The sequence below is a fragment of the Mycobacterium sp. P7213 genome (assembly GCF_900604305.1).
Taxonomy (GTDB): domain Bacteria; phylum Actinomycetota; class Actinomycetes; order Mycobacteriales; family Mycobacteriaceae; genus Mycobacterium.
In genome coordinates this window covers 1-48,778 of sequence record NZ_UWOA01000037.1, presented here as the reverse complement: position 1 = coordinate 48,778, position 48,778 = coordinate 1, and the positions used below count along the sequence as shown (strand labels likewise).

50 protein-coding genes are annotated in these 48,778 nt (G+C 67.5%); 21 read left to right on the top strand and 29 right to left on the bottom strand.

Translation table 11 applies throughout. The features are described from left to right. The 3 genes from EJK91_RS15020 to EJK91_RS15010 form a co-directional block, all read left to right on the top strand. Positions 1 to 1,270: DUF349 domain-containing protein (locus EJK91_RS15020; RefSeq protein ID WP_241178708.1), on the top strand; the 1,270-nt coding region annotated here is incomplete at its 5' end. 80 nt (positions 1,271 to 1,350) lie between these two features. Then, a complete protein-coding gene (locus EJK91_RS15015) occupies positions 1,351 to 1,806 on the top strand; it encodes an SRPBCC family protein (RefSeq protein WP_024441193.1) in 456 nt (151 codons plus the stop codon). Next, a complete protein-coding gene (locus EJK91_RS15010; protein WP_046301719.1) occupies positions 1,803 to 2,516 on the top strand; it encodes a hypothetical protein in 714 nt (237 codons plus the stop codon). The genes EJK91_RS15015 and EJK91_RS15010 overlap by 4 nt, the downstream gene beginning before the upstream one ends. Here the strand turns inward: EJK91_RS15010 and EJK91_RS15005 are convergent. Both EJK91_RS15005 and miaB read right to left on the bottom strand, forming a co-directional pair. Next, on the bottom strand, positions 2,482 to 3,078 hold the full coding sequence (locus EJK91_RS15005) for an Rv2732c family membrane protein (RefSeq protein WP_125079315.1): 597 nt from the start codon (positions 3,076 to 3,078) through the stop codon (positions 2,482 to 2,484). The two genes, EJK91_RS15010 and EJK91_RS15005, sit on opposite strands and share 35 nt — an antisense overlap. Then, positions 3,075 to 4,514 carry a tRNA (N6-isopentenyl adenosine(37)-C2)-methylthiotransferase MiaB gene (gene miaB / locus EJK91_RS15000; RefSeq protein ID WP_231383994.1) on the bottom strand — a complete coding sequence of 480 codons (1,440 nt, stop codon included), beginning with the start codon at positions 4,512 to 4,514 and terminating at the stop codon, positions 3,075 to 3,077. The genes EJK91_RS15005 and miaB overlap by 4 nt, the downstream gene beginning before the upstream one ends. Positions 4,515 to 4,630: 116 nt before the next feature. Here miaB and EJK91_RS14995 point away from each other — a divergent pair, with 116 nt between their 5' ends. From EJK91_RS14995 to EJK91_RS14975, 5 genes are all read left to right on the top strand, one after another. Further along, complete coding sequence (locus EJK91_RS14995) at positions 4,631 to 5,389, top strand: amino acid ABC transporter ATP-binding protein (RefSeq protein ID WP_024441197.1); 759 nt, start codon at positions 4,631 to 4,633, stop codon at positions 5,387 to 5,389. Continuing rightward, on the top strand, positions 5,389 to 6,210 hold the full coding sequence (locus EJK91_RS14990) for a glutamate ABC transporter substrate-binding protein (protein WP_024441198.1): 822 nt from the start codon (positions 5,389 to 5,391) through the stop codon (positions 6,208 to 6,210). The genes EJK91_RS14995 and EJK91_RS14990 overlap by 1 nt, the downstream gene beginning before the upstream one ends. Beyond that, on the top strand, positions 6,207 to 6,884 hold the full coding sequence (locus EJK91_RS14985; RefSeq protein WP_024441199.1) for an amino acid ABC transporter permease: 678 nt from the start codon (positions 6,207 to 6,209) through the stop codon (positions 6,882 to 6,884). The genes EJK91_RS14990 and EJK91_RS14985 overlap by 4 nt, the downstream gene beginning before the upstream one ends. Then, on the top strand, positions 6,881 to 7,765 hold the full coding sequence (locus tag EJK91_RS14980; RefSeq protein WP_024441200.1) for an amino acid ABC transporter permease: 885 nt from the start codon (positions 6,881 to 6,883) through the stop codon (positions 7,763 to 7,765). Before EJK91_RS14985 ends, EJK91_RS14980 begins: the two co-directional genes overlap by 4 nt. Before the next feature lie 63 nt (positions 7,766 to 7,828). Beyond that, the gene (locus EJK91_RS14975; protein ID WP_125079314.1) at positions 7,829 to 8,059 is read left to right on the top strand and encodes an Rv1893 family protein; all 231 of its coding nucleotides are present in this window, start codon (positions 7,829 to 7,831) and stop codon (positions 8,057 to 8,059) included. Between the two features lie 14 nt (positions 8,060 to 8,073). On the opposite strand, the gene recX is transcribed toward EJK91_RS14975, so the two are convergent. The 3 genes from recX to EJK91_RS14960 all read right to left on the bottom strand — a co-directional run bounded on the left by recX (position 8,074) and on the right by EJK91_RS14960 (position 12,143). Next, on the bottom strand, positions 8,074 to 8,613 hold the full coding sequence (recX, locus tag EJK91_RS14970; RefSeq protein ID WP_444850824.1) for a recombination regulator RecX: 540 nt from the start codon (positions 8,611 to 8,613) through the stop codon (positions 8,074 to 8,076). After that, a complete protein-coding gene (gene recA, locus EJK91_RS14965; RefSeq protein WP_125079312.1) occupies positions 8,570 to 10,723 on the bottom strand; it encodes an intein-containing recombinase RecA in 2,154 nt (717 codons plus the stop codon). Before recA ends, recX begins: the two co-directional genes overlap by 44 nt. Positions 10,724 to 10,922: 199 nt before the next feature. Continuing rightward, positions 10,923 to 12,143: an oxygenase MpaB family protein gene (locus EJK91_RS14960; RefSeq protein ID WP_125079311.1), complete on the bottom strand. Its 1,221-nt coding sequence runs from the start codon at positions 12,141 to 12,143 to the stop codon at positions 10,923 to 10,925. A gap of 71 nt (positions 12,144 to 12,214) precedes the next feature. On the opposite strand from EJK91_RS14960, the gene EJK91_RS14955 reads away from it, so the two are divergent. Beyond that, a complete protein-coding gene (locus EJK91_RS14955) occupies positions 12,215 to 12,865 on the top strand; it encodes a TetR/AcrR family transcriptional regulator (RefSeq protein ID WP_024441205.1) in 651 nt (216 codons plus the stop codon). On the opposite strand, the gene EJK91_RS14950 is transcribed toward EJK91_RS14955, so the two are convergent. Both EJK91_RS14950 and EJK91_RS14945 read right to left on the bottom strand, forming a co-directional pair. Further along, positions 12,856 to 13,050: a DUF3046 domain-containing protein gene (locus EJK91_RS14950; RefSeq protein WP_024441206.1), complete on the bottom strand. Its 195-nt coding sequence runs from the start codon at positions 13,048 to 13,050 to the stop codon at positions 12,856 to 12,858. The genes EJK91_RS14955 and EJK91_RS14950 overlap by 10 nt on opposite strands. A 9-nt stretch (positions 13,051 to 13,059) precedes the next feature. After that, positions 13,060 to 14,232: a glycosyltransferase gene (locus tag EJK91_RS14945; RefSeq protein ID WP_024441207.1), complete on the bottom strand. Its 1,173-nt coding sequence runs from the start codon at positions 14,230 to 14,232 to the stop codon at positions 13,060 to 13,062. 42 nt (positions 14,233 to 14,274) lie between these two features. On the opposite strand from EJK91_RS14945, the gene EJK91_RS14940 reads away from it, so the two are divergent. Together EJK91_RS14940 and EJK91_RS14935 are read left to right on the top strand one after the other, a co-directional pair. Continuing rightward, entirely contained in the window at positions 14,275 to 14,721 is a 447-nt protein-coding gene (locus EJK91_RS14940) for a limonene-1,2-epoxide hydrolase family protein (protein ID WP_024441208.1), read from the top strand. Between the two features lie 10 nt (positions 14,722 to 14,731). Continuing rightward, complete coding sequence (locus tag EJK91_RS14935) at positions 14,732 to 15,154, top strand: DUF5313 domain-containing protein (RefSeq protein ID WP_036457371.1); 423 nt, start codon at positions 14,732 to 14,734, stop codon at positions 15,152 to 15,154. On the opposite strand, the gene pspM is transcribed toward EJK91_RS14935, so the two are convergent. The 4 genes from pspM to pgsA form a co-directional block, all read right to left on the bottom strand. Then, the gene (gene pspM, locus EJK91_RS14930) at positions 15,151 to 15,987 is read right to left on the bottom strand and encodes a phage shock envelope stress response protein PspM (protein ID WP_125079310.1); all 837 of its coding nucleotides are present in this window, start codon (positions 15,985 to 15,987) and stop codon (positions 15,151 to 15,153) included. The two genes, EJK91_RS14935 and pspM, sit on opposite strands and share 4 nt — an antisense overlap. Positions 15,988 to 15,991: 4 nt before the next feature. Continuing rightward, positions 15,992 to 16,816 (bottom strand): phage shock protein PspA, encoded by an 825-nt coding sequence (gene pspA, locus EJK91_RS14925; RefSeq protein ID WP_024441211.1) that lies wholly within the window; start codon positions 16,814 to 16,816, stop codon positions 15,992 to 15,994. Between the two features lie 105 nt (positions 16,817 to 16,921). Continuing rightward, positions 16,922 to 17,272 carry a transcriptional regulator ClgR gene (clgR, locus tag EJK91_RS14920; protein WP_024441212.1) on the bottom strand — a complete coding sequence of 117 codons (351 nt, stop codon included), beginning with the start codon at positions 17,270 to 17,272 and terminating at the stop codon, positions 16,922 to 16,924. 94 nt (positions 17,273 to 17,366) lie between these two features. Next, a complete protein-coding gene (gene pgsA / locus EJK91_RS14915; protein ID WP_081654471.1) occupies positions 17,367 to 17,954 on the bottom strand; it encodes a CDP-diacylglycerol--glycerol-3-phosphate 3-phosphatidyltransferase in 588 nt (195 codons plus the stop codon). 55 nt (positions 17,955 to 18,009) lie between these two features. Between pgsA and EJK91_RS14910 the strand changes: the two genes are divergently transcribed. Further along, a complete protein-coding gene (locus EJK91_RS14910) occupies positions 18,010 to 18,534 on the top strand; it encodes an amino-acid N-acetyltransferase (protein ID WP_444850823.1) in 525 nt (174 codons plus the stop codon). A gap of 6 nt (positions 18,535 to 18,540) precedes the next feature. On the opposite strand, the gene EJK91_RS14905 is transcribed toward EJK91_RS14910, so the two are convergent. Continuing rightward, positions 18,541 to 19,050 (bottom strand): DUF421 domain-containing protein, encoded by a 510-nt coding sequence (locus tag EJK91_RS14905; protein WP_024441215.1) that lies wholly within the window; start codon positions 19,048 to 19,050, stop codon positions 18,541 to 18,543. A 182-nt stretch (positions 19,051 to 19,232) separates the two neighbouring features. On the opposite strand from EJK91_RS14905, the gene EJK91_RS14900 reads away from it, so the two are divergent. Then, the gene (locus tag EJK91_RS14900; RefSeq protein WP_046301276.1) at positions 19,233 to 20,597 is read left to right on the top strand and encodes a wax ester/triacylglycerol synthase family O-acyltransferase; all 1,365 of its coding nucleotides are present in this window, start codon (positions 19,233 to 19,235) and stop codon (positions 20,595 to 20,597) included. Positions 20,598 to 20,603: 6 nt separating this feature from the next. On the opposite strand, the gene EJK91_RS14895 is transcribed toward EJK91_RS14900, so the two are convergent. Continuing rightward, positions 20,604 to 23,180: a DNA translocase FtsK gene (locus EJK91_RS14895; protein ID WP_125079309.1), complete on the bottom strand. Its 2,577-nt coding sequence runs from the start codon at positions 23,178 to 23,180 to the stop codon at positions 20,604 to 20,606. 134 nt (positions 23,181 to 23,314) lie between these two features. Here EJK91_RS14895 and EJK91_RS14890 point away from each other — a divergent pair, with 134 nt between their 5' ends. Together EJK91_RS14890 and EJK91_RS14885 are read left to right on the top strand one after the other, a co-directional pair. Beyond that, positions 23,315 to 23,629, top strand: coding sequence for a putative quinol monooxygenase (locus tag EJK91_RS14890; protein WP_046301277.1), 315 nt, complete (start codon positions 23,315 to 23,317; stop codon positions 23,627 to 23,629). Further along, complete coding sequence (locus tag EJK91_RS14885; RefSeq protein WP_125079308.1) at positions 23,626 to 24,459, top strand: mycofactocin-coupled SDR family oxidoreductase; 834 nt, start codon at positions 23,626 to 23,628, stop codon at positions 24,457 to 24,459. Before EJK91_RS14890 ends, EJK91_RS14885 begins: the two co-directional genes overlap by 4 nt. 9 nt (positions 24,460 to 24,468) lie before the next feature. Here EJK91_RS14885 and EJK91_RS14880 read toward each other — a convergent pair whose 3' ends face one another. From EJK91_RS14880 to EJK91_RS14860, 5 genes are all read right to left on the bottom strand, one after another. Then, positions 24,469 to 26,145, bottom strand: a complete 1,677-nt coding sequence (locus EJK91_RS14880) for a ribonuclease J (protein ID WP_024441220.1) — start codon at positions 26,143 to 26,145, stop codon at positions 24,469 to 24,471. Positions 26,146 to 26,152: 7 nt separating this feature from the next. Beyond that, positions 26,153 to 27,001 carry a 4-hydroxy-tetrahydrodipicolinate synthase gene (dapA, locus tag EJK91_RS14875; RefSeq protein WP_231383997.1) on the bottom strand — a complete coding sequence of 283 codons (849 nt, stop codon included), beginning with the start codon at positions 26,999 to 27,001 and terminating at the stop codon, positions 26,153 to 26,155. A gap of 85 nt (positions 27,002 to 27,086) precedes the next feature. Then, the gene (gene thyX, locus EJK91_RS14870; protein WP_024441222.1) at positions 27,087 to 27,851 is read right to left on the bottom strand and encodes an FAD-dependent thymidylate synthase; all 765 of its coding nucleotides are present in this window, start codon (positions 27,849 to 27,851) and stop codon (positions 27,087 to 27,089) included. A gap of 30 nt (positions 27,852 to 27,881) precedes the next feature. Then, the gene (locus EJK91_RS14865) at positions 27,882 to 28,931 is read right to left on the bottom strand and encodes a polyprenyl synthetase family protein (RefSeq protein WP_046301279.1); all 1,050 of its coding nucleotides are present in this window, start codon (positions 28,929 to 28,931) and stop codon (positions 27,882 to 27,884) included. After that, positions 28,928 to 29,593 carry a hypothetical protein gene (locus EJK91_RS14860; RefSeq protein WP_024441224.1) on the bottom strand — a complete coding sequence of 222 codons (666 nt, stop codon included), beginning with the start codon at positions 29,591 to 29,593 and terminating at the stop codon, positions 28,928 to 28,930. Before EJK91_RS14860 ends, EJK91_RS14865 begins: the two co-directional genes overlap by 4 nt. Positions 29,594 to 29,725: 132 nt before the next feature. Between EJK91_RS14860 and EJK91_RS14855 the strand changes: the two genes are divergently transcribed. The 4 genes from EJK91_RS14855 to EJK91_RS14840 are packed head-to-tail and all read left to right on the top strand — an operon-like array spanning position 29,726 to position 36,928. Further along, positions 29,726 to 31,153 (top strand): hypothetical protein, encoded by a 1,428-nt coding sequence (locus EJK91_RS14855; RefSeq protein ID WP_164517974.1) that lies wholly within the window; start codon positions 29,726 to 29,728, stop codon positions 31,151 to 31,153. Beyond that, positions 31,150 to 31,653 (top strand): hypothetical protein, encoded by a 504-nt coding sequence (locus tag EJK91_RS14850; RefSeq protein WP_052739922.1) that lies wholly within the window; start codon positions 31,150 to 31,152, stop codon positions 31,651 to 31,653. Before EJK91_RS14855 ends, EJK91_RS14850 begins: the two co-directional genes overlap by 4 nt. Beyond that, the gene (locus EJK91_RS14845) at positions 31,650 to 34,853 is read left to right on the top strand and encodes an adenylate/guanylate cyclase domain-containing protein (RefSeq protein ID WP_125079306.1); all 3,204 of its coding nucleotides are present in this window, start codon (positions 31,650 to 31,652) and stop codon (positions 34,851 to 34,853) included. Before EJK91_RS14850 ends, EJK91_RS14845 begins: the two co-directional genes overlap by 4 nt. Further along, positions 34,850 to 36,928, top strand: a complete 2,079-nt coding sequence (locus tag EJK91_RS14840) for an FAD-dependent oxidoreductase (protein WP_277424730.1) — start codon at positions 34,850 to 34,852, stop codon at positions 36,926 to 36,928. The genes EJK91_RS14845 and EJK91_RS14840 overlap by 4 nt, the downstream gene beginning before the upstream one ends. 3 nt (positions 36,929 to 36,931) lie before the next feature. On the opposite strand, the gene EJK91_RS14835 is transcribed toward EJK91_RS14840, so the two are convergent. Continuing rightward, a complete protein-coding gene (locus EJK91_RS14835) occupies positions 36,932 to 37,630 on the bottom strand; it encodes a sensor domain-containing protein (protein WP_046301675.1) in 699 nt (232 codons plus the stop codon). 243 nt (positions 37,631 to 37,873) lie between these two features. Between EJK91_RS14835 and EJK91_RS14830 the strand changes: the two genes are divergently transcribed. Continuing rightward, complete coding sequence (locus EJK91_RS14830) at positions 37,874 to 38,599, top strand: DoxX family protein (protein ID WP_024441230.1); 726 nt, start codon at positions 37,874 to 37,876, stop codon at positions 38,597 to 38,599. 4 nt (positions 38,600 to 38,603) lie between these two features. Here EJK91_RS14830 and EJK91_RS14825 read toward each other — a convergent pair whose 3' ends face one another. The 3 genes from EJK91_RS14825 to EJK91_RS14815 are packed head-to-tail and all read right to left on the bottom strand — an operon-like array spanning position 38,604 to position 41,124. Continuing rightward, positions 38,604 to 39,845 (bottom strand): winged helix-turn-helix domain-containing protein, encoded by a 1,242-nt coding sequence (locus EJK91_RS14825; protein ID WP_125079305.1) that lies wholly within the window; start codon positions 39,843 to 39,845, stop codon positions 38,604 to 38,606. After that, positions 39,833 to 40,327 carry a dihydrofolate reductase gene (locus tag EJK91_RS14820; RefSeq protein ID WP_024441232.1) on the bottom strand — a complete coding sequence of 165 codons (495 nt, stop codon included), beginning with the start codon at positions 40,325 to 40,327 and terminating at the stop codon, positions 39,833 to 39,835. Before EJK91_RS14820 ends, EJK91_RS14825 begins: the two co-directional genes overlap by 13 nt. Next, a complete protein-coding gene (locus EJK91_RS14815; RefSeq protein WP_024441233.1) occupies positions 40,324 to 41,124 on the bottom strand; it encodes a thymidylate synthase in 801 nt (266 codons plus the stop codon). The genes EJK91_RS14820 and EJK91_RS14815 overlap by 4 nt, the downstream gene beginning before the upstream one ends. A gap of 97 nt (positions 41,125 to 41,221) precedes the next feature. On the opposite strand from EJK91_RS14815, the gene EJK91_RS14810 reads away from it, so the two are divergent. Then, positions 41,222 to 41,962, top strand: a complete 741-nt coding sequence (locus tag EJK91_RS14810) for a dienelactone hydrolase family protein (protein ID WP_024441234.1) — start codon at positions 41,222 to 41,224, stop codon at positions 41,960 to 41,962. A 52-nt stretch (positions 41,963 to 42,014) separates the two neighbouring features. On the opposite strand, the gene EJK91_RS14805 is transcribed toward EJK91_RS14810, so the two are convergent. The 7 genes from EJK91_RS14805 to EJK91_RS14775 all read right to left on the bottom strand — a co-directional run. After that, positions 42,015 to 43,385, bottom strand: a complete 1,371-nt coding sequence (locus EJK91_RS14805) for an MFS transporter (RefSeq protein WP_024441235.1) — start codon at positions 43,383 to 43,385, stop codon at positions 42,015 to 42,017. Further along, a complete protein-coding gene (locus EJK91_RS14800) occupies positions 43,382 to 44,416 on the bottom strand; it encodes a phosphotransferase family protein (protein WP_241178707.1) in 1,035 nt (344 codons plus the stop codon). Before EJK91_RS14800 ends, EJK91_RS14805 begins: the two co-directional genes overlap by 4 nt. Then, on the bottom strand, positions 44,409 to 45,185 hold the full coding sequence (locus EJK91_RS14795) for an SDR family oxidoreductase (protein WP_125079303.1): 777 nt from the start codon (positions 45,183 to 45,185) through the stop codon (positions 44,409 to 44,411). The genes EJK91_RS14800 and EJK91_RS14795 overlap by 8 nt, the downstream gene beginning before the upstream one ends. Beyond that, a complete protein-coding gene (locus EJK91_RS14790) occupies positions 45,182 to 46,402 on the bottom strand; it encodes an acyl-CoA dehydrogenase family protein (protein WP_024441238.1) in 1,221 nt (406 codons plus the stop codon). The genes EJK91_RS14795 and EJK91_RS14790 overlap by 4 nt, the downstream gene beginning before the upstream one ends. 13 nt (positions 46,403 to 46,415) lie before the next feature. Beyond that, the gene (locus EJK91_RS14785; RefSeq protein WP_125079302.1) at positions 46,416 to 47,237 is read right to left on the bottom strand and encodes an SDR family oxidoreductase; all 822 of its coding nucleotides are present in this window, start codon (positions 47,235 to 47,237) and stop codon (positions 46,416 to 46,418) included. A gap of 56 nt (positions 47,238 to 47,293) precedes the next feature. Continuing rightward, positions 47,294 to 47,950: a TetR/AcrR family transcriptional regulator gene (locus EJK91_RS14780; protein ID WP_024441240.1), complete on the bottom strand. Its 657-nt coding sequence runs from the start codon at positions 47,948 to 47,950 to the stop codon at positions 47,294 to 47,296. A gap of 9 nt (positions 47,951 to 47,959) precedes the next feature. Beyond that, positions 47,960 to 48,778, bottom strand: an 819-nt coding sequence (locus EJK91_RS14775) for a DNA recombination protein RmuC (RefSeq protein ID WP_125079301.1), incomplete at its 5' end; no start/stop codon positions are given.

The window sequence follows — 48,778 nt, the reverse complement described above, 5'->3', positions numbered from 1 at the left end:
CCTCGGGCCGAAGCCCGGTGCCCGGCCTGCCCCGGCCGTTATCGGGCCGCCCACCGTTGACCCGCACCGATTCGGGCGGATCGACGACGACGGCACGGTGTGGCTGGTCACGTCGACCGGTGAGCGTCAGATCGGCTCCTGGCAGGCCGGCGACCCCGAGGCCGCGTTCGCCCACTTCGGCCGCCGGTACGACGACCTGAGCACCGAGGTGACCCTGCTCGAGGAGCGGTTGTCGTCCGGCAGCGGCGACGCCCGCAAGATCAAGGCATCCGCTGCGGCGCTGGCCGAGCAGTTGCCGACGGCCAGCGTCCTCGGGGACGTAGAGGCGCTGGCCGCTCGGATCGCGGCGGTTAGCGAGCACGCCGACAGCGTCGCCGCGGCCGGCCGTGCGCAGCGCGATGAGCATCGAGCGGCGGCGACCGCACGCAAGGAGGCGCTGGCCGCCGAAGCCGAGGAGTTGGCCGCGACCTCGACACAGTGGAAGGCCACCGGCGACCGACTGCGCGCCATTCTCGACGAATGGCGCACCATCACCGGCCTGGACCGCAAGGTCGACGACGCGCTGTGGAAGCGCTACGCCGCGGCCCGCGACGGCTTCAACCGGCGCCGCGGCTCGCACTTCGCCGACCTCGATCGCGGCCGCGCCGGGGCGCGCGAGGAGAAGGAACGACTGTGCAAGCGGGCCGAGGAGCTGTCGGGGTCCACCGACTGGGCGTCCACCAGTGCCACGTTCCGGCAGCTGCTGGCCACCTGGAAAACGACGGGGCGGGCCTCCAAGGACGTCGATGAGGCACTGTGGCAGCGGTTCAAGGCCGCCCAGGACACGTTCTTCTCAGCCCGCAACGCCGCGAACGCCGAACGCGACGCCGAACTGGAGGCCAATGCCACCGCCAAGGAGGCCCTGCTGGCCGAGGCGGAGCGGATCGACCCGACCAACCAGAACGCCGCGCGCGCCGCGCTGCGCTCGATCGTCACCAAGTGGGACGACCTGGGCAAGGCGCCCCGGGAGCGTTCCGCCGAGTTGGAACGGCGACTGCGGGCGGTGGAGAAGAAGGTCCGCGACGCCGGTGCTGCCGCAGAGGCCGCCGTGGTGGATCCCGAAGCAGAAGCCCGGGCCGCGCAGTTCCGCACCCGCGCCGAACAGTTCGAACGTCAGGCGCTCAAGGCCCAGGCCGCGGGCCGGGACAAGGAGGCCGCCGAGGCCACCGCCAACGCCGAGCAGTGGCGGCAATGGGCCCAGGCCGCCGAACAGGCGCTCAACCGGCGCTGACCACCTGCCGATGTTTGAGCATCGGCACCGCCGGGCTACCACCCCCAGTGAGACAACAACCAACTCACTGGAGGTGACGCATGAGCAATATCACCGCAGCACTCGACGTCAAGCGCCCGATCCGGACGGTCTACAACCAATGGACCCAGTTCGAGTCGTTCCCGAAGTTCATGGAGGGCGTCGAACAGGTACAGCAACGCGACGCCACCCACCTGCACTGGAAAATCAAGGTAGGCCCGGCGTCGCGTGAGTTCGACGCGACGATCACCGAGCAACACCCCGAAGAACGGGTCGCGTGGCGTTCCGACAGCGGCCCGAGCCACGGCGGCGTGGTCACCTTCCACAAGATCGACGATGGCACCACCCGGGTGACTACGCAGATGGACATCGACCCCGATGGTGTGCTGGAGAACGTGGCCGACAAGCTGAACATCCTCGACCACCGTGTCCATGCGGATCTCAAGCGGTTCAAGGACTTCATCGAGAGCCAGCCCGCCGAAACCGGTGGTTGGCGCGGAGATGTACCGCGCCAATGATCGACCCGGCCAGGTGGGTGTTCCGCTGGGGCGCCGCGCTGCGGCATCGCCGGTTTTTCCATCCCGACGGTGTGCTGGCGACGGGCTCTCTGGAACGCGACGCACCGGCAGACGAAGGTCTGCCGGTGCCGTCAGCCCCCGTCGTTGCCCGGATCTCCAAAGCCACGGGCACGCCTGGCCGGCTGCCCGACGCCGTCGGCCTGGCGCTTCAGATTCCGGAGCCGCAGCATGACCCCAGTTGCTGGGACATCTTGCTGGTCTCGGCGGGCTCCGGGGTGATCGGCCGAACGCTGGGCGTACGGCCCGCGGTGTCGTGGTCGGGGCTGCGGATGACCACCCTCATGCCGCTGCAGTATCGAGAGCAGCTGTGGTGGCTGCGAGCCCGGCTGACGACGCGGGTGGACGGCTACGGATTGGCGTTGAGCAGCATCCGCAAGCAACTCGACGGCGGCCATATCCGCTTCGAAATCGACCAGGCCTGCGGTACCGGCGAATTCCGACCGCTGGCCCACCTGGTTCTGCACAGACATGAGGAGACCGACGGGGCGGGCCACGACGTCTCGTTCGACCCGATCGTGCACACCGCGCCGGGGGTTCAACTGCGTCCCGGGTGGCTCGCCGAGTTGCGCGCCCGCGCCTACCGCGGAAGCCGCGAAGGCCGGGCCGGGGCCAGAACTACTCGCTCGGCGGCGGGTCCTCGGGACGGCTGAGATCGTCCAACAGGTTTCGTGACTGCAGCTGCGCGGTGCTCTGCCGGCGCTGGGTCTCGGCCGCGAGCTGCAGGGCGGTGCGTGACCAGACCACGCGGGCCCAGTGGAACGTCAGCACGATCAGCGTGATCCAAGCCAGGATCAGCCCGATGCCCGGGCCCGGGTCGCCCGGCACCGCGGTCTGACGAGACCACACGGCCAGGAGTCCGGCTGCGGAGGCCACCGCCGAGCCCGCCAGTGCCACCCAGGCCACCGTCCAGCGCCGGGTCACCAGGGCCAGCAGCGAGAACCCCACCCCGAATACCAACGCCAGCCACATGAACAGCTGCGACGGCAGCGTCACCAGAGCTTCGTCGGTGCCCTGGCCGGGAAACAGGACATCCCAGCCGCGGACGGAACCGGTGTGCGGCAGCAGGAACGAGCCGAGCAGCACGAAGACGCAGATCGCGACGACCAGCCCCCTGCCGCCGGGGTCGATTTCCCCGGCGACACGCCGCTCAGCGGCCTCGATGTCGGCGCGGTAGGCCTCGAAGTTGTGCTGATTGTCTCGGTTGCCGCTCATCGCGCCACCCCCGGCATCTTCGGCATGCCCAGTCCGACACCGGGCGTTGGTTCGGCATGGCTGTCACCGGCCCTGGTACGCCGATGGCTCAGCAGGGCACCGTCAGCGAGCAGGTGGTGCGGTGCCGCTCCGGTGACCGTCGTGGTCACCACGTCACCGGGGCGCACCTGTGCGGTCCCCGGGGCGAAGTGCACCAGCCGGCCGTCGCGCGCTCGGCCGCTCATCCGCGCCGTCTGGGCGTCCTTGCGGCCTTCACCGACTGCCACCAGCAGTTCGACGGTGCGCCCGATCTGGGCCTTGTTCTCGTCCCAGGAGATCTGTTCCTGCAGCTCGATCAGCCGGTCGTAGCGTTGCTGGACAACCTCTTTGGGCAGCTGATCGGCAAGCTCGGCGGCCGGTGTTCCGGGCCGCTTGGAGTACTGGAAGGTGAATGCGGCCGAGAATCGCGCGGCGGCCACCACCTCAAGGGTCTCGTCGAAGTCCTGCTCGGTCTCACCGGGGAAACCGACGATCAGGTCGGTGGTGATGGCGGCGTCCGGAATGGCGGCCCGAACCCTGTCGAGGATGCCCAGATAACGCTCGGCGCGATAGGAGCGGCGCATCGCCCGCAACACCCTGTCCGAGCCGGACTGCAGCGGCATGTGCAGTGTGGGGCACACGTTGGGGGTCTGGGCCATCGCCTCGATGACGTCGTCGGTGAATTCGGCCGGATGCGGCGAGGTGAAGCGGACCCGCTCCAGGCCGTCGATGTCTCCGCAGGCCCGCAGCAGCGACGCGAATGCACCGCGGTCGCGCGGCAGTTGCGGGTCGGCGAAGGAGACGCCGTAGGCGTTGACGTTCTGGCCCAGCAGGGTTACCTCGAGAACGCCTTCGGCGGCCAGCGCCCGCACTTCGGCGAGGATGTCCTCGGGATTGCGATCCACTTCCCGGCCACGCAACGACGGCACGATGCAGAAGGTGCAGCTGTTGTTACAGCCCACCGAGATGGACACCCACGCCGCATAGGCCGAGTCCCGCGCGGCGGGCAGCGACGACGGGAATTCCCGCAGCGATTCGACGATCTCCACCTGGGCGCTCCGGTTGTGCCGGGCGCGCTCCAGCAATGCCGGCAACGATCCCAGGTTGTGGGTGCCGAAGACGACGTCCACCCACGGCGCGCGGCTCAGCACGCTGTCTTTGTCCTTCTGCGCCAGGCAACCCCCGACGGCGATCTGCATGTCGGGGTTGCTGCGCTTGTTGGGGGCCAGGTGACTCAAGTTGCCGTAGAGCTTGTTGTCGGCGTTCTCCCGCACCGCGCAGGTGTTGAACACCACCAGGTCGGCGTCGGCGTCATCGGCTGCCCGCCGGTAACCGGCCTGCTCGAGCATGCCGGCAATGCGTTCGGAGTCGTGCACATTCATCTGACAGCCGTAGGTACGCACCTCGTAGGTGCGCATCTGTTCGGAAAACACCGGCAAACTCACCCGGTCTATGGTACGGCGGGCGAGTCGATCGGAGTGACCAGGCCGATAGCGGCGCTCGCGCCACGTCTTCCTGGGTAGGGTCAGGTCCCATGACCAGCGGCGGGCCGGATCTGGTGCCGATGATCGCCATCCACCACGTCAACAAGTACTTCGGCGGCCTGCACGTGCTCAAAGACGTCAACCTCGAGGTCGCTCGCGGCGAGGTGGTGGCGATCCTGGGCCCGTCGGGGTCGGGCAAGTCCACCCTGTGCCGCACCATCAACCGGCTAGAAGTCGTCGACTCCGGCGCGATAGCCGTCGACGGCCAGCCGCTGCCGGCCGAGGGTGCGGCGCTGGCCCGGCTGCGGGCCCAGGTCGGCATGGTGTTCCAGTCGTTCAACCTGTTTCCGCACAAGACCATCCTGGACAACGTCACACTGGCACCGATGAAGGTGCACAAGATGCCCCGAACGCAGGCACAGCACCAGGCGATGGCGCTGCTGGAGCGGGTTGGGGTGGCCGACCAGGCCCACAAACACCCCGCACAGTTGTCCGGCGGACAGCAACAGCGGGTGGCGATCGCACGTTCGTTGGCGATGAACCCGAAGGTGATGCTGTTCGACGAGCCGACCAGTGCCCTGGACCCGGAGATGATCAGCGAGGTGCTCGATGTGATGACCGCGCTGGCCGACGACGGGATGACCATGGTGGTGGTCACCCACGAGATGGGCTTCGCCCGCCGTGCAGCTGACCGGGTGGTGTTCATGGCTGACGGCGCCATCGTCGAGGAAGCCGCCCCCGCAGAGTTCTTTGGCGCGCCGAAATCCGCACGGGCCCAAGACTTTCTCGCAAAGGTCCTCGACCACTGATGCCAGCGGCGCGAACCCTGCACGTGCTGGCACGGTCCTGGGCGGTCCTGTCAGTGGTGTCCGCATTGGCCGCGCTCTGCACGGCGTGTACCGCGCACGACAGCGGCAAGATCACCGTCGGCGTCAAGTTCGACCAACCCGGCTTGAGCGTCAAGAAGCCCGACGGCACGCTCGGCGGATTCGATGTCGAGGTGGCCCGCTACGTGGCGGCCCGACTGGGCTACCCGCCCGACCGCATCACCTGGATCGAAGCCCCGTCCGGTCAGCGCGAGATGCTGCTGCGCAATGGCCAGGTCGATTACCTGGTGGCCACCTATTCGATCACCGACTCCCGGCGTCAGAAGGTCGACTTCGCCGGCCCCTACCTGCTCACCGGCCAGTCGCTCCTGGTGCGGGCCGACAACACCGACATCACCGGCAGCGCATCACTGCAGCGGCACAAGAAACTGTGCTCGGTCTCGGGCTCCACCCCCGCGCAACGGATCAAAGACCGCTATCCCGGGGTGCAGCTGCAGCGCTACGACACCTATTCAGCGTGCGTGGAGGCACTGCGCAACGGCGCGATCGACGCGGTGACCACCGATGACGTCATCTTGGCCGGTTACGCCGCGCAGAGCCCCGGGACCTTCAAGCTGGTCGGCGAACGCTTCTCAAAGGAGCTCTACGGGATAGGTGTGCAAAAGGGCAACGACGGGCTACGCCGGCGGATCAACGACGCCCTCGAGGAGATGGAACGCGACGGTTCGTGGCGAGCGGCGTTCGTGGACAACTTCGGCCCGGCCGGCTTCGCGGTGCCCGAGCCGCCGCCGATCGAGCGATGATGTTCGCCGAGTATCGAGGACAGATCCTCCAATCCTTCACTGTCACCGTCGAGTTGGCGGTGCTGTCCGGCACGCTCGCACTGGCCTTGGGTACCGGGTTGGCCGCCATGCGGCTGGCCCCGGTCCCGGTACTGCGGTGGATCGGCGGCGGCTATGTCCATCTGGTGCGCAACACCCCGCTGACCCTGCTGTTATTGCTGTGCTCGTTCGGCCTGGCTCAGACACTGGGAGTCTCGCTGACCGATCCGCAGTCGCCGACGTCGATCGACGACAGCAACTTTCGCCTGGCCGTACTAGGACTGGGTGTGTACACGGCGTCGTTCGTGTGCGAGGCGGTGCGCTCCGGCGTCAACACGGTGGGCATCGGCCAGGCCGAGGCGGCCCGCTCACTGGGGTTGAGCTTCACTCAGAATCTTCGGATCATCCTGCTCCCCCAGGCTTTTCGAGCGGTGATCATCCCGCTGGGCTCGGTACTGATCGCGCTGACGAAAAACACCACCTTGGCCTCAGCGATCGGGGTTGCCGAGGCGGCGCTGCTGATGAAGTCGATGACCGAGAACACCGCGGCGCTGCTCGGGGTCGGTGCGGTGTTCGCCACCGGATTCGTCGTACTGACCCTTCCGTTGGGCCTGGTGTTCGGATATCTGGACCGCCGCTGGGCGGTGTCGCGATGAGGCCCGCGCCGCGCGCGACGGTGCTGTTCGACACGCCGGGGCCCCGCGCCCGCGCCCGCTACCACGCTTTGTCGGTGGCGACAGTCGTGGTTGCCGGACTGCTTGGGTGGGTGATCTATTCGCGGTTGTCAGCCAAAGGCCAGCTGACCGCGGAGAAGTGGACGCCGTTTCTGACCGCGGACCTGTGGCGCACCTACGTGCTGCCCGGGGTGGTGGGCACACTGACCGCGGCCGCCTGGTCGATCGGGCTCGCGCTGATCCTCGGCGTCGGGCTCGGGGTCGGCCGGCTCTCGCAGATCAGACCGTTGCGCTGGAGTTGCGCGGTGATCGTGGAGTTCTTCCGGGCTATTCCAGTGCTGATCATGATGATCTTCGCCTATTTCATCTACGGGCTGCTCAACGTCTTCCCGCCGCAACAGATCGCGCTGGCCGGGGTCGTCACCGGGCTGACCCTCTACAACGGCGCCGTCATCGCCGAGATCGTGCGCGCCGGGGTCAAGGCCCTGCCCGCCGGTCAGTCCGAGGCGGCCGCTGCGCTGGGGCTGGGCTGGGGCGCCTCGATGCGACTGGTCCTGTTGCCGCAAGCCGTCACCGCGATGCTGCCGGTGCTGGTGTCACAACTGGTGGTGGTGCTCAAAGACACCGCGATCGGCTACCAGATCACGTTTGTGGAGATGGTGCGCCAAGGCACCGTCGTCGGCTCCCAGTACAGCAATTACCTGCCCGCATTGCTGGTGATCGCGGCGCTGATGATCACCGGAAATCTGGCGCTCTCGGCAGGTGCCATCGGACTGGAGCGGCGGCTGCGCCAGGCCCGCCACTCCCCCTTGGGGGCAGCCACAATTGAGCCGGAGGGTACCCCGGGCACCCGGGTCGTTTAGGGACTGCGCGCGCGGTGTCCGGCGTCTAGAGTCGGACTCGACAGCTAACGACAGGAGACTCGGATGGCCATCACCCCCAAGGACGCATTCAACGCTGCGCGCGAAATCGCCGCACACGCCGTCGAGAAGGCCTCGGACATCGTCGAGGACGCCGGCGACATCATTCGTGGGGACATCTCCGGTGGAGTCAGCGCGATCGTCCAGGACTCCGTTGAGATCGCCACGCACGCCGTCGAACGGACCAAGGAAGTCTTCACCGGCACGGACGCGGCCGAGGACTCCGAAGAGGTCTGAGCCGGCCCCTCACCTCACACCCGGCGGCGCTCCCGTTCGGCGGCCAGCTCGGTGCTGACCACGTCGTAGGCCATCGACGGGCTGTAGCCGCGCCGAGCCAGCATCGCCACCAGCCGGCGGGTGACCTTCACGTCGTCATCGCCGAGTGCCTCGCGGCGTAGCTTGGCATGCACCAACTGCTCGGCGCGGTCACGCTCGGCGCCGGCGTCGATGCCGGCCAGTGCTCCGGCGATCACGTCCTCGTCGACACCTTTGGTGCGCAGCTCAGCGGCCAGCGCCTTGCGGCCCTTGCCCGCGTGCTCGCGCCGGGACCGCACCCACTGTTCGGCGAAATCGGCGTCGTCGATCAATCCGGCGGTGGTCAGTCGGCCCAGCACCCGGTCACTGACGTCGTCGGGATAGCCGCGTTTGGCCAGCTGGCCGGCGAGTTCGGCGCGGGTGCGCGCCCGGGCGGTGAGCAGGCGAAGKCACWGTGMCTTCGCCTGCTCCTCACGCTTCGGTTCGGAGGGCTCAGAAGTCGACGGGAGCGGGCAGGACATCGTCGGCCAAATCATCGGTCAGCACGGCACCGATGCCGAGCTTCTCCTTGATCTTCTTCTCGATCTCGTTGGCCACGTCGACATTGGTCAGCAAGTAGTTACGGGCGTTCTCCTTGCCCTGCCCCAGCTGTTCGCCGTCGTAGGTGAACCAGGAACCGGACTTGCGGATGAAGCCCTGGTCCACACCCATGTCGATCAGCGAACCCTCACGGCTGATGCCGCGGCCGTAGAGAATGTCGAACTCGGCCTGCTTGAACGGCGGCGATACCTTGTTCTTGACCACCTTGACCCGGGTGCGGTTGCCGACCGCGTCGGTGCCGTCCTTGAGGGTCTCGATCCGGCGGACGTCCAGGCGTACCGAAGCGTAGAACTTCAAAGCCTTTCCACCCGTGGTGGTTTCGGGGCTATTGTGCACCATCACCCCGTCGGCGAAGTAGTTGTGCGAGCCCTCGACCTCGATATCGAAACGATCCATCTTTTGGTAATCGGTCTTCGATTCAATCTCTGTGACGCGGGCCGGCATCAGCTGCATCGTTTGTTCCACGAACTGCGGCGCTACCGCGCCATATCCGCGAAACCGAGGCAACAGCTTGTACCCCATTGATGGAGCCATATACGGCGCCACCAGCTCTTGGAACTTCGCGGATGCCTCAGTGGAGAACTGCAGCACCGCTTTGCCGGCCTTTCCCGGATAGCGCAATTTCACGTCCAGCCCGTAGTTGTCACGCAGGTAGTCGCAAAGCCGCTCCCGCGTTCCTTCCGTCATGGCCTCGACACAGATTTCGATTCGTCCACTGCCGCCGGCGGTACGTTCCTGCAATCCCTTGGAGCGCACGGTGAATGAGCCGTCATCCATGTACCAGATGGCCAACGATAGCGGGGTGAGCGCCTTGAGGTAGTCCTCGGAGAGGAACTTCTTGCCATCGCCGAGGTAAACCGCACTTCGCAATTCGTGCAGTTCCGCGAGAGGGGTGAAGTCGGCAAACACTGCGCCCTTGCTATTGACAGTACGACTGTGCGGAATGTTCCCCAGCAGGGAGACCTTCCAGTCGAGATATTCCGACTGCTTCGCCGCATGCCCCATACGGAGTCGTGCACTCTCTGAACCATGCCGAACTGGCGAGGACAAGCAGCCATCGCCCATCAGTGAGCCCAGTACGACTTCCCACTGCTGATCGCTCAGCAGAGCCGGCTGAGCCAGCATCACACGGTCACCAACGCAGATGTCTTCAGCTTCTCGCCAACCGCCAGGAGTTCGGATGAGGTGGTTGCGGGTCATCGCCAAGCTAGCGTGTCCACGCCCCGTTCCGCCCCCTGCTCGATCAACCTTGAAGTGCAAAAATTCTTCGGTCTTACCGTTGTTGAACCAGTTGATTACTCGCCGTGGCTCGATACGCCCCGTTTCAAAGTCATAGGACAAGACCTCGACATCCATCTTCTGATTCACAATCTTGCCGAGCTTTTCCGTCGACCCGTCAGCCAGAGTGACATTGGTGTACCAGGATCCACATCCGAACATCACCCCGATCTTCTCCCGCAGCTGGTTGATGAAGATGGCGGTGGTGCCCGAATTGTTCAGTGCGCCGGTCATCTTCCGCAGCGCCTGGCTCATCAGCCGGGCCTGCAGACCGACGTGGCTGTCCCCCATCTCGCCTTCGATCTCCGCGCGCGGCACCAGGGCGGCCACCGAGTCGATGACCAGGATGTCCAGTGCGCCGGAGCGGATCAGCGTGTCGGCGATCTCCAGCGCCTGCTCCCCGGTGTCGGGCTGGGACACCAGCAGTGAATCGGTGTCCACGCCAAGCTTCTTAGCGTATTCCGGGTCCAACGCGTGCTCGGCGTCGATGAACGCCGCGATGCCGCCGGCGGCCTGGGCGTTGGCCACCGCGTGCAGCGCCACGGTGGTCTTACCGGAGGACTCTGGGCCGTAGATCTCGACGACCCGGCCCCGGGGCAGGCCGCCGATGCCCAACGCCACGTCCAGGGCGATCGAGCCGGTCGGAATGACCGAGATCGGCTGACGCACCTCGTCTCCGAGGCGCATCACCGAGCCTTTGCCGAAGTTCTTGTCGATCTGGGCCATCGCCAGTTCGAGTGCTTTTTCGCGATCGGGCGCTTGCGCCATGATGCCTCTCCTGTGGTTCGGTAGTTCGGTAGTTCGGTTGACCGGTTCTCGGTCGGTTGGCCGTGACGCTAGCGACGGGGTCTGACAGACCCGCAGGCCGCCGAACGAACTGCCTCCACAGTAGGCGAACGAATGTTCGAATCAAGTCCGACACGCGGCGTGTCGGCGTGTCGACTTTCGCCGCGCGGTTAGGTCACTGCTAGGCCACCGCCATGACGTGCGCGGAAGCCCCGATCGTGGTGTCTGCGGCGCCCATCATGGTGCGCATGAACGCCTCTTGCTCGCGCCGCCCACGCCGCCCCGCGCGATCCAGCCCACCAGGCAGGGTCAGGGCCGCGGCGCTGCGGGCCAGGTTCACCGGCAGCCGCAGCAGCGGGTACCACGGCAGCACGAAGGCCGGCAGGCCCAGCTTGCGCATCGTGCGCGGCCCGAGAAAGCTGCTGGTCAACGACAGATGCTGGGCGCGCGCGATACGGCGCCGCACGCCGGTCATGGCACGGAACTGCCATTCCAGCGGATCGTCGGCCATCGGAGCCGCCAGCTGTTTGGTGGTCTCGTCAGGGGCGGAGAGCGCACCGAGGGTCTGATAGAGGATGCGGATGCCGTCCCGGAAGCTGCTGGGCAGCCAGTCCTCGCGGACCCCCATCAGCCAGCCGACATAGCTGGTCAGGTGCGCAATATCCTCCAGTTCGCTCGGCGACATCACGATTCCCAGCGCCAGCCCGCCGGCCGGTGGAGCGATCAGCGCTCCCACCAGGGTGGCGGCCATGTCGGTCTGATTGACCGGCAGACCCCATTCGTCACTGCGCCAGTCCGGCAGCGCGGCCACGTGCCGACGCACGTACTCATGGATCAGCCGGACCCGGATGGTGGCCTGATAGCCGACGCCGAGTGGCTCCAGTCCCCCTTCGGCGCTGACGTCCAGCGCCCATTGCAGTGTCTCGGCGAAGCGCTTGTTCGAGCCCTTCTCCAGCACACCGGTGCGCAACAGCGTTTTGTTGAACGAGGAGAACTGGTAACCGCCGAGGAACGACACGTCCCGGGCGATGTAGGTGCCGTCAGCCCCGCCACGGCGCAGAGCCCGCTGGCCCCGCCGTACCCGAGCCAGATCGACCCAGTCCGGAATCGGCTCGAACTCGCCGAAGAATTCCTGCAGCGGCGCAGGTGCGTCCGGCACGCTGTCCAGACCGTGGGCCAGTATCTGCTCGAACAGCGGGCGCGCGTCCTGAGCCTGCGACATCCACTCGACCAGTCGCTGCATCGGTTCGTCTCCGGCAGTCAGGTCTTCGCCGATCTTGCGCCACCGCTCGGGCGTGGGTTTGGCGATCGCCAACGCGGTCGCCAGCACGCGAATACTGACCGGAACGGCACCGGGTCCAGCGGGGTGACGGGTGGGGACGGTCAGCGCGGATGCGTTCATCGGGCGGCCTCCAGCGTCATTTTGGACAACAACCGTATTCCGAATCTACGGCCGCTAGTAGGGTGATGTCAATGAAACGCCCTGAGGTGGTGCGTGACTACGGCGGAATCAGCGCGGTGGACCGCCGCGCCGAGCGCCGTAGCAAGCTGCTGGCCGCCGGGCGCCAGATCTGGGGTGAATCCGGCATCGGCGAGGTCACGGTCCGCGGCGTCTGTACCGCGGCCGGGCTCACCCCGCGCTACTTCTACGAGCAATTCCCCAGTCGCGACGCGCTGTTCTTCGCGGTCTCCGACGACGTCCGCGACCAGTTGCTCGAAGCGATGGTCACCGCCGGTATCGGCGACCCCGGCACACTCGCCGACAAGCTGCGGTCCGCGCTGACCGCATTTCTCGACCTCATTGCCGCCGACCCCTGCATCCACCGCATCGCCACCAGCGACCTGTCGGCGATCCCGGGACTCAACGAGCACCGTGCGGGCATCCTCGACATGATCACCGATGCGATCGTCGAACATGCCCCCGGCGTTCTCGACGGTCAGAATCTCGCACCGCAAGAACTCCGCCGCGGTGCCCTGTTCATTGTCGGCGGCGTCAACCAGATCATCGAAACCTGGCTCGCCGATCCGGTCGAGACCACGACCGAGCTTGCCGCGATCTGCTCAGACCTCTCCGTCGCCCTGGTGCGCAGCATCGTGGCCCGCAGCGATCAGTCTCACCACTGATCGCGCGGCACGTCGAAGTCGGAGCACAGCGCCCACCACACATCACGAGGCTCCACACCGTCCTCGATGGCCTGCGCCGCGGTCCGTCCGCCCACCGCGGCCAGCACGTGATCTGCCAGTACCGAGGCGCCATAGGCGGTACCGAAACGCATCGCGACCCGTTCGTGGAATTCGGTCAGGCGCACACACCCAACCTACCCAGTGCCTGACAGCGCCTGGTGGCACACCCGTACCGGATCGGCGACGTCGGCGGCCGTGACCGCAGCCCGCCGCGCGGCATCGCGATAGCCCGGCGACGCCAACACGGCGCCCACCGCGTCCGCCAACGCCGGCCCGGTCAACGGCCGGATCAGCCGCCCACTGCCTTGGCGCACCACGCGATTGGCGATCTCCCACTGGTCGCCGCCGCCGGGCACCACCACCAGCGGCACCCCCGCCAGCAGCGTCTTGGCGACCATGCCATGCCCGCCGCCGCAGACGACCACGTCGGCGTGCGTCAACAGCTCGTCCTGGCGCCCCAACCCGGCGACAGCCCACGACGGCAGCTCCAAGGGTGCACCGCCCAGCCGCGACACCGCCAGCCGGGCGCCGTCGGGCAGGCCGGCACCGGGCACCAGATGCTCCACGGCGAGCTCGGCCAGCCCGGCAGCTCCGGTGGATGCCGTAGACGGCGCCACCACCACCAGCGGGCCCGAACCCGGCGGCACGGCCAGCACCTGCTCGGTCGGCTCGAAGTGCAGCGGCCCGACGACAACGGCCTCCGCGGGCCAGTCCGGCCGGGGCACCTCGAGCGCGGGCAGCGTGGCGATCAGGCGCCGCAGCGGCCCGGGGTCGTCACCCGGCAGACCGATACCCACCCGCGCTTGGGCGCGCTGGCGCAAACCGCTGCGCACCGACCGTGCCGTCAACGAGCGCATCAGCGTGTCCCGCAGCCGGCCGCGCACCCCGGTGCCCGGCGCCAGCCCACTGCCGATCGGCGGCAGCCCCTTCGACGGCAGGTACAACGGGTGCGGACTGAGTTCAACCCAGCCGATGCCGAGCAGCTCGGCGGCCATTCCCCCACAGGCCGTGATGACGTCGGAGACCACCAGATCCGGCGCCAGAGCCCGCAGCTGATCGCGGTTTTCCACCGCCATCCGCGCCGCCCGGTAATGCAGCTTCGCCCCGTCGTCGGCGTCGTCATCGGCGGCGGTGGGATCGAGCCCCAGCAGCTCCGCGGCGTCCACCCCGGCGGCCCGCGCGGTATCGAGCCACTGCACCCCGGTCAGCAGCGTCGGCGTGTCTCCGGCCGCCGCGAAGCGCTGGCACAGGGCGATCGCCGGGAACGCGTGACCGGGATCTGGCCCGGCAACCACTACGACTCGCATCGGCCTACCGTGCCACAGCCCCACGGGCCTAGGGTGGCAGGCATGACCGAACTGACTGGCCAGCCGAACGCTGTCGAGGCCACCGCCAACATCCGCATCGTAGAGACCTTCCTCGAAGCCCTGCGCGATGAGGACCTTGACACCGCGGCGGCGGCCCTCGCCGAGGACGTGGTGTACCAGAATGTCGGACTGCCGACCATCTACGGCCGCAGCGCCACCATCCGGGTGTTTAAGCGGATGGCCGGCCGGGCGGGCTTCGACGTGAAGATCCACCGCATCGCCGCCGACGGCTCGTCAGTGCTCACCGAGCGCACTGACGTGCTGACGTTCGGACCGCTGCGCCTGCAGTTCTGGGTGTGCGGGGTCTTCGAGGTGCATCACGGCCGTATCACGCTGTGGCGCGACTATTTCGACTTCCTGGACATGTTCAAGGCGACGCTGCGGGCGGTGGCGGCCACCGTGTTCCCGGCACTGCGGCCGACGTTCTAGGGTCAGCTCTGTGCGTCAAGTTTCAAAGCCTCAGCGCCCCAGCCCGATCCAATACCTCCGGTACTGCTACGGGCGCCCGCTGCCCCCCACGCTGCTGGACTGGGTCCGCAATGACCTAGCGGGCCCGGGGGCCACCGTCCGGATGATCATGCGCGCCGTCGTGCCGACGACCCTGATCCTGATCCCGTTCTGGTTCTTGCCGGCGGACTTCATGACGCACTTCACCATGACGTTTCCGATCTGGTTCATGGTGATTCTGTTCGCACACGCGCTCAACAAGGTGTGGCGCACGCACATGCTGCGGATGCACGGCCTGAACCCGGAGCTCGCCAACGCACGTAAACGCGAGCGCGACGCCCACATTCACCGGGCCTACGAGGAACGCTACGGACCGCGACCGGAATCGGTCGATCAGCGCAGCGACGACATCTAGACGACCCGGGGCAACTCGGCCAGTTCGTCGAAGGCCTGCGCCCAACCCAGCATCTTCTCGGTCGCACCGGCCAGCTCCTCGCGGTAGCGTCGCTGCGACATCGGGGAATTCGCCGGATCGCCGGCCGACGTGGTCGAGCCGTCGTTCGCCGACGCCACCAGTTGCGCTGCGGCAGTGACCATCTCGTTGTACTGGCGTACACCGGCGCTGAGCTGAGCGGTAAACGCGTTGATCGTCGGCACCAGATACTGACGGGACTGCACGCTGTGCTGCACGGCACGCTCCATGGACACCACCTCAGCGGCGGTGGCCGCCATGGTGGACGCGGCGCGGTTGACCGCGGCCGTAAGTTCGGTGATCTCATCGGCGGGCAACAGCCGGCCCCGCTCAAGCACACCCAGTAGCGAGACCATCCCCCGCTCGGAGGCGCCCAGCGCGTACATCGCCGGCCGGGCCGCCGACCCGGGCGGCGGCAGGCGCCGCGCCGCGGTGGAGCGCACAGCCGGCAACGGCGCCGCGCGCAGCCAGCGATAGCGCAGCAGCAACAGCGTCGCCGGCGCGGAGGCACCCGCGGCCACCAGCCCGGTGATCAGCAACACCCACACCGGCGTCGACCACGACGCCAAAACGGCGGTCGCCAACGTCCAGAATCCGCACGTGACGGCGAAGAACAGGCCCAGCCGCAGCGCCCAACGGCGCTTACGCAGCATCCTGGCCCTCGGGTCGGCGATGGCACCCAGCTTGTCGGCGAGCAGGTCGGCGGCCTCACTGGCTCGGTCGACGACACGCTGCAGCAGTGGGTGCCGTGCGCTACCTCCCAGTGTCGCGGCCACCTGACTACCGTCCCAGCGGATTCTCGGGGGTGGGGTTGGTGCCAGATTGCGGGGTTGCCGGAGTGGCCTGGCCCGCGGCGGTGGTAGAGCCACCCGCCGGCAGCGACTCGCCCCGCATGGACGCCCGGATCTGCTCCAGCCGGGAATGACCGGCCATCTGCACACCTGCCTGCTCGACCTCGAGCATCCGGCCCTGCACCGAGCCCTGCGCCAACTCGGCTGCCCCGATCGCATTGGCGTAACGCCGTTCGATCTTGTCGCGCACCTCGTCGAGGCTGGGAGTGGTTCCGGGAGCAGCGATCTCGCTCATTGAGCGCAGCGAGGCGCTGACCTGCTCCTGCATCTTGGCCTGCTCAAGCTGGCTGAGCAGCTTGGTGCGCTCGGCGATCTTCTGCTGCAGCACCATGGCGTTCTGCTCGACGGCCTTCTTGGCCTGCATCGCCGCGGACAGCGCCTGGTCGTGCAGCGCCTTGAGGTCTTCCACGCTCTGCTCGGCGGTGACCAGCTGGGCGGCGAACGCCTCCGCGGCGTTGTTGTACTCGGTGGCCTTCGCGGCGTCGCCGGCGGCTGTGGCCTGGTCGGCCAGGGTCAGGGCCTGGCGCACGTTGACCTGGAGCTTCTCGATGTCGGCCAGTTGCCGGTTCAGACGCATCTCCAACTGCCGCTGGTTGCCGATCACCTGCGCCGCCTGCTGGGTCAGGGCCTGGTGCTGACGCTGCGCCTCTTCGATCGCCTGCTGGATCTGCACCTTGGGATCCGCGTGCTCGTCGATCTTCGAGTTGAACAGCGCCATCAAGTACTTCCACGCCTTGACGAACGGGTTGGCCATCAGTCAGCTCCGTCTGCTTGTTTCCAGTGTTGTGGCTCTACCGCCGGTACCGGTGATCAATTTATCGGGTCGACGGTGCTCGGGTGGGTGTTCAGCCCGGGCGCGTCACGCCGAGGCTACCGATGCCAGCGTCCGAATCGGCGGGATCACCACCTTGGTGCCGGCGTCGATGCGGGTCACCTCGCCGCTGCGGGCGTTGCGCACTGCCAGTTCGGCCCGCTCGGCCTGCGCCAGCCGGGTTCCGGCGTCGAAGAGCACCGTCGACAACGGGATCCGCAACGCCGCGCAGATCGCGTTGAGCAGCTCGCTGGACGCTTCCTTGCGGCCCCGTTCGACCTCCGAGAGGTAACCCAGACTGACTCGCGCCGCGTCCGACACCTCACGCAGCGTGCGGCCCTGAGAGGTCCGGGCTTGACGCAGCACCTCACCGACCGACTCCCGCAGCAATGTCGTCATCGTGCACTCCCCTCACGGGTCAACCTTGGAAAACCGAACAGTCACCAAGGTCAACGTGCGCGGCACCCGAATGGGTTCCCGGATTCGGCAGTTTTCATGCGGCGCCGCGCAGGTCGGTCACCGCCGAAACGATGTAGTCCAGGCCGGTCAGTACCGTCAGGACCACCGCCGCGGTCATCACCGTCCAGGCCGTCACCAGCCAGGGACCTTGCAGCGGCAAGACGAGCAGGCCGATACCGACCGCCTGCACCAGGGTCTTGAGCTTGCCGCCGCGGCTGGCCGGGATCACCCCTCGGTGCAGCACGGCGAACCTGAGCAGGGTGATCCCGATCTCGCGGACCAGAATCACCACCGTCACCCACCACCACAGGTCGCCCAGCATCGACAGGCCGATCAGCGCCGCGCCGATCAGCGCCTTGTCGGCGATCGGGTCGGCCAGCGTGCCGAACTCGGTCACCATGCCGTAGTTACGGGCCAGGGCGCCGTCCAGCCGGTCGGTGATGATGGCAACGGCGAAGATGACGAATGCCGCGATACGGGTCTTGGGATCGTGGCCGCCCTCGGCGAACAGCGCCAGCAGGAAGACCGGGACCAGCCCCATCCGCATGACGGTCAACGCGTTCGCGAGGTTGACCACGGGGACATGCGTCACCGCTGGACCGGTCTTTGGCTGTCCCGACACGGAGGTCAGAATATCTGTTGCCCTGCCCGAAATGAGAAACCGATACTGTGCAGCTGTGAATCTTGCGGCAGATCCACCGGCGGGGCAGCCTGTGGTCCGGCGTGCCCGCACCTCGGACGTCCCGGCGATCAAGCAGCTGGTGGACGTCTATGCCGGCAAGATCCTGCTGGAAAAGAACCTGGTGACGCTGTATGAGGCGGTCCAGGAATTCTGGGTTGCCGAGGACGCCGATCAGCAGGTGGTGGGCTGCGGCGCGCTGCATGTGTTGTGGTCCGACCTCGGCGAGGTCCGCACCATCGCGGTGGACCCGACCCTGACCGGTCGCGGTATCGGACACGCGATCGTCGACCGGCTGCTTCAGGTCGCCCGCGAACTGCAGTTGCAGCGGCTGTTCGTGCTGACCTTCGAGACCGAGTTCTTCGCCAGCCACGGCTTCACCGAGATCGACGGCACGCCGGTGACCGCGGAGGTGTTCGAGGAGATGCAACGCTCCTACGACGTCGGTGTGGCCGAATTCTTGGACCTGAGCTACGTCAAGCCCAATACCTTGGGCAACACCCGGATGTTGCTGGTCCTCTAGCCTCCCCTAGTCACTGACGAGATCGCGTGCCCGGCGGGGGGCGCCGATGAGAAAACTGAACTGTCCGTCGGATTCCATCCGACCCTCACGGACTACCGACAGGTCGGCGATCCCCTGTTTGCGCGCCTGCTCGCGGACCTGCTCCTCGGTGATCATCTCTTTGCGCATATTGGCGTAGAGGAAGGCGCCGTCGTAGATCACCAACAGCGGCCCCGGTCGCAGGACCCTCGCCACCGAAGGCCAGCGGTGCGCCATCCAATTCAGCAGGTAGGACCAGCCGATGATCACCCCGACCAGCAGGATGCCGTCACTGATCGATCGGTAGCCACCGGCCATCCCGTTCTGCGCCGCGTCGGCGATCAACACCACGACGATGAGATCCGTGATGCCGTTGGTGCCTGCCTCGCGTTTCAGTACCACCCGCAGCAGCGCATATATCGCGATGTAGATGACGGTTCCGCGGATAAAGATCTCCGAGGGCGGGGTATCGAAAGCGAAAAGTCGTGCCCAATCCACGTGGCGAGATTACGCGCGATTCCGGCCTGGGAAAACCGCTGGTGTCCGGTCCGTATCCGGTCCGTGTCCAGCATGTGTCTGGTGGGTGCCACGGCCGCCGAAACCGGGGACTTCCGGCCCTGCCGCGCGCCGGCGGAACAGGAGATAGTGGTACTGACAGTTGCAGACAACTGGAGGTAGCCGTGGCCGAGTACCTGAGCCCCCTGAACGCCGGCTTTCTGGGCGTCGAGGATTCCGACCACAACGTCAGCATGGCCACCGGAACGCTGGCCGTCCTACACGGTCCGGTTCCCGACCACGCCTCGCTGCAGACAACGCTGGCCGAACGCCTGCGCGCCTGCCCGCGGTTCGGGCAGCGCCTGGTGCGCCATGCTTTGGACCTGAGCGCACCCGAGTGGGTGGACGACCCCCACTTCGACCTCGCCCACCACATCGGCCGGGTAGCGGCGCCCTCCCCCGGCGGAGACGCCGAACTGCACACGGTGGTTGCCGACGTGATGTCGTGGCGGTTGGACCGCAACCGTCCGCTGTGGGAGATCTGGGTGATCAGCGGTCTCAGCGGTGACAGGTGGGCGCTGCTGATGAAGGTGCACCACTGCATCGCCGATGGCACTGCGGCCGCACACATGCTGACCGGCTTGTCCGACAACGGGTTCGCCCATTTGGCGGCCCACGCCGCCGCGGCGCCGCGCGAAGCGGCGCAGCCCCCGCGCAGTCGGCCGGTGCTGGACCTCAACCCGGTGCATTGGATGTACAACCTGCGCGGCGCGGTGGAACTCGCGACCGGCTTGCTGCAACCGAGTGCGTCGTCGCTGAACGGTCCGATCACCAGCCGCCGCCGCTACAGCGCAGCACGGGTTCCGCTCGGCGACATCGAGCAGGTCTGTCGGGTCTTCGATGTGACCGTCAATGACGTGGTGCTGGCAGCCCTGACCGAGAGCTACCGCGACTTCATGATCCGTCGTGGCCAAGTGCCCCAATCCGATTCGCTACGCACTCTGATACCCGTTTCGGCCGGCTCTGCCGATGCGCCGGGCAATCCCGACAACCGGGTGTCGTTGCTGTTGCCGCGTCTGCCGATCGAGGAGTCAAACCCGGTCAAGCGGTTGCTGGCCGTGCGCTCCCGGCTGGCGCAGGCCAAAGCCGGCGGGCAGCGGCACGCCGGACGCGCGATCATGTCGGCCGCGGGCCTGCTGCCCGTCGCATGGTCGGCTTGGGCGGCCCGGTTGCTCGGACAGGTCCACCAGCGCGGCGTGGTGGCGTTAGCGACCAACGTCCCCGGCCCGTCAGAACCGTTGCAGATCATGGGGTGCGACGTGGCCGCGGTGCTGCCGGTACCGCCGATCGCCATGCAGCTTCGCACCGGCGTGTCGGTCCTCAGCTACGCCGGGGAACTGTTCGTCGGGATACTGGCCGACTTCGAGTTCGCTGCGGTCGACGAACTGACCCGTGGGTTAGAGGCCGCGGTGGCCCGGCTGGTGGCACGCAGCAAGCGGCGCAAGCCGTTGCGCGACTGGCATGGTCTGGCCTTGGTGCACAGCGCGTAACCGCGACTAGAACTCGTCGTCGCCGTCGTCGTCGGGGGCGGCGCCGCCGCGGATCAGCATCAGCGTCGCGGCCAACTCATCGGGCTTGACCAGCACCTGCCGGGCCTTAGAGCCCTCGGAGGGGCCGACGATGTCGCGGGTCTCCATCAAGTCCATCAGCCGGCCCGCCTTGGCGAAGCCGACCCGCAACTTTCGCTGCAGCATCGAGGTGGAACCAAACTGGCTCGACACCACAAGTTCGACGGCCTGAAGGAAGACATCCATGTCGTCGCCGATGTCGGGGTCGACATCGGCCCGGTCGCCGCTGGGCTTCACGACGGTGACGCCCTCGGTGTACTCGGGCTCGGCCTGGTCCTTGCAGGCGCTGACGACGGCTTGGATCTCCTCGTCGGAGATAAACGCCCCCTGCAGCCGGATCGGCTTGTTGGCGCCCATCGGCAGGAACAACCCGTCGCCCATGCCGATCAGCTTTTCGGCGCCCGGCTGGTCGAGGATGACGCGGGAATCGGTGAGCGACGACGTGGCGAACGCCAGCCGGGACGGCACATTGGTCTTGATCAGACCGGTGACGACGTCCACCGACGGCCGCTGAGTGGCCAGCACCAGGTGGATGCCGGCGGCGCGGGCCTTCTGGGTGATCCGCACGATCGCGTCCTCGACGTCGCGCGGTGCGGTCATCATCAGATCGGCGAGTTCATCGACGACCGCGAGGATGTAGGGGTAAGGCCGGTAAACCCGTTCACTGCCCAGTGGCGTGGTGATCTCGCCAGAGCGGACCTTGTCGTTGAAGTCGTTGATGTGGCGCACCCGGGACGACTTCATGTCCTGGTAGCGCTGCTCCATCTCCTCGACCAGCCAGGCCAGCGCCGCGGCTGCCTTCTTCGGTTCGGTGATGATCGGGGTGATCAGGTGCGGAATGCCTTCGTACGGCGTGAGTTCCACCATCTTCGGGTCGATCAGGATCATCCTGACCTCTTCGGGGGTGGCGCGCGCCAGCAGCGACACCAGCATCGAGTTGACGAAGCTGGACTTACCCGAACCGGTGGAGCCGGCCACCAGCAGGTGCGGCATCTTGGCCAGGTTGGCGCAGATGAAGTCACCCTCGATGTCCTTGCCCAGTCCGATCACCAGCGGATGGTGATCGCCGCGGGTGGACGGCGCGGTCAGCACGTCGGCCAGTCGCACCAGTTCGCGGTCGGTGTTGGGCACCTCGATACCGACGGCGGACTTGCCCGGGATGGGGGCCAGCATCCGCACACTCTCGGTGGCCACCGCGTAGGCGATGTTGCGCTGCAGGGCGGTGATCTTCTCGACCTTGACTCCGGGCCCCAGCTCCACCTCATAGCGGGTGACGGTGGGACCGCGGGTGCAGCCGGTGACCGCCGCGTCGACTTTGAACTGCTCCAGCACCGAGGTGATCGCATCGGCCATCTGGTCGTTGGCGGCGGTGCGCGTTTTCGGCGGGTCCCCGGCGACCAGCAGACTCAGCGCGGGCAGCGTGTAGGGGCCCTCCACCACCCGGTCGAGGACGACTGTGGCGTCGGTGGGTTTGGCCGACTTGGGTTCCTTCGCGGCCTTTCGGCGCACGGGTTTGACCGGGGGCGCCGGCGCGGGGGGCTCTTCATCGAGCGGGTAGTTGTCCAGCGGGGTGCGTGATTGCCAGTCCGGGGCGTCGTCGACTCGAGCGTCCGGATCGAGGGTGCCGAACCGGCTGGTGCCGCCGGCCTGGTTGCCGACTCCGGTCTCGCCGGCGTCGACGTCCTCGGCGCCGTCGTAGTCCTGGTCGTCGTCGTAGTCGTAGTCGTCGTAGTCGTCGTAATAGCCGTCGTCGTAGTCGCCGCGGAACATCGTTCGCAACGTCTCGGGCGCCTCACGCAGGGTGGTCCCGGTCAGCAACAACACGCCGAACAGCACACCGATGCACAACAACGGCGCGGCGATCCACGCCGTGAGTCCGTCGGCGAGCGGGCCGCCGATCGCGAACCCCACAAAGCCGGCGCCATGCAGACGGCCGTCGGGGCTCTGCGGTGCCCCCGACCACAGGTGCCACAGCCCCAGGATCGGCAGCCCGATCATGGCCGATCCGAGGATTAGCCGGGGCCGGTTCTCCGGGTCGGGTTCGGTGCGCATCAGCAGCACGGCGCCCGCGGCGGCCAGCAGCGGGAGCAGCACCACCGCTCCGCCGATCACGGCGCGCAGACCGGTGTCGATCCACGCCCCGACCGGCCGGGCGGCATCCAGCCAGCAGCTGGCGGCGGTCACCACGGCAAATCCCAGCAGAGCCAGCGCGATGCCGTCGCGGCGATGGCCGGGGTCGATGTCGTGGGCGCGGCCCACCGAGCGTGCCGCGCCGCCAGCACCCTTGGCGACCATCAGCCAGGTGGCGCGGGCGAGGCGTCCGCAGGCCATCCCGAGCGCCACCGGAGCCGAATGCTGCCGGGTGGAGCGGCGCGGCTTGGCTGCCGGGCGGGACCGAGCGGGCCGCGAACCACCCTTGGCGGTGGCCTTGGAACCGGCTTTTGCCCTGGTCGTTCGGGTACCGGAACGCGCGGGAGCCCTACTAGCAGCGGTCTTACTAGCCATAGCGGCAAGCCTAGTCGCAATTACCCCATCTGCACCATAAGCCACACTGGCCCCGACGGATCGGTTCAGGGCGCATTGGGCCACAGGCTGGGTAGGGTGACCGGTGAATCCCCTACCTGCCAAGGAGTCGCAATATGCCCGTGGTCGTCGTCGCCACCTTCGCCGTCAAGCCGGAATCGGTCGAGGCCGTCCGCGAGATCTGCACCAAGGCGGTGGCACAGGTGCACGAAGAACCGGGCTGCCAGTTGTACTCCCTGCACGAGGCCGACGGGTCGTTCGTCTTCATCGAGCAGTGGGCCGACCCCGAGGCCCTGAAGGCTCACTCGACCTCGCCTGCCTCCGGCGAACTGTTCGGCAGCCTCGGCGAGCACCTGGCCGGCGCGCCCGAGATCAAGCTGCTCAACGCTGTACCGTCGGGCGACCCGGCTAAGGGCCAATTGCGGCCGTGACGTCCCGACCCTCGGACGGTGCCCTGCGCGGGAAAGTCGCGCTGATCACCGGCGCGGCCCGCGGCCAGGGCCGCGCCCATGCCCTGCGACTGGCCGCCGACGGAGCCGACATCATCGCTGTCGACCTGTGCGAGCAGATCGACAGCGTGCCCTATCCGCTGGCGGACGCCGAGGACTTGGCGGCCACGGTCAAGCTGGTCGAAGACACCGGCGCGCGCATCGTGGCCCGCCAGGCCGATGTGCGTGATCAGGTGGCGTTGGGCGCCGCAGTGCAGGCCGGCATCGACGAGCTGGGCCGGCTGGACATCGTGGTGGCCAACGCCGGCATCGCCCCGATGGCCGCGGCCGACGGCTGGCACGACGTCATCGACGTCAACCTGACCGGGGTTTACCACACCATCGAGGCCGCGATTCCGACGATGATCGACCAGGGCGACGGCGGGTCGATCGTGCTGATCAGCTCGGCCGCCGGCCTGGCCGGCATCGGCAGCCACGATGCCGGGGCCATCGGTTACACCGCGGCCAAGCACGGGCTGGTAGGACTGATGCGGGTCTACGCAAACCTGCTGGCGCAGCACAGCATTCGAGTGAATTCGGTGCACCCGGCCGGAGTCGACACCCCGATGATCAACAACGACTACGTCCGGGGTTGGCTGGCCGACCTCGCCACCGCGACAGGTACGCCACCGGACATGGGCAATGCGCTGCCGGTTCAGGTGCTGGAACCGGAGGACATCGCCAATGCGGTGGCCTGGCTGGTATCCGATGCGGCCCGCTACATCACCGGCATCACCTTGCCCGTCGACGCCGGGTTCATCAACAAGAGGTAGCCCGTCGGCTCAGACCTCGATCACCGTCGGCACGATCATCGGCTGACGCCGGTAGACCTCGCCCACCCACTTGCCCACCGTGCGGCGCACCGCCTGAGCGATCCGGATCGGATCGGTGACTTGCTCTGCGGCAAGTGATTCCAACTCGGCCTCGACCTTGCGGGCCGCCGGCTCCAGCGCCTTGGGGTCTTCGGAGAAGCCGCGCGAGTGCAGGTACGGCGGCGCAACCGGCTTGCCCGTCCCACGGCGCACCACCACCGTGACCGCGACGAATCCGCTGGACAGGATCAACCGCTCCCCCAGAGTCGCATCGCCGACATCGCCGTCGACGAGCCCGTCGACGAACATCTTGCCGGTCGGCACAGCCCCGGCGATGCGTGCCTGACCGGCGATCAGGTCCACACTGACCCCGTTCTCGGCCAGCAGAATGGATTCCTCCGGCACCCCGGTACGGACGGCCAGCGCGGCGTTGGCGCGCATCATCCTCCAGGTGCCGTGTACCGGCATCACGTTGCGGGGCCGAATCCCGTTGTAGAGGAACAGCAGTTCGCCGGAGTAGGCGTGCCCGGAGACATGGACGCGCGCCTGGGCATTGGTGACCACCCGGGCACCGATCTTGGCCAGTGCGTCCATCACGCCGTACACGGCTTCCTCGTTGCCGGGAATCAACGACGACGACAACACCACCAGATCGCCGGCGGTCAGCGTGATGGACCGGTGCTCGCCTCGCGACATCCGTGACAGCGCCGACAGCGGTTCACCCTGAGTACCGGTGGTGACCAGCACCACCTTCTCCGGCGGCATCATCTCGGCTGCGCCGATGTCGACCAGATCCGAGTCCGCCACCCGCAGGAAGCCCAGGTCCTTGGCGATGCCCATGTTGCGGACCATCGACCGGCCGACGAACGCGACTCGTCGGCCCAGCGCGACCGCGGCGTCGACGATCTGCTGGACCCGGTCCACGTTCGAGGCAAAGCAGGCCACGATCACCCGGCCCTCGGCGCCGCGGATCAGCCGGTGCAGGGTGGGGCCCACTTCGCTCTCGCTGGGACCGACACCGGGAATCTCGGCATTCGTCGAGTCGCAGAGGAACAGGTCCACGCCCTTGTCGCCCAGGCGCGACATCCCGGGCAGGTCGGTGGGCCGCCCGTCCGGGGGCAGCTGGTCGAGCTTGATATCGCCGGTGTGCAGCACGGTCCCCGCGCCGGTGTGGACCGCGATCGCCAGTGCGTCCGGGATGGAGTGGTTCACCGCGAAGTACTCGCATTCGAACACCCCGTGGGTGCTGCGCTGGCCTTCGGCCACTTGGACGAAGACGGGCTTGATGCGGTGTTCCCGGCACTTGGCCGCGACCAGGGCCAGGGTGAACTTCGAACCGACCACCGGGATGTCGGCCCGCAGTTTGAGCAGGAACGGGATGGCGCCGATGTGGTCTTCGTGGGCGTGGGTCAGCACCAGCGCCTCGACGTCGTCGAGCCGGTCTTGGATGTGGCGAATGTCCGGCAGGATCAGGTCGACGCCGGGCTCATCGTGGCCCGGGAAGAGTACGCCGCAGTCGATGATCAGCAGCCGGCCGAGGTGTTCGAAAACGGTCATATTGCGGCCGATTTCGCTGATACCGCCGAGCGCGGTGATGCGCAGGCCGCCTTCGGTCAGCGGACCCGGCGGGGAGAGATCGTCAGTCACCCGCGCCTCACCCGAGGACGGACGCGGCGCGCATGTCAATGGCGAGTTCGTCGACCTCGGCGGCGGACGCCGGGACCATCGGCAACCGCGGGTCGCCGGCCTCGAACCCCTGCAAGCGCAGACCGGCCTTGACGAAGGTCACCCCGCCGATGCGACCCATCGCGTTGGACAGCGAGGCGATCGAGACGTTGATCTTTCGGGCGGTTTCGACGTCGCCGGCCGCGAAGGCGGCCAGCATGTCGCGCAACTGCGCGGCCGCGAAGTGCGAGATCACGCTGACGAATCCGGTGGCGCCCATGGCCAGCCACGGCAGGTTGAGGGCGTCATCGCCGGAGTAGTAGGCCAATCCGGTCTCGGCGATGATCTGCGCTCCGGCGTGCAGATCCCCCTTGGCGTCCTTGATCGCGACGATGTTGGGGTGTTCCGCCAGTTCGAAGATGGTGTCCGGTGCGATCGGCACCACCGAGCGAGCCGGGATGTCGTAGAGCATGACCGGCAGCGCGCTGGCGTCGGCGACGGCGGTGAAGTGCGCCAACAGGCCGGCCTGCGATGGACGCGAGTAATACGGCGTCACCACCAGCAGGCCGTGCGCGCCGACCCCGGCGCAGGCCTCGGCGAGGCGCACGCTGTGCTCGGTGTCGTTGCTGCCGGCCCCGGCGATGATGCGAGCACGGTCACCGACCGCCTCGACCACCGCACGCAGCAGCGTGAGCTTCTCGTAGTCCGCGGTGGTCGGCGACTCGCCAGTGGTGCCCGAGATCACCAAACCGTCGCAACCGGCGTCGATGAGGCGATTGGCCAGGCGCACGGCGGCATCGGTGTCCACCGAGCCGTCCGCGCCGAAGGGGGTCACCATGGCGGTCAGCACGGTGCCGAACTGCGCCCTGGCGTCGAATCCGCTGCTGCTCACGGCCCCAAGATTACCTGGCCCCCAGAGTTGCTCAGACCTCGGTGGCGAGCGGGCTGGTCGCGACTTCGGTGCCGTCGGCCAGCGCGCTGATATGGAAGTCCCCGAACGCCGCCGGAGCCACGTCGGTGAGCTGCCGCAGGCACTCGACGGCCAGCCGGCGGATCTCGACATCGGCGTGCTCGCTGGCCCGCATCGCGATGAAATGCCGCCAGGCCCGGTAGTTGCCCGTCACCACAATGCGGGTCTCGGTGGCGTTGGGCAGCACGGCACGAGCGGCCTGCCGGGCCTGCTTGCGCCGCAGCGCCCCCATGGTCTCGACGGCCTGGCCCGCCGCGAATTTGGCTTCCAGCCGGGCCAGCAGTTCGACGTAGGCGGCGCGACTGGCGTCTGCGGCGTCGGTGAGGATCTGCTGAAGTTCGGGATCGTCCTCCATGCCGGGAGGAACCACGACCCGCGAGTCCGGCTCCGGCACGTACCGCTGCGACAGCTGGGAGAACGAGAAGTGCCGGTGCCGGATCAGTTCGTGAGTGGCTGACCGGGAGATGCCGGTGATGTAGAAAGTCACCGAGGCGTGCTCCAGCACCGAGAAGTGCCCGACGTCGATGATGTGCTGCAGGTAGCTGGCATTGGTGGCGGTTCGCGGGTTGGGCTTCGACCAGCTCTGGTAGCAGGCCCGACCGGCGAACTCGACCAGTGCCGCCCCACCGTCGGCATCGGTACTCCACGGCACGTCCGGCGGCGGAGTGAACTCGGTCTTGGCAATCAGTTGCACGCGCAGCGGCGCCGTCTCGGCCACAGCACTCACCTTAAGCGTGCCGGGCCTGTGTCAGCGCCAACGCGCCCACACGTAGGGCACCAGCGACCGCAGGAACTCCAGATCCGGGCCGGGGCGGGCCTCGGCGAATGCCCGCTCGAAGTACTCCCGGGCCGCCAGCAGAATGCCCTCGGCGTACTGGCGGGTGAACGCGATGCTGCCGTAGTCGTCCATCAGAGTTCGCACCCGTCGCACCAGCGCGGCCGAGCGCTGTGACCGACTGCGGTGCAGATAGTCCGCGAGCAGGTCCCGATCGGGCCTCCGCGCCACGGTCAACAGATGGATCAGCGGCAGCGTCCGCTTCCCTTCGTAGAGATCGCCCAAGATCTCCTTGCCGTAGATCCGTTCGTCGCCGGCCAGGTTCAGCAGGTCGTCGCGGATCTGAAACGCGGCGCCGAAATGAAACCCGAACCGCACCAGCGGCCCCAGCTCTGCGGTGCCACGCGATCCCACGATCGCCCCCACCCGCAGCGGGTGGATGGTGGTGTACCAGCAGGTCTTGTGCAGGATCAGATTCAGATAGTCCTCGGGCCGCAGATCATCGACATTGTCGGCCTGCCAGCCCACTTCGATCGCCTGCCCCTCCAGTGTCCGCAGCGCCATGGTGTCGAACTCAGCCCACACCAGTTCGGCCAGATCACGGTCAAGCTGCCGGGTTGCTCGCCGCAGTACCTGCCCGGCGACCAATGCCAGTGCATCACCGGTGTTGATCGCCGTCGCCATGCCGTACATGGCGCCCAAAGTCGGCCTGCCCCGGCGCATTTCACTGCCATCGGCGACGTCGTCGTGGACCAGGAAGGCGTTGTGCAGCAACTCGATCGCGACGGCGACACCGAGTAACGCGTCGGTATCCGCGCCGAAAGCCCGGCCGGCGGACAGGCATAGGGCGGGCCGCAGCGCCTTGCCCGGCCGCTGGGGGTATGCCCGCAGCGGTGCATACAGCCACTTGGCGGGCTCACCGTCGGGCAGGGCGTCGAGCATGGCGCGGCGGACAATTCTGGCGACTTCACCCAAGCGCTCATCGACCCCGGCCACCGATTCGCGGTCGGCGATGTCGGTCACGACTCTTGCGCCGCGACGGTGAGCACCACGGGCAACCACAGAGCCGGGCACCCGATCGCCAGCAGGGTGCCGCGGTAGGTACCGGGGCAGACGTCGGGGCCCACGTCGACGGTGATCTGCACGCCCCGACTGGACCGTCGCGGCATCGGCACCACGGCGGGGTCGATTCGCACCGCGCCGGCGTCGATCGCGCGGCCACCGTGACCGAGCAACTCACCGCAACGCAACCGGACCGCCACGCGGTCCTCGGACTCCCGGTTGTGCAGCCACACCTCGCCGGTGGCCGAACCCGGCCCGGTAACGGACAGCGTCAATGCGTCCTTGGATGCTGATGCATCGAGTTCCAGCGCCACGGACCCGTCCGCGCCGGGTGGCCGGACCGGCTGCGACCGAAGCAGGAACTGCCCGGCCGCCGACCACCAGGCCCGGGTCAGCTGTTCCCACTGCGGCAGCCCGGTCGGCTCGGCCCCATTGCCGTGTTCGGCAGAGCCGCGGTCCGGCGAGATCTCGGCCGCTTGTGCGAATCGATCGATGATTCGGCGAGCCGCCCGGAATCCTTCAGCCTGGATGGCACTGAGGGCGCGCGCATTGGCCGCGGGATCGAAAATTGACGCCCACGGCAAATCATCGATAGTGCCGTCACCGAACGTTTTGTCAGCCACCGATTCCCTCCTTAAGGAAATCAGCCTTACTCTGCTAAAAAATACGCTTTGCCAAGCTTGCCGGTAAACGACCCGAACGCCGTATACTACCTGCTTAATCGGGAGATCGGAGGCCCAATGGTGGCGACCGATATGGCAACTGCTGCTCAATCTCTGCTGGCGCTTTACGGCGCTCTCGATCAAGCGGTCATCAACACCGGAGACCCGGAAATCGAAGCCACTGTCGAGCGTTATCTTCCGGGCAGCACCGGAGCTAATGCCGGGTGGTACGACGAATTGCTCGGCTTCCTGGGCCAGTCGCACGATTTCGACCCCGAGCGGCCCGAATCACCGGCGGTGCCCGATTTGAGCCAGGCATTGACCGTCTTGCAGAACCAGGCGACAACGCCGGCCCGGTCTCAGCCGATGACCGACGCCGGCCCCTTCGCCGCCGCCGCCGCGCCGCAGCCCGCGCAGCTGACGTCGGTTGAGTTGTCCCGCATGGTTTATGCGATCGGTGCGTTGAGTCACCTGCCGTCTTACTACCCGCCGGGTGAGTGGGACGCGGCCTTCACCCAGACTCTCGCCTTGGCCGGAGCCGGCGACGGAGCCGAACTGCTCGAGATGCTGCGCAACGAGTTCGGCGGCCGCGACGACTGGACGCAGGTGGTGTTGTCGGGTTCGTTGAACACCGACGTCGCCGTAGTCCCGCTGTGCAACGCCAAACCCAAGTGGGTGCGCGGGCGGCTGTGCGTGGTGCTGACCACGGAATTCAGCAGCACGAAGGTGTCGCTGAACGACCTGAAAGACGTCATCGACCCGCTGAACTGGGCGCGCTGCCTGCCGTTCTTCTGCGCGATGGACGCCATGCCGACCCGCCCCGACGGCTGGAGCCGGGTGCTCGAACACTTCAGCACCACCTGCGGGATCGCCGGCATGCCGCAGATGCGGACGCCGCTCAAGTACTGGAAGGGGCCCGCGGTCGGCGCCCCGGTCCCCAAACCCACGGCCTGGGTCGACTACACGCTCGACGACGACCCGGCGCCCGGGGAGCACGGCGACGGCGCCATGGTGATCGACGAAGGCTTCATCCGGATGACGTCGACAGTCGACGATCCGACGCTGCACGGTGTGCAGGTGCGCACCAGGAAAGTCGTGGGCTTCCGCAACCTGGGCTGGTTTCCCACCGCCCTGTTCGCCTGCGTGCTGGGTTACGGCGACCAGGGTGTCGAGATGTTGCTCGGCGGCGTGGCCAAGCGGGCGCAGGAGGGCCCGGCGGGTTGGACCCCGTGGCAACCGTCCACACCGACCGCCGGCCAGCAGGGTGGCCCGACGGCGCCGGCGCCCCCGGCCGAGCCGGACCCGACGCAGCGGGCGATCACGGTGGCCATCGAGATGCTCGACGAATGCATCGACGAGATGTCGCAGCGCAGCGCGGCGTTGGCCGCCAAATACGCGAGCGGCGTACCTCCGGTCGAGGAGTCGATCGCGTTCGCCGCCGATCTGACCGCCCGGCTGGTGACCGACCCGTGGCGCTACCTGCAGCGGATGCGCACTCCACCTCAGGGCGGTGGCGCATGAAAGACATCACCGAGGGCATTCACCAGTACGCGCAGCGGTCGCGACAGCTGGTCGACCAGGCCGGAGCCATCGTGCGCGACGCGGACCAGCGGATCGGCGAGGGCACGTTCGGTTCAGCACAGTGGGCGCAGTCGGTCCGCCAACTGGTCAATCTGGTTGCCACCGCGGGTTACGAGATGTCCGGCGCCGTGCTGGCGCAGTGCGGCGCGCAGTGCTCCGACGTCGAGCTCTCCGAATTTCTCGAGGCGCCGCCGGGTCCCGGATACGAGCGGGTGCTGTCGGTCGCCGCACCCTTCGTCGCCGAGGGAACCTCGTACGCGCTCCCGCCGCAGGCACTGGTGTTGGTACCGGGTGTGCTACGGCCCTATGCCACCCGATTCCGGGTGGGGGTGCGCGGGCCGACTTACGTCAGCGGCACCTATCGCGGCCGGATTCGGTTGGCCTGTCTGCCGCCCGCCACCGCACCGGCCCAGATAATGGACGTCATCGTCGACCTATGAGCGTCAGCGAGGAGCCCGCCGAGATCGACGAACTGCTGGATCACGCGATTCAAGCGGCGAACAGCGGCGACCGCGCCACCGCCAGCGCACTCGCCGAGCAGGTGCTCACCGTCGACATCGGCAACCAGGACGCCGAAGACCTGCTCTGCGCACCACTCGCGGGCTCCGGTGAACTACGCAGGCTGACGATACTTTTCGCTGATGTGGTCAACTCGACAGCATTGTCGACCCGAATCGAGCCGGAGATCTATCGGACGGTGATCGGCCGCTACCGCCAGCAGGTCGACGAGATCGTGAACCGCTATGAAGGCCACGTCTTCTCCACCAAGGGCGACGGGCTGCTCGCCGTGTTCGGCCACCCCAGCGCCCACGAGAACGACGTGCGGCGAGCGGTACAGGCCGGCCTCGACATCACCCGCGAAGTGGACCGCCTCAGCGATCGGGTGCGAGCGCGGTTCGGTTTCGACATCGCAGTCCGGGTGGGCGTGCATCGCGGCATGGTGTATCTCGATGTGGCACAGGACGACGTGTACGGACTGGGCGCCAACCTGGCCTCTCGCGTCTCAGGCCTGGCCCCGCCCGGCGGTGTCGTGGTGTCGGCGGCCGTGGCACCGTTGGTGGCCGGCCACTTCGAGCTCGAGGCCCAACCGGCTCAACCGGTCAAGGGCATCGACGAGCCGGTCGAGCACTATCGCGTCGTCAAGGAACACGTCGGCCGCTCTCGGGTTCCGCTGGGCCGGCTGGTCGGCCGCGACCTCGAGCTCACGCACCTGCGAGACGCCTGGAATCACGCCCGGCACGGTGTGTTGAGCGTTCCGGGGATCTGCTTCAGTGGCGAGGCGGGCATGGGCAAGAGCCGATTGGCCACCGCCGCAGCAGAACTGGCCGAACAGTCCGGCAGGCCGGTGCTCGCCCTGATCGGATCGCCGTTTCACGCCGACGCCGGGCTCCACCCCATTCGCACCCTGCTGGAACAGCGGGCCGGGATCGAGCGGACGACGGCACAATCCGACCGGCTGCGACTTCTCGAAGACGAGGTCACGGCGCGCGGCTTGGATCCGGTCACGATGGTGCCGTTGTTGGCTGCCGCATTGGAGATTCCGGCCGAAGGTGGCTATCAGCCCACCCGGGCCGAGGGCGCCAAGCTCTACGGGCAGGTCATCGAGGCCGTAGTCGGCTACCTACTCGCCTGCGCCGGTGCCGGGCCGGCGGTGCTGTTGGCCGAAGATCTGCAGTGGTTCGACCCATCGACACGCGATGTGGTCGCGTCGTTGCTCGCGACCGCCCCGGGAACGCTGCTCATGGTGTTGACCGCCCGCGAGCTGAACTCGCTGCCGGATCTGCCCCAGCTCAAGGTGTTCGAGCTCGCACCGTTGACGGCGACACAGACCGATGAGTTGATCGCAGTGCTGAATCCTGCCCTGCCCGGCGCCGAACGCGCCGAGGTTCAGCGGCGCTGCGACGGTGTGCCGCTCTATATCGAAGAGGTGGTCGCCAAGTTGCACGAGCAGCCGCAGGACGCGGCGGGGTGGGCGCGGGTTCCCGACGCCCTCTACGAGCCGCTGTTCTCTCGGCTTCGCGCCAGCAGCAACACGATTCAGGTGGTCGAAGCCGCCTCCACCGTCGGCAGGGAATTCGATCGCGCCATGCTCGGCGCAGTCCTCGACCTCGCAGCCGGTGATCTCGAGGATGCTGTTGCAGCCCTGGTTGCGGCGCGGGTCTTCGAGCCGGTGACCAAGGACCGCTGGCGTTTCCGGCATGAGCTGCTCCGCGAGGTCGCCTACGAGTTGCCGCCGCCCAGCGTTCGGCGCCAGCTGCATGGTCGAGTCGCCGACACCCTGGTCAGCGACTCAGACAATCCGGATTGGCATCTGGTCGCCCTGCACTACCGGGTGGCGGAGCGGTTCGAGGCCGCCGCCGACGCCCACCAGAAAGCTGCGTACGACGCCCGGCAGCGCGGTGCCCTCGACGAGGCCCGCGCCTGCCTCAGCCAGGCCATCGAACAACTCCGGCTAGCGGCGGAGGGACCGTCTCGCGATCGCCGCGAAGTGCTGTATCGGCTTCGGCGTGGCTTCCTCACCTCGGCGGTGGAAGGTACTGCCAGCCCGAAGGCGGCCAAGGACTTCGAATGCTGCCTGAAGCTCGGGGCCACCGATCCCCGACAGGACGGCTTCATGTCGACGATGACTGCGTTGTGGGCCTACTACCTGCCCCGTGGCGACCTGCGCCGCGCCCTGCGCGTGGCCGAGTACGCCAGATCGAAGCGACCCGATGAGCGGAAGTGGTTCGGTCCGACAAACGCCGCGGCGTTCGGCATGGTCGCCTGGTTTCTTGGTGACTTCGGCAAGGCCCGAGCGCTGTTGGAGCAGGCCGTCGCGGAGATGAAGGAAGCGCCCCTGCCCGATTTCGAATCTCTGTGGTTCATTCCCAGCGATGCGCTCGCTTCCATGCACATGCACTTGGCGATGGCACGATTCGTCCAAGGCGATCTCACCGGCGCCGACGAGCAGTTATCCGAAACCGTCAGGCGGGCAGAAGATATCGGCTTCCCGCAAGGCCCATTCAGCCACTGCTACCAACGATTCACCGAGATCTACATGTGCATGGAGGCCGGCCTACTCGAACGCGCCGGCGAGGTGGTGACGGTACTGGCTGCGCAGGCCGAGCGGCACGGATTCGAGTACTGGACGATGATCGCGGCCAATCAGCGCGGCGCCGTCGACGCGTTGTCGGCGCTGGCGGGCGAGCACACCGACCCAGCCCGGTTGGCACCCCACATCGCGACGATGACCGAAATCGGTTCTGCCTTGCGGGCGGCCGAGGTCAAGCTGTTCTCTACCTACTACGACGGGGTACTGGCCCGGCTGCTGATTGCCGTCGGCGACACCGCGCAGGCCCACGAATGCCTCAACGGCGCGCTGGCGTTGGCCGATGAGACCGCGGTCAACTTCTACCGCGCCGAATTGCTGCGGATACGGTCACACACCCGCGGTGACGCCGCGGCACGCGACAGCGATCTGCGCTGCGCCATCGAGACGGCACGCCGGCAGGCGGCGCACATCTACGAACTGCGCGCGGCGATGGATCTTGTCGACCTGCAGGGGGATTCCGCACGTGACCTGTTGACCGGCGCCATGACGCACTTCCTCGCCGATTCCGACTGGCCGGAGCTGGATCGAGCCAGAACGCTGCTCAGGTGAGTCCGCCGGGTGGCAAGGTAGCCATCCTGGGCGGAGGCATGGCCGCGCTGAGTGCCGCCTGGCGGCTTAGCGAACCCGGTTGGCGAGACCGCTTCGACTCCATCACCGTCTATCAACGCGGTTGGCGCCTCGGCGGAAAGGGAGCTTCCAGCCGTGGCCGGCACGGACGCATCGAAGAGCACGGCCTGCATATCTGGCTGGGCTCTTATCAGAACGCCTTCGCCCTGCTTCGCGAGTGCTACACCGAACTCGACCGGGCCACAACTGATCCGGCAGCACCGATCCGCACTTGGGACCAAGCGCTGATTCCGGCGGACAACGTGGGGCTGGCCGACCGGCTCGGCAGCGAGTGGTTGATCTGGTTGGGCACCTTCACCCGAACCGACGGGTCACCCGGCGCACCCGGCGGCACTGGCCGGGTGATGACGGTGGTGGAGTTCACCGTCCGGGCACTGCGCCTCGTTCGCGATTTCGCCGAATCGCTGCGCGGTAACACCGCGCCCGGAATCACGTTGTCCGTCCACCCGGAGCCGCCGCCCACGCAGCGATGGATCGAGGCGGTGACCGATGCGGCCGCGGCAGTACTGCTCGCCCTGGGCGATCCGCAGGCCGCCGGCGCCGGCCTGCCCGGGAAGGTCGACGGCGCGGTGGCGGCGGTGCGCGCCGCCCTGGACTATGAGCGACGGCCCGACCACCGGCGGTCCTGGCTGCTGCTCTCGCTGATGACCGCGGTGATCCGCGGAATCCTCGCCGACCACCTGGTCACCGACCCGCGCGGAATGCGGGCGATCAACGACGAAGATTTCAACGACTGGATCCTGCGCCACGGCGCGCACCCCGATGTCACCGAATTCGCTTTGGTACGTGGCATGTACGACCTGGTGTTCGGGTACCGCGACGGCGATCCCGACCAGCCCGCGTTCGCCGCGGGGCTGGCGGTGTTTCTGACCGGCCAGGTGCTGTTCGGCTACCACGGGTCGATCTTCTGGAAGATGACCGCCGGAATGGGCGACGTCGTCATCGCTCCGCTGTACCAGGCGTTGCGGCGTCGCGGTGTCACCTTCGAGTTCTTCCACCGCCTCGATGCCCTCCACCTGGACGCCGCGCGACGAGCAGTCGACACCATCACGCTGGGGCGCCAACTGCACCTGGCCGACGGCCTGACAAGCTACGAGCCGTTGACCACGGTGCGGGGGCTGCCGGTGTTCCCCAGCACGCCGCTGACCAACCAATTGGCGGCACCTGACCAGGTCCCCCCCGATGGTTGGCATGCGCTGGAAACGCACTGGTCGGACTACCCCGACGCCGAGTCACGGGTGCTGCGTAGGGGTGTCGACTTCGATCACGCCGTCCTGGCCGTATCCCTGGGCATGCTGCCGGTGGTCGCCACCGAGCTGATCGAAGACCGGCCCGAGTGGCGACGGATGACCACGGAGGTCCGCACCGTCGCCACCCAGGCCTTCCAGATCTGGTTGCGCCCGGATGAACCGGCACTGGGCTGGCAGGAGCCCGGCGTGACGCTCAGTGCCTACGTTCCCCCGTTCGAGACGTGGGCCTCCATGCCGCAGACGCTGTGGGCCGAAGACTGGCCCGAGCATGATCGCCCCGGCACAGTGGCCTACTTCTGCGGCACCCTGGATGCGGCGTGGCCCACCGATGAGACCGGTCCGGGCTACCTGCACCGACATCGGCAGCAGGTTCGGGGACAAGTCGCCCACCACCTCGACCGTCACCTGCACCGGTTCCTTCCCGGCGCCGTCAGCGAAGCAGGCTTCGACTGGCGGTTACTCAGCGGGTCCGACGGCGAAACCGACTGCGCAGCATTGGAAACCCAGCACATCAGCGTGAATGTCGATCCCTCGGACCGGTATGTGCAGTCGATCCCGGGAACCGACCGGTACCGGTTGCGCCCCGACGAAAGCGGCTATGACAACCTGGTTCTGGCCGGCGACTGGACCGACTCCGGCATGAACGCCGGGTGCATCGAAGCGGCCGTCATGTCTGGACTGCAGGCCGCGAACGCCCTGGCGGGGCGACACCGATACCACCGCATTCGGGGCCTATACCTGCCCTGAACGTCAGCGGTTGGGCACTTTGGCTGCGATCTGCCCAGCGATGACCACCGCGGTGTTCTTGGGATCCGCGCTGCAGGTGTTGACGTCAATCACGACGTTGTTGGCCACGGTCAGCGCCCGCCCGCAGGCCCAGCTCACCTCGTTGCCGGCATTGTCTTGGGTCGCGACGGTGCTGAGCATGCCGTCGGCGTTGACGATGGGGCCGGCGATCCAGGTGGTGCCGCTCTGCACATGGCTGTATTCATGGCAGGCCGGCCATTGCCGGGTGGCGTGGGCAAGAAATGCGGCGGCTTGCTTGGCCGACGGAAACGCCACTACGGCCTGTTCGGCGAAGTGTTCGAAATCGTCGCCCTCACTGAGCGTCTGGTCCCGCACTGCGATGTAGCCGCTGTCGGCGTATACCGGCTCCTGAGCCGCACCGTCGATCGCCAGGCACTCTTGAGGTTGCATGGTGGCGCTGTCGTCCGACAGGGCGGTATGGGTGCGGGTGACGGCCATGTCGGTCGCCTCCATGATCGGGTTGATCTGCTCGGGGCTGAGCAAAAGAGCGCGCAGGGCGTCCTCAGCGACGGGCGCTGCCGTCACGGTGGCGGTTGGCACCGACGATGTGGTGCTCGACACGACTTTGAGTTCGTGACTTCCACATCCGGCGGCCAGCACCGCACCCCCGACAACAAGCCCCCACGCAGAAGAAACCCGCATACAACCACCCCGACAACGCCCGACCCCGGATCGGCACGCCAGTCATCAGCGCGGCCGATCAACTCCCGGTCGCCACCCTAGCGCCGGCGGCCGAGATTCGCCGGTGACGACCGGTCCGCCCACCTCGACGTTGACGGTCGACGTTTACGGCGTAAGCCCCAACGGGTATCCCGAGCCAAGGCCGCTGCGGAATCAGGCACGCGAGCGTGCCGAACAGTAATCCGACCGGCGATAGGGGCCCCAGTGTTGCTACGGAAGATCGCACGTCCACTGCTCGCGGCAGCGTTTATCGGTCAAGGCGTGGACGCGTTGCGCCGGCCGCAGCAAGCCGGGCAGGCGGCGCGTCCAGCGTTCGACGGCCTCAAACAGTTACCCGACGAGGTAGCGGCCAAGGTGCCTTCCGATGTCGAAGCATTCGCCAAGGCGAACGCGCTGGCACAGATCGGTGGCGGCGTCCTGCTGGCCAGCGGCAGGCTGCCACGGGTTGCGGCTGCGGTGCTGGCATGCACGGTCATTCCAGGGAGCGCCGGGGCGCACATGTTCTGGACGGAATCCGACCCCGAACGCAAGAACGAACAACGCAAAGCGTTCTTGACCGACGTCAGCCTGATCGGCGGATTGTTGATCGCGGCCGCCGACACCGAAGGAAAGCCTTCGCTGGGCTGGCGGGCCCGTCGCGCCTATCGTCGCGCAACCGACGCCTTGCCCACTTCCTCCGGCGATGCCGTGCTGGAGACCGTCGGTGAGAAGGTGAGCACGAGCCTGCTCGCCGGCGTGGAGCATGGCCGCGAGCTGGCCGAGGCAGTCGGGGAAAAGGCCGGACCGTTACTGGAGTCGGCCGGCGAACGGGGAACACAGCTCGCGGAAGTCGCCGCGGACCGGGGAACCGAGCTGGCGCACGCGGCCCGCGACGGTGCGATCACGCTCGCCGACAGCGCCCGCCGCCGCATGCGCCGGCACCTCCCCTAGTCCGTCACGCGCGGGTGACGTCCGCGGGGCCGGGAAGCACCCGCCGGCGCAACTCGGCCACCAGATCCCCGCGATCCCCGACGCTGACCTGACTCAACCCGAGCCAGGACGCCATCGACCACAGTTCGGTGGCCAGTGCCTCGGCCACCCGTTCGCGTGGTTGCCCCGCTTCGGCGAATGCCCCGATGACGTGCAGCACCCCCTGTTGCCGATCGGCTTTGAGGTCGACCCGGCCGACAAGCTCACCGTCCAGCAGGAGTGGCCACACGTAGTAGCCGTACTGGCGTTTGGGCGCCGGGGTGTAGATCTCGATGCGGTAGTGAAAGCCGAACAGTCGCTGCACCCGCGGCCGGAAGAAGATCAGTGGATCGAATGGGCACAGCAGCGCGGTGCCGCGATCGGTTCGCGGAATCGCCTGCCCGGCACGCAGATAGGCCGCGGTGTCCCAACCATCGACTGCCACCGGTTCCAACTCGCCGGCCGCCACCAACGCGGCGATCGCGGGTTTGACCTGGGTGGCCGACAGCCGGAAGTAGTCGCGCAGGTCGGCCTCGGTGGCTATGCCCAGAGCGCTCGCGGCGCGGCGGACCAGCTCACGGATCGCCTCGTCGTCATCGACCTGAACAGCCAGCACCTGCGGTGGCAGCACGTTCTCCACCAGGTCGTAGTGCCGGGCGAACCCGACCCGGGTGGCGGTGGTGAGCACCCCCGCAGCGAACAGCGCCTCGGCCACCCATTTGGTGTCGCTGCGGTTCCACCACGGCCCCTTGCCGGCCCGCCCGGACGCGGCAGCCAGGTGCTCTTCGATCTGACCGGCGGTGGCCGGACCCAGTTCGCCGACCGCGGCGGTGACGTCGGTGACCAGTTGCGGGTTGGCCCGCACGATGGCCGACCCCCACCGGCCATGGGGCCACTGCCGCATCCGCCAGCGCAACAGCGGCCAGTCTTCGACGGCCATCAGCGCCGCTTCGTGCGCCCAGTACTCGACCAGCAGCCGCGGCGAACGGGCGCTGTGGCTCCATGCGGCTCGGTCCAGCACGGTGCGGTCATAGGGCCCGAGCCGGCTGAACACCGGCGCGTAGTGGGCGCGTACCGCCACCGAGACGGAGTCCAGCTGCAGTACCTGTATGCGGGAGATCAGCCGTTTCAGGTGCGCCCGGGTGACCGTGGCAGTGGGTTTGGGATCTGTGAAGCCCTGTGCGGCAACGGCGATCCGGCGCGCCTGCGCGGCGGTCAGGACTGGCACGAAGTCCGGTGGTAGGTCAGATAGCGGTACCGCAGTCCGGTTCGGCTGGTCAGCCACTCCCCCGTGCTGGCCTGCCAAGACTGATCGAGTACCGGCGCCACGGCGTCACCGTCCTGCACCGGCAGGTCGATGTCGACCTCGGTCACTTCGCAGCAGCCGGCCAGCGGCAGCGCCAACGCGTAGATCTCGGCTCCACCGACCACCCAGATGTCGTCACCCTGCAGGGCCTGATCCAGGGTCCCTACCACGGTGGCACCGTCGGCGACATAGCCCGGGTCCCGCGTGAGCACGACGTTGCGCCGATCCGGCAAAGGCCGGACCTTGGCCGGCAGCGACTCCCAGGTCAGCCGCCCCATCACCACGGTGTGGCCCACGGTGAGCTGCTTGTAGCGGGCCTGATCCTCGGGCACCCGCCAGGGAATGCCGCCGGCCCGCCCGATCACCCCGGACTTCGATTGAGCCCAGATCAAACTGATCGTCATACCGCCACGGGCGCCTTGATTGCGGGGTGCGGGTCGTAGTCGCGGATCTCGATGTCGTCGAAGGTGTAGTCGAAGATCGATTCACGCGGCGCCAGAACCAATTGCGGATACGGACGCGGCTCGCGACTCAGTTGTTCGGTGACCTGGTCGACGTGATTGTCGTAGATGTGGCAGTCGCCGCCCGTCCAGATGAACTCCCCGACGCCCAGCCCGGACTGCGCAGCCATCATGTGGGTCAGCAGCGCATAGCTGGCGATGTTGAACGGCACGCCGAGGAACAGATCTGCGCTGCGCTGATAGAGCTGGCAGGACAGCTTGCCGTCGGCGACGTAGAACTGGAACAGCGCGTGACAGGGGGCCAGCGCCATCTGGCCGATCTCGCCGACGTTCCACGCCGAAACGATGATGCGGCGAGAATCCGGATCGGTGCGCAGCAGGTGCAGCGCGGCAGAGATCTGGTCTACGTGCTCACCCGCCGGAGTCGGCCACGACCGCCACTGCACTCCGTAGACCGGACCGAGATCTCCTGTCTCAGAGGCCCATTCATCCCAGATGGTGACGCCATGCTCGTTAAGCCAGGCGATGTTGGAGTCACCGCGCAAAAACCACAGCAGTTCATAGATCACCGACTTCAGGTGCACCTTTTTGGTGGTGATCAGCGGGAATCCGGCGGCCAGGTCATAACGCAACTGGTGGCCGAAGAGGCTGCGCGTGCCGGTACCGGTGCGATCCGCCTTCGGTGTTCCCTCGGCCAAAACGAGCCGCAACAGGTCCTCGTACGGGGTCGCGATCGACACGGCGCCTAGCTTAGCGGCGATCACAAAGCGTGGCGAAGCCACGCGCCGCGGGTCGCCGCATTGAGTCAAACGTTCATAGCGGAGTACAACGGAGGCCATGCCCACGATCACCGACACCATCACCACGCCCGACGGGGACTGCCCGGTTCGTCTGTTCACTCCGGAGGGCGCTGGGCCCTGGCCCGGCGTTGTCATGTATCCCGATGCGGGCGGGGTGCGGCCGACCTTCGACGAGATGGCCGCCGAACTGGCCGGTTACGGCTACGCCGTGCTGCTTCCCGATGTGTACTACCGGCACCCCGACTGGGCCCCGTTCGACATGGCGACGGTGTTCGCCGACGCCAAGGAGCGCGGTCGGCTGTTCTCGATGATCGGCGACGTGACCCCGGACCGGATGGCCACCGACGCGCAGGCGTTCTTCGACTATCTGGCCGGCCGGCCCGAAGTCCGCGGCGAGAAATTCGGGGTGTGCGGCTACTGCATGGGTGGACGTACCTCGGTCGTGGTCGCCGGACGCGTGCCCGACCGGGTGGCAGCGGCCGCGTCGTTCCATGGTGGTGGACTGGTCACCGACTCCGCCGACAGCCCCCACCTGCTGGCCGATCAGATGACGGCCACCGTCTATGTGGCCGGCGCCGAGAACGACGCGTCGTTCACCAAGGCGCATGCCACAGCCCTGGACGAGGCGCTGAGCGCCGCGGGCGTCCCGCACACCGTCGAGTTCTACCCGGCCGCGCACGGCTTCGCCGTGCCCGACAACGGGCCCTATGACGCCGACGCCGCGGCCCGGCACTGGGCGGCGATGCGGGACGTCTTCGGAGTCGCGCTCGGCGGTTAGCGAGGCTCGACGAAGGAGAGGCGAAGCTGGACCGCCGAAACAGCCCCGGCAATTAGACGTCCACGAGTTCGGCGTCCTTGGTCTCCTGCATGGCCAGCAGAGCCACGAACGAGCACGCGGCCGCGATGGACAGATAGCCGCCCACCCAGACAACGCCGTAACTGGTGGCCAGCCAGGTGGTGATGAACGGCGCCACCGCCGCGCCCAGGATGCTCGCCGCGTTGTAGGCGACACCCGAACCGGTGTAGCGGACATTGGTCGGGAACAGTTCGGGCAGTACCGCGCTCATCGGCCCGAACGCCAAGCCCATCAACGTCATACCGATGATCAGAAAAGCCAGCGTCACGCCGACGGACGCGGTCGGATTCAGGAATACGCCGAAGGTGGCCCCGTACACCATGATCCCGGCGGTGAAGGCCAACAGCAGCGGGCGCCGGCCGAAGTGGTCGGCCAGCCTGCCGACGATCGGCAGTACCGCCACGAAGAACAGCACGGCGATCAGCTGCAGCCCGAGGAACTCGGCGTAGCCATAACCCAACCCCACACCCTCGGGGGGACGCTTAGCGGTCCCGTAGCTCAGGCTCCAGGTCGTCACGGTGTAGAAGAGCGTGTAGGGCACCACCATCGCCAGCGTGCCGATGACCAGCCGGCGCCAGCTGCCCCGCAGCAGCACTGCGATCGGAGCATTCACCGGCGCACCGGTGGCCTTTGCCTGCGCGAACACCGGAGTTTCGGTGAGCCGCAGCCGGACGTACAGTCCGACGGCCACCATCACGGCGCTCAGCAGGAACGGAATGCGCCAGCCCCAGGTGAGAAAGGGCCCGGTCCCGTCTACCCCGGGGTTGGACTGTCCCAGCCACAGGAACAGGATCAGAAAGATCGTGGTGGCCAGCAGGTAGCCCAGGGGCGCACCCAGTTGCGGCCAGATTCCCGCCGTCGCCCGCCGGCCGGGTTTGGCGGTTTCGGTGGCCAGCAGCGCAGCACCGCTCCATTCACCGCCGAGCGCCAGGCCCTGGCAGAACCGCAGGGCGGCCAGCAGTACCGGGGCGAGCAGGCCAATGTGGTGGTAGGTGGGCAGCACGCCGATCAGGAAGGTGGCGACGCCCATGAGCAACAAGGAGGCCACCAGAGTGGATTTGCGACCCAGCCGATCACCGAAGTGACCGAACAGGATTGACCCGACCGGTCGGGCCACGAACGCCAAGCCGAACGTTGCCAGCGAAGCCAGCAGCGCCGCAGTGGGATTGCCCTTCGGGAAGAACAGGTGCGGGAAGACGGTGACCGCGGCGGCAGCGTAGACGTAGAAGTCGTAGAACTCGATCGTGGTACCGACCATCGCCGCCACCGCGATCCTGCGGCGCGGCACACCGTCGACAAGGTCCGCCCCGCCGGCGGCCGCGCCGGCGCGATACGACGTGCTCATCTGGCGATGCCCGCCTCGTCGGCGACCTCACGCGCCTTGTCCACCAAAGCGTCGATCCACGCGGTGATCGGGGTACCCGCAGCGGCCTTGTTCGCCGGATTGTCGAGCACCCGCCGCACGATTCCCTCAGCGATGATGGCGACCTTCCACAGTCCCAGTGCATGCCAATACTGCAGTGTCGCCGCGTCGCGCCCGGTCTCTTCGAGATATACCCGGGCCAGCTCCGCGCGGTCCGGGAAACCCTCCAGGGTGCTGATGACGAACTCCCCGGCGATGTGCTCTTCACCCACCTGCGGCCAGTAGGCCAGCAGGCTGCCCATGTCGGCCAGCGGGTCGCCCAGGGTGGACAACTCCCAGTCCAGCACCGTGATCACCTCACCGGTCTGCGGCGAGGTGATCACGTTGCGCAGGTGGAAGTCCCCGTGCACGAGCGTCAGTTCCTGCTGCTGCGGCACGGCATCGGTCAGCCGCCGGGTCAGGTCATCGAGTGCCGGTAACTCGCGCGTCTTGGACTTCTCCCACTGCCCGGCCCACCGTTTGAGCTGACGCTGGGCGTACGGCTTGTGGCTGGCCAGATCATCCAGGCCCACCGCGGTGATGTCGACGGCGTGAATCTTGGCCAGGGTCTTAGGCATCGACAGCCCGATCTGTCGGCGCCGTTCCGGGGAGAGCGACTGCGCTACCGACATCCGGTCTGCCACCACGCCGTCGACGAACTCCATCAGCAGTAGCGGCGTGCCTTCGGAGTCGCGGGTCAGCCCGTACACCTGCGGTGTGGGGACTTCGGTATCGCCCAGTGCCGCAAGGATTCGTGCTTCCCGGGCCACGTCGTGGGCCGAGGCCAGCAGCGTTCCCAATGGGGGCCGGCGCAGCACCCAGCTGTGACCGGCGTCGTCGAACACCCGGTAGGTCAGATTGGACTGTCCGATACCGACCCGCTCGAAGCTCAGCGGCCCGGCCACTGGCAGGCCCAGCTCGGTGATCCACGCGGTCGCAGCCGCCGGATCGATGCCCAGTGGCTCGTCAGCCACCTGAACCTCCCCGGAATCCTGTTGCGTCACCAAGGATCTGACCGCCGTCCATGACCAGGGTCTGCCCGGTGATCCAGCTCGCCGCATCGGACACCAGGAACAACACGGCGTCGGCCACGTCGACCGGCTCGCCGATCCGGCCCAGCGGTATACCGGTCGACAATCCCTGCTCGTGTTCCTTCCACAGCACCTCGGCCAGCTTAGTGCGCACGACGCCGGGACAGATCGCGTTGACCCGGATCCCCGGGGAGAGTTCCAGCGCAAGCTGTTTGGTGACGTGGATCAACGCCGCCTTGGTGGCGTTGTACATGCCCATCAGCGGCGCGAAACTCATCCCGCCGATGGAAGCCGTGTTCACCACCACACCGCCGTGGTCGCCCATCCATGCCTTGACCGCGCATGACGTCCACAGCAGCGGCCCCCACAAGTTGACATCGAAGATCTTGGCGAACCGGGCGTGGTCCTGGTCGATCAACGGCCCGAACGCCGGGTTGGTGCCGGCGTTGTTGACCAGGATGTCGACAGTGCCGAATCGTTCCAGGGTGGTGTTGATGCAGCGCTGGGCAGCCTCGTCGTCGGCGACGTGGGCGGCCACACCCAACGCGTTGCCGTTGACCTGGGCCGCCGCCGCATCGGCGCTCTCCTGATCGCGTGAGGTCAGGACCACATTGGCGCCCGCTTCGGCGAGTCGCTGCCCGATCGCCAACCCGATCCCCCGCGACCCGCCGGTGATGATCGCGGTGCGCCCCGTCAAGTCCGGTGCCGTCATCGAGCGTTCTCGCGATACTTACCCAGCTCCTGGCGCGCGATGGCGCGCTTGTGCACCTCGTCGGGGCCGTCGGCGAGCCTCAGTGTGCGCAGGTGGGCCCAGAAGCCGGCCAGCGGGAAGTCTTCGGTGACTCCGCCGGCGCCGTGCACCTGGATGGCCCGGTCGACGATCTTGAGTGCGATGTTGGGTGCTGCGACCTTGATCGCTGCGATCTCGACCTGCGCTGCCTTGTTGCCGACGGTGTCCATCAGGTACGCGGTCTTGAGCGTCAGCAGCCGGATCATCTCGATGTCGATGCGCGCCTCGGCGATCCAGTCACGGATGTTGGCGTTGTCCGAGACCGGCCGGCCGAAGGCGATCCGGGACTGGGCGCGCCTGCACAGCAGCTCCAAGGCCCGCTCGGCCATGCCGATGGCCCGCATACAGTGGTGGATGCGGCCGGGACCGAGTCGGGCCTGGGCGATGGCGAACCCCTCGCCCTCGCCCTTGAGCACGTCCTTGGCGGGCACGCGTACGTCTTTGAAGTCGATCTCAGCGTGGCCCTCGCGGTCCTGGTAACCGAAGACCGGCAGTCCACGCATGACGGTGACGCCCGGTGCGTCGATGGGGACCACCATCATCGACTGCTGGCGGTGGGTAGCGGTGTTCGGATCGGTCTTGCCCATCACGATCATCACCTTGCAGTTCTGATGCAAGGCGTTGGACGCGAACCATTTCCGGCCGTTCAGCACGTAGCCGTCACCGTCGCGCACCATCGACAGCTGGACATTGGTGGCATCGGAGCTGGCCACCTGCGGCTCGGTCATCGCGAAGGCCGAACGGATGGTGCCCTCCAGCAGCGGCTTGAGGTATTTCTCCTTGTGTTCGTCGCTGCCGAACAGCGTGAACACCTCCATGTTGCCGGTGTCGGGCGCGCTACAGTTGCAGGCTTCCGGCGCCAGATGCGGGCTCCGGCCCATGATCTCGGCCAGCGGCGCGTATTCGAGGTTGGTCAGCCCCGGCCCCCATTCCGGGTGGGGGTGAAACAGATTCCACAGGCCGCGCTCACGCGCTTGGGCCTTCAGCTCCTCCAGGATCGGGGGCTGGAAGTGCGGGTTGCCGGCTTCGGCCATCTGCGTCTCGTAGACCGCTTCGGCCGGATAGACGCACTCGTCCATGAACTCCAGCAGATCGGTCTGGTATTTCTTTGCGCGCTCGGATATTTCGAACAGGGACATACAGGCTCCTCACCTAGGAATTTTCGGAGTCGAGCAGGCCGCGCTGGTAGCGGCGCATGCCGCGCAACCAGCGGTCGTAGTCGCCTGCCTTGTGCCGGAACATCTCCAGCACCACGGGGTGCGGCAGGATCAGGAAGCGCTCGTCATCGATGGCGGCGAGCACCTCGGCGGCAACGTCCGCGGGCTCCAGCACCTCGCCGGCGGTGGTGACCGCACGGGTGGCCAGGTCGCCCAGCGGGTCCCCGGATTGCTCACCGGCGTAGAGCAACTTGGTGTTGACACCCATCGGGCACAGGCAGCTGACCCGCACACCCTGGTCGCCGTAGGTGATGTTGAGCCACTCGGCGAATCCGACAGCCGCATGCTTGGTCACCGAGTAGGTGGCGGCGCCGAGTTGGGTGAGTAGTCCGGCGGCTGATGCGGTGGAGACGAAATATCCCTCCCCGCGGCGCACCCAGTCGGGGATCAGCAGCTGCGCGGCGCGGATGTGCGAGCGCAGGTTGACGTCGATGGCCTGGTCCCAGTCGGCCTCGCCGGGCAGGCCGGGGGCACCGGTGATTCCGGCGTTGGCGAAGTAGAAGTCCACCGGGCCGTAGCGCTCCTGCGCCAAAACGATCAGCTCACGAATGGTCTCGGTGTTGGAGACGTCGCCGCCATGACCGATTGCGGCACCGGGATGCGCGGCGCTGATCTCCTCGGCTACCGCCGCCGCGGCGTCCGCGTCGAGGTCGGCCACCACCACTTTGGCTCCGGCCTCGACCAGCGCCGCGGCCAGTGCGCCGCCGATACCGCCACCGCCACCGGTGACGATTGCGACCCGCTCGGCAACCTTCATAAGCGACGTCCCCGTTCTTCAGTGCGCAGCGGCAGTGACATTAGTTGAATCCGATCTCATATTCGATTACTGACGGAGCGGAACTGCAGGGCGTTTGCCCACAACCGGGTGACTGTGGCGACCAGAGTCTCGAAGTCGGCGCCTGACGCGTGCTCGGCCTCCTCGCCGACGAAGGTGCCGTAGGCGAGCCTGCTGACCATTCCCGACAGCGCCCGCGACGCCAGCAGCGGATCGACATCGGCGCCGGCGATGCCCCGCTTCTGCAGATCGGCGATGCCGGCGGCGTTGCGCTGCACGAACGCGTCGGCTCGCCGCGCACGGAAGGCGCGGAACTTCGGGTCGATCTGGGCCACCTGTTCGAGCAGCCCCATCAACTGGGCATTGCGACGATACGCCTCGAGGTAAGCGCGATTGCTCGCCTCCAGCACCGCAAAGGGATCGTCGGAATCGCTCACCCGGCCCATGCCCGGATGCATCATGTCCTGCTGGGCCTGTTCGAGGACCGCGGCGAAGATCTCCTCTTTGTTCGCGAAGTAGGTGTAGAAAGACCCGGTCGCACACCCGGCGGCCTTGGTGATGTCGGTCAGCTTGGCGTCGAGGTAGCCGTCCCGTTCGAAGACCTTGCGGGCCGCGGCGACCAGCCCCGCCCGGGTGCGCGCCCCGCGCACCGTTGCCGGCAACTGGCGGGCCGGGGCGGCCGGGACGGCATCCATCCGGGCAGACTAACTGAATTCGATGTCAACTTCACTGACTTCTTCGGTACCGCCGCCGAGTTCACCGAGCATGGCGTCGGCCTCTGATTCGGGCAGCGACTCCACCCCGCGCAGCTTGCGTTCGATGGCCCGGGTGCGGACTCCGGCGGTGTCGATGGTGTTGCGGGCGGTGTCGAGCTGCTTGCGGGTCTTCTCCAGCACCGCCGCGAATTTTCCGAACTCGGTCTTGACCGCGCCGAGCACCTGCCAGACCTCGCTGCTGCGCTGTTCGATCGCCAGGGTGCGAAAGCCCATGCGCAGGCTGTTGAGCAGCGCAGCCAGCGTGGTCGGGCCGGCCAGGGTGACGTTGTACTTGGCCTGGATCTGCTCGAACAACCCCGGCTGGCGCAGCACCTCGGCATACAGACTCTCGGTGGCCAGGAACAGGATCCCGAAGTCGGTGGTGTGCGGCGGATCGAGGTACTTGTCGTGGATGTCGCAGGCCTCGGCTTCGATCCGCCGGATCAGCGCTTGGCGTGCCGCGGCCTCCCCCACGCTGTCGGCGTGTTCCTGCGCGTCCAGCAGTCGCTCGAAATCCTCACGCGGAAACTTGGCGTCGATCGGCAACAACACCTCGCGCGCGCCGGTGGCTCCCGGCAACCGGATCGCGAATTCCACCCGGGCGCTCGACCCCGGCACCGTGATGACGTTGGTGGCGTACTGCTCGGGCGTCAGCGTCTCGGCCAGCAGGGCGGCCAACTGCGTCTCGCCGAAGATGCCGCGCGTCTTGACGTTGGTCAGCACCCGCTTCAGATCCCCCACCCCGGTGGCCAGCGTCTGCATCTCCCC

Coding starts and splice junctions, on each gene's coding strand:
- EJK91_RS15015 (WP_024441193.1), top strand. CDS start 1,351: ATGAGCAATATCACCGCAGCACTCGACGTCAAGCGCCCGATCCGGACG.
- EJK91_RS15010 (WP_046301719.1), top strand. CDS start 1,803: ATGATCGACCCGGCCAGGTGGGTGTTCCGCTGGGGCGCCGCGCTGCGG.
- EJK91_RS15005 (WP_125079315.1), bottom strand. CDS start 3,078: ATGAGCGGCAACCGAGACAATCAGCACAACTTCGAGGCCTACCGCGCC.
- miaB (WP_231383994.1), bottom strand. CDS start 4,514: ATGCGCACCTACGAGGTGCGTACCTACGGCTGTCAGATGAATGTGCAC.
- EJK91_RS14995 (WP_024441197.1), top strand. CDS start 4,631: ATGACCAGCGGCGGGCCGGATCTGGTGCCGATGATCGCCATCCACCAC.
- EJK91_RS14990 (WP_024441198.1), top strand. CDS start 5,389: ATGCCAGCGGCGCGAACCCTGCACGTGCTGGCACGGTCCTGGGCGGTC.
- EJK91_RS14985 (WP_024441199.1), top strand. CDS start 6,207: ATGATGTTCGCCGAGTATCGAGGACAGATCCTCCAATCCTTCACTGTC.
- EJK91_RS14980 (WP_024441200.1), top strand. CDS start 6,881: ATGAGGCCCGCGCCGCGCGCGACGGTGCTGTTCGACACGCCGGGGCCC.
- EJK91_RS14975 (WP_125079314.1), top strand. CDS start 7,829: ATGGCCATCACCCCCAAGGACGCATTCAACGCTGCGCGCGAAATCGCC.
- recA (WP_125079312.1), bottom strand. CDS start 10,723: ATGGCGCAAGCGCCCGATCGCGAAAAAGCACTCGAACTGGCGATGGCC.
- EJK91_RS14960 (WP_125079311.1), bottom strand. CDS start 12,143: ATGAACGCATCCGCGCTGACCGTCCCCACCCGTCACCCCGCTGGACCC.
- EJK91_RS14955 (WP_024441205.1), top strand. CDS start 12,215: ATGAAACGCCCTGAGGTGGTGCGTGACTACGGCGGAATCAGCGCGGTG.
- EJK91_RS14945 (WP_024441207.1), bottom strand. CDS start 14,232: ATGCGAGTCGTAGTGGTTGCCGGGCCAGATCCCGGTCACGCGTTCCCG.
- EJK91_RS14940 (WP_024441208.1), top strand. CDS start 14,275: ATGACCGAACTGACTGGCCAGCCGAACGCTGTCGAGGCCACCGCCAAC.
- pspA (WP_024441211.1), bottom strand. CDS start 16,816: ATGGCCAACCCGTTCGTCAAGGCGTGGAAGTACTTGATGGCGCTGTTC.
- clgR (WP_024441212.1), bottom strand. CDS start 17,272: ATGACGACATTGCTGCGGGAGTCGGTCGGTGAGGTGCTGCGTCAAGCC.
- EJK91_RS14895 (WP_125079309.1), bottom strand. CDS start 23,180: ATGGCTAGTAAGACCGCTGCTAGTAGGGCTCCCGCGCGTTCCGGTACC.
- EJK91_RS14890 (WP_046301277.1), top strand. CDS start 23,315: ATGCCCGTGGTCGTCGTCGCCACCTTCGCCGTCAAGCCGGAATCGGTC.
- dapA (WP_231383997.1), bottom strand. CDS start 27,001: ATGGTGACCCCCTTCGGCGCGGACGGCTCGGTGGACACCGATGCCGCC.
- EJK91_RS14855 (WP_164517974.1), top strand. CDS start 29,726: ATGGCAACTGCTGCTCAATCTCTGCTGGCGCTTTACGGCGCTCTCGAT.
- EJK91_RS14850 (WP_052739922.1), top strand. CDS start 31,150: ATGAAAGACATCACCGAGGGCATTCACCAGTACGCGCAGCGGTCGCGA.
- EJK91_RS14845 (WP_125079306.1), top strand. CDS start 31,650: ATGAGCGTCAGCGAGGAGCCCGCCGAGATCGACGAACTGCTGGATCAC.
- EJK91_RS14835 (WP_046301675.1), bottom strand. CDS start 37,630: ATGCGGGTTTCTTCTGCGTGGGGGCTTGTTGTCGGGGGTGCGGTGCTG.
- EJK91_RS14820 (WP_024441232.1), bottom strand. CDS start 40,327: ATGACGATCAGTTTGATCTGGGCTCAATCGAAGTCCGGGGTGATCGGG.
- EJK91_RS14810 (WP_024441234.1), top strand. CDS start 41,222: ATGCCCACGATCACCGACACCATCACCACGCCCGACGGGGACTGCCCG.
- EJK91_RS14805 (WP_024441235.1), bottom strand. CDS start 43,385: ATGAGCACGTCGTATCGCGCCGGCGCGGCCGCCGGCGGGGCGGACCTT.
- EJK91_RS14795 (WP_125079303.1), bottom strand. CDS start 45,185: ATGACGGCACCGGACTTGACGGGGCGCACCGCGATCATCACCGGCGGG.
- EJK91_RS14790 (WP_024441238.1), bottom strand. CDS start 46,402: ATGTCCCTGTTCGAAATATCCGAGCGCGCAAAGAAATACCAGACCGAT.
- EJK91_RS14785 (WP_125079302.1), bottom strand. CDS start 47,237: ATGAAGGTTGCCGAGCGGGTCGCAATCGTCACCGGTGGCGGTGGCGGT.
- EJK91_RS14780 (WP_024441240.1), bottom strand. CDS start 47,950: ATGGATGCCGTCCCGGCCGCCCCGGCCCGCCAGTTGCCGGCAACGGTG.